43 protein-coding genes, 4 tRNA genes and 1 other RNA gene (1 of these 48 running past the window's edge) are annotated in these 57,671 nt (G+C 37.7%); 40 read left to right on the top strand and 8 right to left on the bottom strand.

Going from position 1 to position 57,671, the window contains the following annotated elements:
* Window positions 1–938, bottom strand: partial view of an ABC transporter substrate-binding protein gene (locus AC3M61_RS08775; RefSeq protein ID WP_500780492.1) — the 5' portion only. The gene continues 322 nt to the left of window position 1, outside the view; only the first 938 of its 1,260 coding nucleotides appear in the window; the start codon lies at window positions 936–938; its stop codon lies beyond the left edge, outside the window.
* Between the two features lie 307 nt (window positions 939–1,245).
* Between AC3M61_RS08775 and AC3M61_RS08770 the strand changes: the two genes are divergently transcribed.
* From AC3M61_RS08770 to AC3M61_RS08695, 16 genes are all read left to right on the top strand, one after another.
* Complete coding sequence (locus tag AC3M61_RS08770; RefSeq protein ID WP_500780491.1) at window positions 1,246–2,049, top strand: C40 family peptidase; 804 nt, start codon at window positions 1,246–1,248, stop codon at window positions 2,047–2,049.
* Window positions 2,050–2,086: 37 nt separating this feature from the next.
* Window positions 2,087–2,323, top strand: a complete 237-nt coding sequence (locus AC3M61_RS08765) for a hypothetical protein (protein ID WP_500780490.1) — start codon at window positions 2,087–2,089, stop codon at window positions 2,321–2,323.
* A complete protein-coding gene (locus AC3M61_RS08760; RefSeq protein ID WP_500780489.1) occupies window positions 2,296–3,729 on the top strand; it encodes a hypothetical protein in 1,434 nt (477 codons plus the stop codon). The genes AC3M61_RS08765 and AC3M61_RS08760 overlap by 28 nt, the downstream gene beginning before the upstream one ends.
* A gap of 28 nt (window positions 3,730–3,757) precedes the next feature.
* Window positions 3,758–4,642, top strand: coding sequence for an AEC family transporter (locus AC3M61_RS08755; protein ID WP_500780488.1), 885 nt, complete (start codon window positions 3,758–3,760; stop codon window positions 4,640–4,642).
* A 44-nt stretch (window positions 4,643–4,686) separates the two neighbouring features.
* Window positions 4,687–5,541, top strand: a complete 855-nt coding sequence (locus tag AC3M61_RS08750) for a glycine--tRNA ligase subunit alpha (RefSeq protein ID WP_448379152.1) — start codon at window positions 4,687–4,689, stop codon at window positions 5,539–5,541.
* Entirely contained in the window at window positions 5,534–7,546 is a 2,013-nt protein-coding gene (gene glyS, locus AC3M61_RS08745) for a glycine--tRNA ligase subunit beta (RefSeq protein ID WP_500780487.1), read from the top strand. Before AC3M61_RS08750 ends, glyS begins: the two co-directional genes overlap by 8 nt.
* A gap of 31 nt (window positions 7,547–7,577) precedes the next feature.
* Window positions 7,578–8,357 carry a hypothetical protein gene (locus AC3M61_RS08740; RefSeq protein WP_500780486.1) on the top strand — a complete coding sequence of 260 codons (780 nt, stop codon included), beginning with the start codon at window positions 7,578–7,580 and terminating at the stop codon, window positions 8,355–8,357.
* 62 nt (window positions 8,358–8,419) lie between these two features.
* The gene (locus AC3M61_RS08735) at window positions 8,420–9,172 is read left to right on the top strand and encodes a basic amino acid ABC transporter substrate-binding protein (RefSeq protein ID WP_500780485.1); all 753 of its coding nucleotides are present in this window, start codon (window positions 8,420–8,422) and stop codon (window positions 9,170–9,172) included.
* A gap of 91 nt (window positions 9,173–9,263) precedes the next feature.
* Window positions 9,264–9,929, top strand: a complete 666-nt coding sequence (locus AC3M61_RS08730) for an amino acid ABC transporter permease (RefSeq protein ID WP_500780484.1) — start codon at window positions 9,264–9,266, stop codon at window positions 9,927–9,929.
* Window positions 9,926–10,708: an amino acid ABC transporter ATP-binding protein gene (locus tag AC3M61_RS08725; RefSeq protein WP_500780483.1), complete on the top strand. Its 783-nt coding sequence runs from the start codon at window positions 9,926–9,928 to the stop codon at window positions 10,706–10,708. The genes AC3M61_RS08730 and AC3M61_RS08725 overlap by 4 nt, the downstream gene beginning before the upstream one ends.
* A gap of 288 nt (window positions 10,709–10,996) precedes the next feature.
* Complete coding sequence (locus AC3M61_RS08720) at window positions 10,997–11,785, top strand: DUF4912 domain-containing protein (RefSeq protein WP_500780482.1); 789 nt, start codon at window positions 10,997–10,999, stop codon at window positions 11,783–11,785.
* A 2-nt stretch (window positions 11,786–11,787) separates the two neighbouring features.
* Window positions 11,788–13,389: a glycoside hydrolase family 57 protein gene (locus AC3M61_RS08715; protein ID WP_500780481.1), complete on the top strand. Its 1,602-nt coding sequence runs from the start codon at window positions 11,788–11,790 to the stop codon at window positions 13,387–13,389.
* A gap of 185 nt (window positions 13,390–13,574) precedes the next feature.
* Window positions 13,575–14,150 (top strand): 2-oxoacid:acceptor oxidoreductase subunit gamma family protein, encoded by a 576-nt coding sequence (locus AC3M61_RS08710; RefSeq protein ID WP_500780480.1) that lies wholly within the window; start codon window positions 13,575–13,577, stop codon window positions 14,148–14,150.
* Window positions 14,143–14,493 carry a 4Fe-4S binding protein gene (locus AC3M61_RS08705; RefSeq protein WP_064012302.1) on the top strand — a complete coding sequence of 117 codons (351 nt, stop codon included), beginning with the start codon at window positions 14,143–14,145 and terminating at the stop codon, window positions 14,491–14,493. Before AC3M61_RS08710 ends, AC3M61_RS08705 begins: the two co-directional genes overlap by 8 nt.
* Before the next feature lie 12 nt (window positions 14,494–14,505).
* Window positions 14,506–15,675, top strand: coding sequence for a pyruvate synthase subunit PorA (porA, locus tag AC3M61_RS08700; protein ID WP_500780479.1), 1,170 nt, complete (start codon window positions 14,506–14,508; stop codon window positions 15,673–15,675).
* Between the two features lie 13 nt (window positions 15,676–15,688).
* Window positions 15,689–16,663: a thiamine pyrophosphate-dependent enzyme gene (locus tag AC3M61_RS08695; RefSeq protein ID WP_500780478.1), complete on the top strand. Its 975-nt coding sequence runs from the start codon at window positions 15,689–15,691 to the stop codon at window positions 16,661–16,663.
* A 62-nt stretch (window positions 16,664–16,725) separates the two neighbouring features.
* Here the strand turns inward: AC3M61_RS08695 and AC3M61_RS08690 are convergent, their stop codons facing one another.
* Together AC3M61_RS08690 and AC3M61_RS08685 are read right to left on the bottom strand one after the other, a co-directional pair.
* Complete coding sequence (locus tag AC3M61_RS08690; RefSeq protein WP_500780477.1) at window positions 16,726–18,345, bottom strand: ClC family H(+)/Cl(-) exchange transporter; 1,620 nt, start codon at window positions 18,343–18,345, stop codon at window positions 16,726–16,728.
* Between the two features lie 38 nt (window positions 18,346–18,383).
* Window positions 18,384–19,328 carry a radical SAM/SPASM domain-containing protein gene (locus AC3M61_RS08685; RefSeq protein ID WP_500780476.1) on the bottom strand — a complete coding sequence of 315 codons (945 nt, stop codon included), beginning with the start codon at window positions 19,326–19,328 and terminating at the stop codon, window positions 18,384–18,386.
* Between the two features lie 173 nt (window positions 19,329–19,501).
* On the opposite strand from AC3M61_RS08685, the gene AC3M61_RS08680 reads away from it, so the two are divergent.
* The gene (locus AC3M61_RS08680; RefSeq protein ID WP_500780687.1) at window positions 19,502–20,431 is read left to right on the top strand and encodes an aldo/keto reductase; all 930 of its coding nucleotides are present in this window, start codon (window positions 19,502–19,504) and stop codon (window positions 20,429–20,431) included.
* Window positions 20,432–20,513: 82 nt separating this feature from the next.
* Here AC3M61_RS08680 and ssrA read toward each other — a convergent pair.
* The 5 genes from ssrA to AC3M61_RS08655 all read right to left on the bottom strand — a co-directional run bounded on the left by ssrA (window position 20,514) and on the right by AC3M61_RS08655 (window position 21,508).
* Window positions 20,514–20,873: a transfer-messenger RNA gene (gene ssrA, locus AC3M61_RS08675) on the bottom strand.
* Between the two features lie 126 nt (window positions 20,874–20,999).
* Window positions 21,000–21,087 (bottom strand) — tRNA-Leu (locus AC3M61_RS08670).
* Window positions 21,088–21,243: 156 nt separating this feature from the next.
* A tRNA-Gly gene (locus tag AC3M61_RS08665) sits at window positions 21,244–21,318 on the bottom strand.
* A 15-nt stretch (window positions 21,319–21,333) separates the two neighbouring features.
* Window positions 21,334–21,423 (bottom strand) — tRNA-Leu (locus AC3M61_RS08660).
* Window positions 21,424–21,432: 9 nt separating this feature from the next.
* A tRNA-Lys gene (locus AC3M61_RS08655) sits at window positions 21,433–21,508 on the bottom strand.
* Between the two features lie 263 nt (window positions 21,509–21,771).
* On the opposite strand from AC3M61_RS08655, the gene AC3M61_RS08650 reads away from it, so the two are divergent.
* The 23 genes from AC3M61_RS08650 to AC3M61_RS08540 all read left to right on the top strand — a co-directional run.
* Complete coding sequence (locus tag AC3M61_RS08650; protein WP_500780475.1) at window positions 21,772–22,140, top strand: Fur family transcriptional regulator; 369 nt, start codon at window positions 21,772–21,774, stop codon at window positions 22,138–22,140.
* Between the two features lie 43 nt (window positions 22,141–22,183).
* Window positions 22,184–23,032, top strand: coding sequence for a metal ABC transporter substrate-binding protein (locus AC3M61_RS08645; protein WP_500780474.1), 849 nt, complete (start codon window positions 22,184–22,186; stop codon window positions 23,030–23,032).
* Window positions 23,022–23,783: a metal ABC transporter ATP-binding protein gene (locus AC3M61_RS08640; RefSeq protein WP_500780473.1), complete on the top strand. Its 762-nt coding sequence runs from the start codon at window positions 23,022–23,024 to the stop codon at window positions 23,781–23,783. The genes AC3M61_RS08645 and AC3M61_RS08640 overlap by 11 nt, the downstream gene beginning before the upstream one ends.
* Before the next feature lie 11 nt (window positions 23,784–23,794).
* Window positions 23,795–24,604 (top strand): metal ABC transporter permease, encoded by an 810-nt coding sequence (locus AC3M61_RS08635; protein ID WP_500780472.1) that lies wholly within the window; start codon window positions 23,795–23,797, stop codon window positions 24,602–24,604.
* A 67-nt stretch (window positions 24,605–24,671) separates the two neighbouring features.
* On the top strand, window positions 24,672–25,433 hold the full coding sequence (locus AC3M61_RS08630; RefSeq protein WP_500780471.1) for an alpha/beta hydrolase: 762 nt from the start codon (window positions 24,672–24,674) through the stop codon (window positions 25,431–25,433).
* Between the two features lie 134 nt (window positions 25,434–25,567).
* Window positions 25,568–26,218, top strand: coding sequence for a protein disulfide oxidoreductase (gene pdo, locus AC3M61_RS08625; RefSeq protein WP_500780470.1), 651 nt, complete (start codon window positions 25,568–25,570; stop codon window positions 26,216–26,218).
* Between the two features lie 120 nt (window positions 26,219–26,338).
* Complete coding sequence (gene trxB / locus AC3M61_RS08620) at window positions 26,339–27,295, top strand: thioredoxin-disulfide reductase (protein ID WP_500780469.1); 957 nt, start codon at window positions 26,339–26,341, stop codon at window positions 27,293–27,295.
* Window positions 27,296–27,325: 30 nt separating this feature from the next.
* Window positions 27,326–27,568 (top strand): glutaredoxin family protein, encoded by a 243-nt coding sequence (locus AC3M61_RS08615; protein ID WP_500780468.1) that lies wholly within the window; start codon window positions 27,326–27,328, stop codon window positions 27,566–27,568.
* 184 nt (window positions 27,569–27,752) lie between these two features.
* A complete protein-coding gene (locus AC3M61_RS08610) occupies window positions 27,753–28,451 on the top strand; it encodes a thioredoxin family protein (protein WP_500780467.1) in 699 nt (232 codons plus the stop codon).
* A 31-nt stretch (window positions 28,452–28,482) separates the two neighbouring features.
* The gene (locus tag AC3M61_RS08605; RefSeq protein ID WP_500780466.1) at window positions 28,483–29,130 is read left to right on the top strand and encodes a cytochrome c biogenesis CcdA family protein; all 648 of its coding nucleotides are present in this window, start codon (window positions 28,483–28,485) and stop codon (window positions 29,128–29,130) included.
* A 25-nt stretch (window positions 29,131–29,155) separates the two neighbouring features.
* Window positions 29,156–29,581: an OsmC family protein gene (locus AC3M61_RS08600; RefSeq protein WP_500780465.1), complete on the top strand. Its 426-nt coding sequence runs from the start codon at window positions 29,156–29,158 to the stop codon at window positions 29,579–29,581.
* Between the two features lie 239 nt (window positions 29,582–29,820).
* A complete protein-coding gene (locus AC3M61_RS08595; RefSeq protein ID WP_500780464.1) occupies window positions 29,821–31,965 on the top strand; it encodes a hypothetical protein in 2,145 nt (714 codons plus the stop codon).
* 34 nt (window positions 31,966–31,999) lie between these two features.
* Window positions 32,000–35,095, top strand: coding sequence for a TolB family protein (locus AC3M61_RS08590; protein ID WP_500780463.1), 3,096 nt, complete (start codon window positions 32,000–32,002; stop codon window positions 35,093–35,095).
* A gap of 38 nt (window positions 35,096–35,133) precedes the next feature.
* Window positions 35,134–36,150: a hypothetical protein gene (locus tag AC3M61_RS08585; RefSeq protein WP_500780462.1), complete on the top strand. Its 1,017-nt coding sequence runs from the start codon at window positions 35,134–35,136 to the stop codon at window positions 36,148–36,150.
* A 16-nt stretch (window positions 36,151–36,166) separates the two neighbouring features.
* Window positions 36,167–37,780 carry an ABC transporter substrate-binding protein gene (locus AC3M61_RS08580; RefSeq protein ID WP_500780461.1) on the top strand — a complete coding sequence of 538 codons (1,614 nt, stop codon included), beginning with the start codon at window positions 36,167–36,169 and terminating at the stop codon, window positions 37,778–37,780.
* Between the two features lie 28 nt (window positions 37,781–37,808).
* A complete protein-coding gene (locus AC3M61_RS08575) occupies window positions 37,809–38,582 on the top strand; it encodes a hypothetical protein (protein ID WP_500780460.1) in 774 nt (257 codons plus the stop codon).
* Between the two features lie 20 nt (window positions 38,583–38,602).
* Window positions 38,603–41,239 carry an ATP-binding cassette domain-containing protein gene (locus AC3M61_RS08570; protein ID WP_500780459.1) on the top strand — a complete coding sequence of 879 codons (2,637 nt, stop codon included), beginning with the start codon at window positions 38,603–38,605 and terminating at the stop codon, window positions 41,237–41,239.
* Between the two features lie 19 nt (window positions 41,240–41,258).
* A complete protein-coding gene (locus AC3M61_RS08565) occupies window positions 41,259–45,797 on the top strand; it encodes a hypothetical protein (RefSeq protein ID WP_500780458.1) in 4,539 nt (1,512 codons plus the stop codon).
* Window positions 45,798–45,882: 85 nt separating this feature from the next.
* Window positions 45,883–49,488 (top strand): hypothetical protein, encoded by a 3,606-nt coding sequence (locus tag AC3M61_RS08560; RefSeq protein ID WP_500780457.1) that lies wholly within the window; start codon window positions 45,883–45,885, stop codon window positions 49,486–49,488.
* 30 nt (window positions 49,489–49,518) lie between these two features.
* The gene (locus AC3M61_RS08555) at window positions 49,519–52,113 is read left to right on the top strand and encodes a TolB family protein (RefSeq protein WP_500780456.1); all 2,595 of its coding nucleotides are present in this window, start codon (window positions 49,519–49,521) and stop codon (window positions 52,111–52,113) included.
* Window positions 52,114–52,301: 188 nt separating this feature from the next.
* Entirely contained in the window at window positions 52,302–54,293 is a 1,992-nt protein-coding gene (locus tag AC3M61_RS08550; RefSeq protein ID WP_500780455.1) for an Ig-like domain-containing protein, read from the top strand.
* Between the two features lie 49 nt (window positions 54,294–54,342).
* The gene (locus AC3M61_RS08545) at window positions 54,343–56,607 is read left to right on the top strand and encodes an Ig-like domain-containing protein (RefSeq protein ID WP_500780454.1); all 2,265 of its coding nucleotides are present in this window, start codon (window positions 54,343–54,345) and stop codon (window positions 56,605–56,607) included.
* Window positions 56,608–56,643: 36 nt separating this feature from the next.
* Window positions 56,644–57,671 (top strand): hypothetical protein (locus tag AC3M61_RS08540; protein ID WP_500780453.1); only part of this gene is annotated, 1,028 nt, incomplete at its 3' end.

Genomic DNA, 57,671 nt, shown 5'->3' with positions numbered 1-57,671 from the left:
GCAACATCTCTATATTTGCTGTTTTGCAATACATACCAGCTTGAACCACCGAGGTTTGATGCGTTAACGGATTCCTTAAGGTTCATTCTTGGCACAGGTGCAACTCTCCATTTACCTGCCTGACTCTTTTCAGCTTTAATGGAACCAATAATCCATACACCGGTTACAACAGCCGCGACTTCGCCTCTGTTAAATGCACCTACCCATTCGTTCCAACCTGAAACTTCCTTTGCAATGCCGGAATCTTTAATTTCCTTATAAAGCCTAACTGCTTCCTTTAAAACGGGATTATTTGCAATATATGGCTTTCCGGATTTGTCAAAGTACCAGCTCCCAGCCGATTGCAAGAGTATTCTCATCAAACCTCCATCGTATGGGTCTGCTGCGATCATATATTTTCCTGTCTTTTCTTTAACAACTTTTCCAATTTCAATGAACCTATCCCATGTGATGTTTTCGAGGTCAGATGGTTTGAACCCAGCTTGCTCGATGTAGTCTACTCTGTAGAAAAATCCTGCAACACCTGAGTCAAATGGAACACCGTAAACTTTGTTGTTTAGAGTCATGAGTTTTACTTTGTATGGAGCGAATTCTGACCATGTGAAGTGTTTTGTTAAATCAGCAAATGCCCCAGGGTATGATTGTAGGTATTTTTGCGCGTTGTAATCTTCGATAAGTACTATTTCAGGGAGTCCCGTTTTCACACCAGATGCGAGTATCGTATTCAGTTTTTGTTCTACATCTGCTTTTGCCATGTTTACAATCTCAAACTCGACATTTGGGTTGATTTTCTTGTACCTCGCTGCAGCTTCTTGCATAATTGGAATGTTGAAGTTTGGATCCCAAGCCCAGATGGTTATCTTTGCCTTCTCAGCATATAACAGAGCCGCCACACCAATCAAAAGAACAACTAAAATCCTAACGAACATCCTCTTCATACTTTCACCTCCTCAAAGGTTTGGAAATACTTGTGAATACGCTGACACACCTTTTGTGAAATGTGATGAACTTTTTCAAGCATGCTTGTTCTCTACTGAACTGTAAGTCTGGTAACGTTACCGAAATTTCCTACCAAAATTTTACCAAAACAGCCCATGAAAATCGCAATGCGAATAACAGCTGAAAAGTATCACTTTTACCAGAAATACCTTAGTATTATTAGTCATACTTTTTCATTGTTAGATTTTCTCGCTTAATCTCTTTGAAAAAGATTAAACCCGATAAGGAACCGGGATGTGATATAATATGCTTGAAAAACATTTTATAAAAGGACGTGCGATAATGAATGCTATGGTTGTGACACCTGTTACAGATGTTCGTGCGGAACGAAGATTCAAAAGTGAAAGGATTCATCAGCTTGTTTTTGGAGAGATTGTAGAAGTTGTGGAAGATGTCCGAAGCTTGGAAAAATTTGACTACATCTTGGTACGAGATGTAAGACTTGACTATAAAGGTTACGTGAATAAAAATACCCTGCATTTTATGAGTGAAGAGGAATATGAGCAAATTAAAAACTCCAAAATTATAAAAGTTTCCGTACCGTTTTGTAGGGTAAGCGGTACTGTGAGTTTTTTACTTCCATTTGGGAGCAGACTATACACTAAAAACGGAAAAGATTTTTTCCTGCCGAATGGATTCATTTATAACGTAGTTGATGAACCAAATGAGAGTTTCAACTCCGTCGTTGAACTGGCACTCCAGATGATTGGAGTTCCGTATCTTTGGGGTGGAACATCTTCTTATGGTTTTGACTGCTCCGGTTTTGTCAATAGGCTTTATGATGTTGCATTGAATATCGACATACCAAGGGATGCAGGGGACCAGGAAAATAGATACCCACAGATTGCAACAATCGATGAATATGAAAAACTAATGCCTGGTGATTTGCTTTACATGCAAGGACATGTAATGATGTACATCGGGGACGGGAAAATTGTGCATGCAAATGGTCATAACATGTGTGTGTCTATAACTGATTTGAATGATGATGAGTATGGGAAGTATTTAAAATCACAGATTAGGAAGGTTTGCAGAGTTAGCTCAACATGATAAAATTAACATCAAGAAATAAACTGGAGGTGGCGTTATGGGAAAATACGAAATGGATTTTGAAAAATATAGAAAAGCTGTCGAAAAGGTCATCCAAAGGTTTGCAGACAGAGGATGGGAAGAAATCAGGGTTGAAGAGATTTGGTTTGAAACCTCACTTCCTATTGATTTGATACTTGAAGTTATTAATCAAGGTGTTTTAATACCGCCCGAAGTTAACTCTATTACATACGGAGGGAAGGTCATATGGAAAAAGGGGGAACAGGAAATCTAAAGTTTTTCTTTCTATTGCCCTTGTTTTTATTTTGTTTATCATATACTACTTCGGCTTTTGCTTTAGAATTTTCTTTGGCAAGTAGCTATAGCTTTGGTAGCAACCTTTTTTTGTTGTACAACGAAAGGGAAATTATCAACAAGTCCTCCTTCTGGACTTTTGATGTTGGTATCTTTCATCTGTCTGATGTTTTTGAATTCAAAGCTTCGATGCTTGCAAAAAATGATAGTGTCTTTAACGATCCATTTTCTGAGTCATACTATGCAGGGTTTTATTTCGATTTCAAAGAAGGTTCGATATCTTTTAGAAATAATGTTTTTTCAGTTACGTTAGGTAGAACACACTTGGGAGATGTTGTTCTTAGTCCATATTCGCTTTTTATTTCATCTGTCAATATGCCGAGGAATACAATAGAAATCTCGTACGATGATGGGAAGTTCATCTACATAACAAGGTGGACACAGCTGTGTGAACTAAAATTTGGAGCAGATGAACGCGAAAGATTAAAAAGCTCGAACTACAAAGTCTACGCTTTGAAGGTTGGGAAGCTCAGATTCGGATACGAAGATGTAGCTGTGTACGTTGGACAAAACTTTAACTTTGAGTATTTCGCGAATCCAGTTCCTTCATTTTTCATACAATATGTAAACGATGCTGGGAGACCTTATCCAGAAGGCGTTGGGGAAACGAATTATATTAGTGGATTCTTCTTAGATTACACAGATATTGACAGGTATTACTATATTCAAGTTCTCGTCGATGATATAAACATGAATAGATTCATCCATCCGGAAAGTTACCAGAATCCGGACAAGATTGCTTGGTCACTGGGGTTGGTTCAAAAAACAAATATAGGAACATTTAGCTTTTATCATGCTGGAGCAACGAAGTATACATTCCAACCATCAGCAGAATCTGGAAACCAAATGTTCTATGGATATACGTATTATCCTTATTTTGTTTACACTAGGGATGGAAAGAACGTAGTATTACCGTTTGAACTGTTATACGCAGGGTACAAATATGGGGAAAACAACCTGGCGTTTATGGTGAATTACATACCAAGTTTTATCCCTGGCTTCAACGCAAATTTTGAATTCGTTATTCTTGGTGAAAGGTCGCCTGTTAACGCATGGAACGATAGAACAACATATTTACCAGGAACGCATCTGCTCGATGATCCGGTAAAAGAATATAGGGCAATTGGGACGATTTCCTATTCCGGAGGCATTTCAAGAAATCTTAAATTCTGGGCTTCTGTCAGCGCAGGTTTTATTTGGAATGCATCAACACTTGTTGAAGTTAGTAGTGATAATGTAAGAAAGCCACTTTTAAGACCGCAAGAAGGAAACAACCTGCCGTTCTTCTCAGGTAACTTTGGGGTTTCTTTCAGGAAATCTTTCTAAGATTAGAATTAAAAGTGAGGGAAAAGTTTTGATAAAGCAAGCATTTAATGCGGTGGTTCCTTCGTTTATAATGATGTTTGTTGGTTACATCTACGGTAAGTTGTTTAAAGATGATATATCGCTGTTCAATAAAATTGCTACTTGGTTGATGGCACCTATTGTAACTTTTGCTTTCATGAATGACTACATTCCTACTGCTGGTGTGCTCTTGCGTTATGGAATTGGCTTTTCCGTGATGTTTGCTATATCGTTCTTGATTTCGAGGTTGCATAAAGAAGACAGGGAGATATTCTTCACGGGAAATGTGTATGTGAACTCTGGCTACCTTGGTTATCCGGTACTAATGGCACTTTGGGGAGAAAAAGCACTTGCGCTTGGTGTGGTTTACTCATTTGTAAATGTACTTGTAGGTAGCACCTTACTTCCAGCGCTTATCAGGGGCAAGCTTGAGTTAAGAAACATTTTGAAGCTTCCTTTCCTCTATGCTATCATCTTGGGTTGGGGATTTGGAATAGCGGGAATTTCGTATAAACAACTTCCTGGAGGAGTTCTTACGGCTTTTAACTGGCTCAAAGAAATGGCGATACCATTTTTACTATTACAAGTTGGACTTGGTATCTCGAGAATCAAATTTGAGACTTCGGAAATAAAGGGTTACAGCCTGGTAATTGTTGAACGACTTTTGTTAATTCCTCTGATGTTGCTACCAATAACGTTCTTTTTTGAACCACTTGAAGCAAAAGTATTCCTTCTTGAATGTGCTATGCCTATAGGTGTCAACAGTGTTGTGGTTATAGGTGCTTTTAAAAAGGAACTTGTTCCGAAAGCAGGAATGAGTGTTGCACTTACAACTCTCTTTTCTTTAGTGACTCTTCCACTTTGGGCGTATGTGATTGAGAGAATCTTTGGTTGAGTTTAAATTGTAGAGTATTATAAATTCGAAGGGAGGAACCTGATGTGTACTTGCAGGACGTGATAAAGACCCTTGATGAATTTTGGGCAAGCCAAGGTTGTTTTATTGAACAACCCTACGACATGGAAATGGGAGCTGGAACATTCCATACGTCAACCTTCTTTGGCGTATTGAGGAAAAGACCTTGGAATGTTGCTTTTGTGCAACCGAGCCGAAGACCCACTGATGGTAGATACGGGGAAAATCCAAATAGAATGCAAAGATTTTATCAGTATCAAGTAATACTTAAACCACATCCGGAAAGGTCTCAAGAGCTTTATTTGGAATCGTTAAAAGCACTCGGAATAGACCCAAAAGAGCACGATATACGCTTTGTTGAAGATAACTGGGAATCGCCAACGCTGGGTGCATGGGGAATTGGATGGGAAGTTTGGCTTGATGGTATGGAGATTACTCAATTTACGTACTTCCAACAAGTCGGAGGAATTTCCTTAACGGAAATCCCTTTGGAAATCACATATGGTGTAGAAAGAATAGCAATGTATCTGCAGGGTGTCGATAACGTTTATGATGTAATGTGGAACAAAGATGTTAGATACGGAGAACTTTTCAAAGAAAACGAAAGGCAATTTTCTATCTACAACTTTGAAGAAGCCAACACAGATGCGCTCTTTACGCTTTACGATATATACAGAAAAGAGTTTGAGAGATTAATAGAAAAAGGTTTGCTCTTCCCTGCGTATGAACAGTTGCTTAAGTGTTCGCATACATTCAACTTGCTTGATGCACGAAATGCGATAAGTGTTGCACAAAGGCAGACATTTATAAGAGACATAAGAGCTATGGCAAGTAAATGTGCAAAGGCATTTGTTGAAGCGGAGGGTGGTAAAAATGAGTGAATTCCTTTTTGAAATAGGAGTTGAAGAGCTCCCCACAACGGAAGTGCCCGTGATAATTCAACAACTTTCTGAGAAGGTGCCAGATACATTAAAGAATGAAGGAGTTCAATTCGAAAAGTTCGAAGTCTTTGTGGCTCCAAGAAGATTCGGATTTGTCTTGGATGGTCTTTCTGACACCACTCCGGACAAAGTTGTTGAAAAGAAAGGTCCAGCGGTGAATGTGGCATATGATAAAGACGGACAACCTACAAAGGCGTTGCTTGGCTTTTTGAAATCGAACGAATCAACGCTTGAAGATGTCAAAATAGTAGAGAACTATGTCTACATAACGAAAATACAAAAAGGTATAAAGACAGAGGACGTCTTGAAGAAGGTTGTACCTCAGATAATTTATGGTTTGAAATTCAGAAAACCTATGAAATGGGGAGACGGAAAGTACGAATTTGTAAGAATACCTCACCATGTTTTGGCTGTTTACAATGGACGAATTCTTGATATTGAAATTTTCGGGTTGAAATCATCGAACAAAACCGTTGGACATCGTTTCGTTAAAGACGACTACTTTGAAGTAAATTCCTACAAGGATTACTTGGAGAAGATGAACAGTTATTATGTCATTCCACAAATTGAAAAGCGAAGAGAATTCATCGTAAAACAACTCGAAGAGTTTGAAAAACAGGGGTTCGAAGTTGACAAAGATGTGTCTTTAATAGAGGAAGTTGCAATACTAACAGAATACCCAAAGATGATACAGGGTGAGTTTACAGAAAAATATCTAGAGCTTCCAGAAGAATTGATTAGAACAACGATTAAACACCATCAAAGGTCTTTCACAGTAAAGAGAAATGGAAAGATAACCAATTTATTCTTGGCATTCATCGACATGCCGGAAGATGTAAAAGGTAACGCAAGGAAAGGTTACGAAAGGGTTATCAATGCTCGATTAGAAGATGCCAGATACTACTACGACAAAGACATAAGAGTTCCGCTTGAAAAATTCAACGAGAAACTCAAAGAAATGGTGTTTCAAAAGGAGCTTGGAACGTTGTACGATAAGGTAAAAAGGATAGAAAAACTCTCACAACATATAATTGAGATTTTGGGATTGGAAAAGAAAAGTGGTACAATACTAAGGACAGCAGGGCTATGTAAGGCAGACATCGGTTCACACGTTGTGTACGAATTTCCGGAACTGCAAGGTATAATGGGTAGAATCTATGCTCTTAAAGATGGCGAACCAAAAGATGTCGCATGGGGGATTGAAGAACATTATTCTAACAATCCAACAACCATCGAAGGTGCAGTTGTGGGTATTGCGGATAGGATAGACACTGTTGTTGGGAATTTTGTGATTGGAAATTTACCAAGCGGCTCAAAAGACCCATACGGACTAAGAAGTAAGGTCGATGATATTTACTCAATCGTGGAAAAGTTCTCTTGGGATTTGGATCTGAAACCAATCATATTTGCAGCATGCGAAGAGCTAAATAAAGAATTGCCAACTGGACTTTTTGAATTTTTTGAAAACAGATTCGAACTTTATAACACTCGTTTGAGATACGATATCGCGCGTGCAGTTAGAGAACTTTGGAACAGACCCTTGAGAGGCATTCTTTCAGCACAGGCGATTATGGAATTAGTCGGGACCGATGAGTTTGAACATCTTTTGGTTGGGTTCGAGAGGGTCCATAATATAAGCAAAAAGCATGACTCTAATTATTTTGATTCCGCAAAATTCATTCAGGATGAAGAAAAAGAATTGTTCGAAAAATATCTTGAAGTAAAACCAGTGGTTATCGATTACATCAAACATCTCAACTACAAAGATGCTTTGAGAAAGATAACAGAACTCAGACCATTTATAGACAAGTACTTTGATAAAGTATTTGTAATGGTTGAAGAAGAAGATATAAGGCTTAACAGACTTGGATTTCTAAAAACAATCGATGAACTGTTCTCAGAGTTTGGGGACCTCACTTTGATTGAAAAAAAGCTCCAAGCTTGATACAAAATTTTGAGGAAAAGGGGTGAAAACGATGAAGAAACTTATATTTATCTTCTTGGTCACTGCTACTGTCTTTGCCTATGCTCATGGGGGCTATGCGGCTCAGTTATTGAATGTTTCAAAACCTTCGAGTGTAGTTGCTCAGCCTTATATGTTCAGGGCTACGCTTGTTCCTGGGAGCTCGGAAGGAGTTTATACTTTAGGGGTTGAGGGATACTTGAACATTTTTGGACTCAACTTCTCAGTTGGCACAACCTTTGAGTATCCAAACTTTGAACTAAATCAACCAGTATACGTGGGTTTGGGGATTTCTACGGGCGGATTATTCGTTGCACTCAGTTCAAATGTTCCCAGTTTTGAGCAGATTTCAGATTTGAGTGCATACGAAACACCAACTGTTGCATTTGGAGTTGCGAGCTACAAAAAGACGTCTTTCTTGTTCGCTTCGTGGTCACGGTTTGAACTTTCGTATGAAAACAGGGGAGTTTTCAAAAAACAAGACGGCCAGTTTGTTTTGAATGATTCTTTGGATTGGTTAAATGCCACTGTTAATTTTAAAGTTGAATCTTGCGATGTCGGTTACTTCCTATTTAGATTCACAGTTCCAAGCTTAAAGGATGTTGTGGAAGGTTCGTTTACCTACACCTGGGAACTTGCATTGCCAGTGAGTATGATTTACGTATATGTTGGACAACCGGATAACAATAACTGGGTGCTTGGATTAGGCATTGCAAATTCTTTCTTTAATGCCATCGGAAAATATGATATACAAACCGGACAAGTTGCTTGGATGGTTTCTGCGCAGATGTAATACTAAATAAGACATTTTAAATTCTTGTTTTTCTGATTTTATAACATGGGGAGGGATGTGGTATGAAAAGGGTTGCTGTGCTAGTTTTACTTATTGCTATGGTGATGGTTGTAACACTGAGTTTTGCACAAAGCTTAACGCAGATTAAGAAGAGAGGAAAACTAATTGTAGGCACTGAACCAACGTTTCCACCATTTGAGTTCGTTGATGAGAAAAACCAAGTTGTCGGTTTTGATATAGACATCGCTAACGAACTGGCAAAAAGGCTCGGCGTCAAGCTTGAAGTTGTGAACCTACCATTTGATAGTTTAATTCCAGCTCTATTGCAAGGGAAGATTGACTTAATCATCGCAGGTATGACCATCACTGAAGAGAGGGCAAAAGTTGTTGATTTTTCAAAACCTTATTTCGAGGCAAACCAAGCGATAGTTGTAAGAAAGGACGGAAAATTCGAACCAAAGAAGTTAGAGGAACTTGTTGGTAAAAAGGTGGCAGTCCAGCTTGGAACTACAGGTGATTTGGTTGTTAGCGAAATTGACGGAATTCAAGTTGTTAGGTTCCAAAAATTCACTGATGCGTTTTTGGAATTGCAAAACGGCCGTGTTGATGCAGTAGTACTTGACGAAGCACCTGCAAAAGCTTACGTAAAGAAATTCCCAAAGTTCTTGATTAGTGCTGTTATAGATACTGGTGAGACCTACGGAATTGCAGTCAAAAAAGGGAACAAGGAATTGTTGAACTTTGTTAATCAAACACTTGATATTTTAAAAGGTTCAGGAACGTATAACAAGTTGATTCAGAAGTGGTTTGAGTAATTCGCATAAAACCCCCTTTATGTATTCACATAAAGGGGGTTCTTTATTTTTTTAATTTTTTCGATACCTAAGATACTGTTAGAGTCTTTATATGGGAGGGAAAGTTGTGGAAGCGTTGACGGAGTTATTGAAAAGTTTTCCGTTTCTTTTCGTTGGTGCATGGGAAACACTTAAACTTACCGCTTTTTCCGTTGGTATAGGATTAATCCTGGGAACTTTCATTGGTATGGGAAGGTTATCTAAGATAAAACTAATAAATTATCCTTGTACTGCATATGTAGAGTTTTTGCGTGGAACCCCATTGCTCGTTCAGATATCAATTATCTATTTTGGTTTACCACAACTGGGAATACAACTAGCACCATATCCAGCAGCAATAACAGCACTCGGATTAAACAGCGGCGCATATATTGCTGAAATCGTTCGTGCAGGTATTCAGTCAATTCCAAGGGGTCAGTACGAAGCTGCGCGTTCATTGGGATTAACTCACTGGCAAACGATGAGGTACATAATCCTTCCACAGGCTTTTAGGAACATTTTACCAGCACTTGGTAACGAATTCATAACCCTAACAAAGGATAGTTCCCTTGCATCTGTTATAGGTGTTTCTGAATTGATGAGAAGTGGCCAATTTATAATATCTCGAACATTTCAAACATTTTCTATCTACTTTGGGATAGCGTTCATATACTTTGTCATGACATTCGTCATCTCCCGCATAGTTAGATATATTGAAAGGAGGATGGCTACAGCATGAGTAATAACAATGAAGTAATTAATGAAGTGAGCAAGTTAAATAATAGCTCGGAAAAAATTATCATTAAGATAGAGAACTTGGTGAAACGTTTTGGAAAACTTGAGGTTTTGAAAGGAATAAACCTACGAGTAAAAAAAGGAGAAACAATTGTTATCATCGGTCCCAGTGGCGGAGGAAAAAGCACACTTTTGAGATGTATAAACAAACTCGAAGAATATCAAGGTGGTAAGATATACTTAGATGGTGTGGATGTTAATGAATACGATGTAAATCAGCTCAGAACAAGAATAGGTATGGTTTTCCAGCAGTTCAACCTCTTTCCTCATATGAACGTATTAGACAATCTAATCCTTGCTCCAACTAAGGTGAAAAAAATGCCAAGAGAACAAGCAATTGAGAAGGCAAAAGTATTACTCAGTAGGGTGGGCCTACTTGACAAAATAGATGCCTACCCGGAGCAACTTTCCGGTGGTCAAAAACAAAGGGTGGCAATTGCAAGAGCATTGATGATGGACCCTGAAATTATGCTTTTTGATGAGCCTACATCTGCACTTGACCCTGAACTCGTTGGCGAGGTTCTTGATGTTATGAAAGACCTCGCACGGAGTGGTATGACCATGCTTGTTGTTACCCATGAAATGGGTTTTGCCCGTGATGTGGCTGACCGTATAGTGTTTATTTCTCAAGGTGTCGTTGAGGAGGAAGGAACACCAGAAGAGATTTTGAGAAATCCTAAGAAACCAAGAACACGCGAATTTCTAAGAAGAATACTAGAGTAGCTTCATGCATCTTTTTTAAATATTCTTAAAGTTTGCTATCAAAGGAGCCCATTGTTTGGGCTCCTTTTTTCATGATGAATCCTTAATTTTACGAGAGGAAATACATTTTTAAATTAAAGTAAGTATGTTGTAATCATATACTTGGTGATAAATAATGGATAGTATTGAGCTTTAAACACCAATATATGTATAATTCTTGTTCTTACAACAGTTTACAACTATGAGGACTTGTAGTAACATTTTACGTGAAAGTCAAACTACAACAAAAGCCTGGGGGGTGAACTTGGTATGAGTATTGTAAAGCAGTTGGAAGAATGGTTAAGTCAGGAACGGACGATTCAGGAATTGAAAGCAAAAGCAAAAGAACTCGGTTTAGCGGTTAAAAAGCAGATGACAAAAAGCGATGTAAGGAAGCTTATCGAAAGGTATATTGAAAGAATGAAAGCTGTCCAACCTGAAGAAGCTGAGCAATCAAGACCGTCCTCGTCTACTTCCTCTGCAGGTCAAGTCCAGACAACATCGCAGCCGATTAAGGAAGATGTATCAATCCCTGATACCTACAACAAAGATAAACTTGTTGCGATGCCTGTCAATCCTTTCTGGATTCACATTTACTGGGACCTAAGTCATGCAAACAGAGAATTTTTGAAATCTCATGAAGTGAAAAAGGTTGTTTTGAGGGTTTACGATGTAACCTTCATAGAGTTTGACGGGACAAACGCACACAGAACATTTGAAGTCGCTATAGATGTGCTTTCTTTAAAGAATTACTATATGAACATCCCAATGCCAGGTGCACATTATCTGGCTGAACTTGGATACTACGATTCAAATGGCAATTACAAATATCTGCTGAGATCTAACCTCTGCCGTGTTCCAGTGAACTCTCCAAGTCAGTCTACAAGGGAAAGATGGTTGGACCTTAGGAAGAGGCGAAGAATTGTTATGCCATCAGAAGGTATGCTAACACCTATCGTAGAAAGAATTAGTGGTTCAGTCCAAGGTTTGGAGCACCTTTTTCGGATTTCGAGTGCTGGAAGCATTAGTGTTATTCGACTTAGTGGGAAGGGGATGTAAGTATGCCTCGAGGACAGATGATGTTTGTTCTTCACGCTCACTTGCCTTACGTTCATCACCCAGAGTATCCGTTTTTCTTGGAAGAGCACTGGTTGTTTGAAGCTATCACGGAGACATACATCCCGTTATTGAGAATGTTCAGAAATTTGGAGCAGGATAAAGTTCCTGTGAAACTCACAATGTCGATAACTCCTCCTTTAATGGAGATGCTTGCTAATTCGAACCTTCAAAATAAATACGAAAAACATTTAGAAAAACTTGTAGAATTGGCTCGCAAGGAAGTTGCTAGAACTGCAAACGAGCATCCACGAAAACACAAAATGGCTCAGTATTACTTGCAACATCTTGAAGATACACTTTACATATTCCGTGAACAATACAAGAAGAATATCCTTAACGGTTTCAAAGAATACATGGCAAGAGGATACTTGGACATTATTACATGCAACGCAACACATGGATATTTACCATTTATGGAACAATATCCACAGGCAATTCGTGCACAATTAGAACAAGCTGTCAAAACATACGAAAGGCACATAGGAGTTAAACCACGCGGTATATGGTTGGCTGAATGTGCCTACTTCCCAGGACTCGATAAATACTTGGCAGAATATGGGCTTGAGTATTTCTTTGTTGATTCACACGCATTCTGGTATGCTGATGAAAGACCAAGGTACGGAGTCTATAGACCCATTGTTACTCCAAATAACGTTTTTGCATTTGCAAGAGACCCGGAAAGCTCTGAACAGGTGTGGAGCGCACAAATTGGGTATCCGGGAGACTCAAGGTACAGGGAATTCTACAGAGATATTGGATTCGATAGAGAATACGAATATATAAGACCTTATATAGACCCAAGTGGGGTTAGGATGAATACAGGTATAAAATACCACAAAATCACTTCGAAAGATACACCTCTTGATAAAAAAGATTATTACGATATCGACGAAGCAAAGGCAACTGCTTACGAACACGCTAAAGACTTCCTAAGAAAGAAAGAAGCCCAGATAGACTACTTATTAAACCTCTTTGAAGGTCTTGAACCAATAATCGTTGCACCATTTGATGCTGAATTATTTGGTCATTGGTGGTACGAAGGACCGTTCTTCTTGGAATACTTTATGAGGGAGGCAGCTAAGAGTCAAAAGCTCAGAGTTGTTAGAGCATGTGATGTTGTTGATTGGATAGAGAAAGTTCAGATACTTACCCCTGCCGCTTCAAGTTGGGGTGCGAACGGTTACAACGAAGTGTGGTTGAATGGAACGAATGATTGGATTTACCCACACCTACATGAAATGGTTGAAAGAATGACAGAAGTTGCAAAAGAGCATGCGGATGAAAGTGACCCATTAAAGATTCGCGTGTTGAATCAGATGGTTAGGGAATTATTGCTCGCACAATCGAGTGACTGGGCGTTTATAATGACCACAAAAACAAGTGTGGAATACGCAGTTAACAGAACCAAAACGCATATTAAACGATTCTTAAACTTGTATGATATGCTAAAGAGTGGTAATATAGATATTGGGGAGTTACAGAGGCTCGAGTACGTGGATGATATATTTCCAGATGCTGATTACAAAATGTACTTAAAAATATAACCTAGTGCAAATTTAACCATTCGGGTCTCTGAAAAAATAATCTCCCCCCGAGATGGTAACAACATCTCGGGGGTTGTGTGTTGAGATAGTGTTTTGGTAATAATAGTGAAAGTTTTATCAATCAAAATCACAGCACACTTCACAAAAGTTCCAAAATCCCGCAAATTCGAAAGGAGGTAAAGAACGTGCCGGAGAAGATATTCGAAATCAGGTGGCATGGAAGAGCTGGTCAGGGTGCAAAAAGTGCATCCCAAATGCTTGCAGAAGCCGCACTTGACATGGGTAAATACGTTCAAGCATTCCCAGAATACGGTGCGGAAAGAACAGGAGCTCCGATGAAAGCCTTCAACAGAATTTCCGACGAACCTATCCTACTACACTGTTCCGTTGAAAAGCCCAACCTTGTTGTTGTTATTGATGACACACTTTTAGGAAACCCAGATATATTAGCAGGAACAACCCCCGAAACGATACTTATAGTGAACACGGTTAAGCCTATCGAATGGATAAGGCAAAAGACAGGATTCCAAGGAAAGATTTGTGTTGTAAAAGCAACGGATATCGCGCTTGAAGAGCTTGGAAGAGGTACACCAAACACGGTTGTTCTTGGTGCAATTGCGAAGGTAACAGGTATTATTGAGCTAAAGTATGTAGAAGATAAGATTAGAGACATGTTCCTTAAAAAATTCGGTGAGGAAGTTGTTCAAAAGAACATTAGGGCACTTCACAGAGGATATGAGGAGGTGACCTGCAGTGCCTGAACTCAAGGGATGGAAGGAAATACCAATTGGTGGTTTAATCGTTGAACCAGGAAATTCAAAACAATACAAAACTGGAACTTGGAGAGTAATGAGACCCGTTTACCAACCAGAAAATTGTATCCACTGCATGCAATGCTGGTTGTATTGTCCGGATCAGGCAATAGTAGTTGAAATTGTTGATGGAAAACCAAAGATGAGAGGTTACAACTACTACTATTGTAAAGGTTGCGGCCTGTGTGCAAATGTTTGTCCAAAAAGTACAGATCCAAAGACAAAACAACCTGCTCCAGAAGACAAGAGAGCTATAGTCATGAAACCAGAAACAGAATTTGCTGAAGAGTAAGGAGGTGCGAAAATGCCTTTAAAACAAGCAATTACAGGTGCGGAAGCGATAGCTTACGCAATGAAACAAATAAATCCAGATGTTGTTGCTGCATATCCAATTACGCCACAGACACCCGTTGTCGAGTATTTTGCCAAATACGTGGCTGATGGTGTTGTTGATACCGAAATGATTCCTGTTGAAAGTGAACACTCAGCGATGAGTGCTGTTGTTGGTGCAGCAGCTGCAGGTGCAAGGGCATTCACGGCAACCGCTGCTGTTGGTCTAGCACTTATGCACGAAGTCGTATTTATTGCCGCCTCTTTGAGACTTCCAATAGTTATGGCAGTTGCCAACAGAGCACTTTCTGGTCCAATCAACATCCACTGTGATCACAGTGATGCAATGGCAGAAAGAGACAGTGGCTGGATTCAACTTTGGGCAGAAAATGCTCAGGAGGCATACGACTTTACAATAATGGCTTACAGAATAGCAGAACATCCAGATGTTAGACTTCCTGTTATGGTCAATTTCGATGGATTCATAATCTCCCACGGTGTTGAAGTAGTTGAAACACTTGATGATGACGTAGTCAAAAACTTCGTTGGAAAACCCATCAAAATGTATCCATTACTTGATACATCCAAACCAGTAACATACGGTCCACTTGACCTTTATGACTATTACTTTGAACACAAGAGACAACAGATAGAAGCAATGAAACACGTTCCGAGAGTATTCAAAGAAGTTGCGGAAGAATTTGCAAAGATTTCTGGAAGAAAATACGACCTTCTTGACGAATTCATGGTAGACGACGCTGAATATATAATGGTTGCCCTTGGCTCAACAGCCGGAACAATTAAACACACAATAAAGGAACTTAGGGCAGAAGGTAAGAAAGTAGGTCTTGTAAAGCCATGGGTCTTCAGACCTTTTGTAAAATCCGAATTCCAGAGAGTGCTTAATGCAAGAAAAGGTGTTGTTGTTCTTGACAGGTCTGCATCCTTCGGTGCAGAGGCTCCACTTTACGAGGCAGTAAAATCAGCGCTCTATGAAGTTGCAGTAAGACCACAGATTGGTAGCTATGTTTACGGTCTTGGTGGAAGAGACATAACACCAGAACACATCAGACAGGCATTTGAAGATGCCTTCAAAGGCAACTTAATAGCTGATGAAGAAAGATACCTTGGATTAAGAGAATAAGGAGGTGTAATAGATGCCACTAAATGCTATAGAACTTGCTAAGATGTTTCATGATAAAAATCCTGGAATAACACAAGGTCACAGAATGTGTCCAGGATGTGCAGCCCCAAATGTTGTAAGATTTGCCCTTATGACAGCTATCGCAAAAGGATACGAACCTATTGTTGGTCTTGCAACTGGTTGTTTGGAAGTTTCTACAACCATTTATCCTTACACATCTTGGAATGTTCCATACATTCACAACGCGTTTGAAAACGTTGCTGCAACAATTAGTGGTGTAGAAACAGCTTACAGAGCTCTTGTTAAAAAGGGTGAAATTGATAAAGATAAGAAATATGCATTCTTTGCATTCGGTGGAGACGGTGGAACTTACGATATAGGATTGCAATCACTCTCCGGAGCAGTTGAAAGAGGCCACAAATTTATTTACATCGTCTATGACAACGAAGGATACATGAATACTGGTAACCAAAGGTCAGGTGCAACACCTCCAGGTTCAGACACAACAACAGCTCCTGTTGGAAAGAAACTTCCTGGAAAACTACAGCTTAAAAAGAACCTTGTCGAGATAATGGCAGCACACGAGAATGTATACGTTGCGACAGTTTCCATTGCTGAACCTATAGATTTTATGAAGAAAATAGAAAAAGCACTTGAATTCGATGGACCATCGTTCATAGCAGCTTACTCACCTTGTGTAAGATTTTGGCGAGTTGCAGATGACAAATCTGTCGAGGTTAGTAAACTCGCAATAGAAACACTCTACTGGCCACTTTACGAAGTTGAAAGAGGAGTGTATCGTGTAACAAAGAAAATCACAAATCCAAAACCAGTGGCGGAATATATTAAATCTCAAGGAAGGTTCAAACCACTTCTTTCAAGACCAGACGCGCAAGAGATAATAGATGAGCTCCAAGAATACGTAAATAGAAGGTATGAAAGACTCCTGGCATTAGAAGAAGCAACTAAAGACAAACCAATTAGATAACGATTATCAAAAAGGCTCCGGTTTTTCCGGAGCCTTTTTATCAGGTTACTTTGATTAATCTTCTATTCACTTGCTTTATCGAGAGGCTTTTGACTTGTCGCCTTTGAAATAAGATACATTTTGCATTCTCCACTCTGTTTTTTAGAGGTTAAAACCGTTAATATATCTCCACCTTGCAGTATTAGTTTGCCGTTAGGAATGATTTCTGCACTCCCTCTCTTTACTAACACTACTAAACAACCTTTAGGCCATTGGAAATCTTTAATCATAACACCATCCAATTCAGAACCTGTGTTTACGGGGATTTCTATCAAAGTTTTCTCGTCGTAATGGTAATCTTGTTCTGGTGATTCTTCATGTTTTTCTGGCCTTGCATTTTTCACCAACATTCTTTTTAAAAGCGATTCGTATATTGGTTCCTCACGCATTAATTCAGCAGTGAAGTACGAGCTAAATGCCACAACAGACAGCTCCAAAATGTGGTTAAAAGAGCCAACCATCTCCGTTATTAACACTATACCCGTAATAGGTGCTCTTACAACTGAAGTAAAATATCCAACCATACCAAGGACTATAAAATTCGCTTTATACCCCGGTAGCGGTGAAATAGCAGTTAACGTGTTATAAACCACATCTCCAAGAAGTGCCCCAATTGCCAACATTGGAAGAAAAATACCACCTGGTGCAGATGTAGCATAACTTAGTACTGTAAGTAGGAATTTAAAAATCAATAGAACTAATAACATTCCTATTGTTTTTCTTTCATAATATATTTCTAAAATGAGTTCATGCCCACCACCTAATACTTCCGGAAACCAAAAAAGCAGGAAAATACATAACAGTGAAACAAGGAACACTTTCAATTTAATATTATCAAGCAAGCTGGAAATTTTAAGAAGTGCTCGACTGAAAATCACTCCGAATATCCCTGCCAACACGCCGAGTAACAGTAATAACAAGTAGTGTCTAAGCTCAATTGGTTGGATCAACGTAAATGAAAGAGCGGGATTTAATCCAAATACAGTTTTTGAAACAAAATCGGCAATAATTGCAGCAACCATAGAAACTATTAAAACAGATGAAGAAAAGCTCTTATGTAATTCTTCTAGTGCAAACACCACACCTGCTAACGGTGCGTTGAAAGCGGCAGCCAATCCTGCACTTGCACCTGCAGTGATTAAATACTTTTCTTCTATTTTGTTTGCTTTCCATAGTTTGCTAACCGCCATTCCAATAGTTCCACCTAATTGTATAGAGGGACCCTCTCTACCTAATGAAAAACCATTCACTATAGCTAAGATTCCACCTACAAACTTTTTGAAAAGAACGCTAAATGGATTGTAATCAAACTGTCTTAGTATTTTTCCCCTTATCTGTGGGATACCACTACCGCTACTCATTGGTTCTGATTTTACAAGCTTAGTGATGACTAAGGAGTTAATAAAAACCATTCCAAAGAGTAAAATCAAAAACTTTGGTTCATTTAACACCAGTTTGCGGATATTTTCTCGCAAAATATCTGCATTATGTATTCCTATTCTGTAAGATATTACAACCAGCCCGCTAAGAAATCCAACAAACGCTCCTTTAAGAACAAGCTTGTTTTTCATGGAGCTAATTCCAAGAAACATTTCTGTTATGGATTCTCTGTGAGATTTTGGTTCTTTAGTTTGGTTATCCATAGGTTCTAACCACCCGTTGAATTTGGGATAATGTATGTTCACAATACTTTGCAGACAAGCAAGTCACTGCTTTGATATATTAAGTGCGAATATGCAAAACAACCCGCCTCACAACTTGTCTTGTAAAATGAACAGGATGAGCACTGTTTTGGGACTATGTATTGAGGATCATAGTTGTACCAAATTTCCTTAAATGGTTTTTCATTTATGTTCCCCATATAGAATTCTGGGCTGTATCTGAAATGGCCGCACGGAACAACGGTTCCGTCAACTAAGATAGATGCATGTGTTTTTCCTGCAGTACACTCTCCACCGAAGATATTCTCTTCGATAAATAACTGTACACCTCCATTGTATTCTTCCAGCTTTTTGGCAACATATTGAATTTGTTCCTTTGTTGGCATCAATAAGTCTTTGTGCAAAAGTCCTCTTCCTACAGGAACGAAACGGTCGACGTATAAGTGTGTTCCCAATCTTTCAGCAAGTCTAAGCATATCATCTATGTATTTATAGTTCAAGGCATTCACAACGAAGAGAATAGTAACATCAAAACCTTCGTTGAGCAAATTTAGCATCCCATTCATCGTTTTATCAAAAGTTCCCTTTCCGCGAATCTTTTCATGGATTTCCGGGATTGGACCATCGAGTGAGACGCCAATTAGCAAGTTTGGGCAAGCCTGCTTAAGCTTTCTTGCTACTTCTTTTGTTACAAGCGAGGCGTTGGTGTTCATCATCATTTGCAACCCTTTTTTATAACCATACGAAAGTATTTCGTAGATATCCGAACGAACAAGTGGTTCCCCACCAACAATGTCAAGTAACTCTGCGTTGGTTTCAACAAGCTGGTCTATAGCGCTCTTCACTTGCTCAGTTGAAAGTTCATTCTTTGACTTTGGACCAGCGTTACAATAGCAGTGGATACATTGATAATTACAAGCTGTTGTAATCTCGAACTCAATATTATGTGGTCTTTCTCGAGTCATATAGAGCCCCCTTTCGGAAAGATTTTATTGACTTTCTAAATCACATTTTAGCAAATCAGACAATTTTCAACAAGCTAATTACGATTACAATTCATTGACAGGGAGTTGATATAGCGATACTATAATATAGTTTAAAGTAGTAGCAAGTTCAACATTGCAGGAGGCGTTAGGTTATAAACAAAAGATACGTAAGAAGTTTTGATGTTTATATAAGCGAAATAGGATTTGGTGGCTGGCAGTTAGCTAATCCCCTTTGGGGGTTTATGACCTACGAAGAAGGCGTAGAACTTGTAAGGACAGCACATGAAAGAGGTATCAACTTCTTTGACACAGCTCCAGGTTATTCCAATGGTTTAAGCGAAAGAATCATCGGTGAAGCTTTAAAGGATGTTCGGGAAAATGTTTTTATCAACACAAAATTCGGTCACAACCACTTGGGTGAAACAGATTTTAGTGAAGAGGCGATAGAAAGGTCGATAAACGAGAGTTTGGAAAGGCTCCAAACAACGTACATCGATAGTGTGATTCTTCACAATCCACCTCGAGAAATTCTGGAAGGCAAAACAAAGCATGAAGAAGAATTTCAAAGGATTAAACGCATGGGAAAAATACGCGGCTACGGAGTAAGCATAGACACTCTTGAAGAACTTGAATTAGTTCTGAACAACTGGGATGTTGATGTTATTGAAATTCTTTTCAATATAATTCACCAATCACCGAAATATCTCTTTGACAAAGTGAAGGAAAGAGGAATTCTCTTAGCAGTCAAAGTGCCTTTGGATTCAGGTTGGTTGACAGGTAAATACAATTCAAATAGTAAATTCGAAGTTATACGTGCACGTTGGAGTCAAGATGTCATTTTAAAAAAGGCAATGATAGTTGAAAAAATCAAAGCTATTGTCAAAGATGAGGATTTAGTTAAATACGCTATTGGGTTTATCCTAAGTTTCGATGCAGTGACAACGGTTATAACCGGTGTTAAAAATATTCAACAGCTTGATACAAATATCAAAGCTTCTGAATTTAAGCTAAGCAATGAATTGAAACGGGAACTAGAAATATTATACGAAGAGGAAATCAAACCACTTAACTTACCGTGGTAAAGAAATTTCTAAATTTATTTAAAAAAGCCCTGATTTTTCTCAGGGCTTTTTTTGTATTTTGTATATTAAATATATTCACATCTGGTGGAGGCGGCGGGAATCGAACCCGCGTCCGAAAGTAAACCCTCTTTGGCATCTCCGAGCGCAGTCTGTGTTTTGATTCTCGTCAGTCAGTCGCCCACAGACAGGCTACTGACTGACCAGCCTCACTGGGTAAGGTAGCATCAGACGTGAGGCGCATCTGAGCTACCTGGCCAGCTGGGTCACGCCCAACTACGAGGCGCTGGCCAGACCTCGTAGCGGACGGCTACCTGTTAATTAGGCAGCGAGAGGAACGTATTCGTTGGCACTTATCTTTTCCCTGCCGTTTTTTTACGAGGACGGCAGGCAACCTCGGCTCGCTTCCAAAGAGGGCTTACCCCCGTCGAGACCGTTCGCCCCCTTTGTTTTTAAAACAATCCTTTATTTTCCATATATTTAGACTTACCTTGTTTCAATTTCGTTCAAAGGTATTTGATTTGCACTATCGAAAAAACAACGCCCTTTAAAGGGCGCTTTCATCATCTTTTGGTGCCGAGGGCGGGATTTGAACCCGCACGGTCCCAATGACCGCATGGCCCTCAACCATGTGCGTCTGCCAATTCCGCCACCTCGGCATAAACTTTTCTTTGTTATTTTCGCTATATATTATACCACACAAGCCAACTTTCGTCAAGAACTCTTCTTGTTTTTTTTACTTACAAGTCGAACCATCAGACATCAACTTTCTTCGATAAAAAACGAGCGCGTGTGCGCTCGCACCTATCGCTTTCTGGAGCGGGTGACGGGTTTCGAACCCGCGACCCCTTGCTTGGCAAGCAAGTGCTCTACCGCTGAGCTACACCCGCTCGATAACCTTTCCCTGGTGCGAGAGGAGGGATTTGAACCCTCACGGGATTATCAGTCCCACTGGATTCTAAGTCCAGCGCGTCTGCCAATTCCGCCACTCTCGCACCTCTCTCTGGTGACCCGGGCGGGATTCGAACCCGCGACCCCCTGATTAAAAGTCAGGTGCTCTACCTGCTGAGCTACCAGGTCACCTCTTCGGCAGCGTTGGCTTGACGTGCCGATAAACATAATACCACAAGGGTTTTTAAGTGTCAAGTAGTCTAAGAGAATTTTTTTGAAAATGTTCAGCAGGAGGTTTTGTTTTATGTGTCGTAAAGCATTAATTGTGTTGAGTCGTGTGTGACTTGGAAAAATAGAGTTGACATATCTAAGGTCTGTGATATATTTGAAGTGAAAATGAAAATCATTTGCAAAAGTTTAAATGTCTTCAGTATTGACAGGGGGTATTAAAGATGCGAATGACCAAGAACCGAGAGCAGGTGTACAAAGAAATAATAAATTCTTCCGTTCCTTTGACAGCCTACGAGGTTGGTGAGCGTCTGAAGAACATGAGCTTGACAACAGTGTATCGAGCGCTCGAGTATTTATACCAGAATGGCTATCTTAAACGTTTTTCGCTTGATGATTACACATACTATTACTCATCCTCTGTTCATAGACACTTTTTCAGATGTGTAGAATGTGGAAGGCTGTTTCCGATTGACGAATGCCACATGCATGAGTATGAAAATTATCTCTCGGAGCATTTCAAATTCAAAATCCAGGAACATTTCGTTTTGTTTAGTGGATTGTGCGAGGAATGCTATAAGAAAGAAGCATAACTCATAATCATGGAAAAAGAAAATATGAAGTGGAGGTGTTAGTATGAAGAAAGTGTTAGCTGTAAGTTTTGTTTCCTTATTCATCACATGGGTGTTTGCACTGAATATTGTTACTACTATCAATCCGTATTATCTTATAGTTAAACAGATTGTAGGTGAGAAAGCAACCGTAAGTGTGCTTATAAAACCGGGGAGTGATCCACATACTTTTAATCCGACTATTAGTGATGTCAAAGCACTCTCGAATGCTGACTTAATTGTTGCAAATGGGCTGGGGCTTGATAATGCGTATTTAAAGAATTATAAAAAAGTGCTTTTTGTTGGTGAAAAGATACCATCAAAGTATTTGGTCGAGTTGGAAGAAGAACATGAGCATGAAGAAGGTACTTACAATCCACATGTATGGCTCTCTATTGATTTTTTGACCAATTATATCATTCCTGCGATAAGGGATGATTTAGTGAGAATGGATAAACAAAACGCAAAGGTTTACGATAAAAATGCAAGCGTGATTATAGACTCACTAAAAGAAGTATCAAAAAAATTCGATCAGCTTCTCAAGGACAAGAAAGGTTCAATTGTTATCTTAGAGCACCCATCTTACGTATACTTGTTTAAAAAATATGGTATACAAGTTCTCGCTTTGCAAGAAGGACATGGGAAAGAACCTTCAGCACGACATTTAAAGAATATAATTGAGCAGGCGAAGAGGAGTAATTTGATAGGAGTATTCGTAGGTCCTCAGTTCAAAACTGAGTCAATAAAAGTTGTTTCAAATGAATTGAAAAGGCAATACAAGATTCTTGACCCACTTGGAAGCAAAGCAAAAACGATAACTGAGCTGTTTGAGAATGCCTATAACTCAATCAAGGAGGCAGTTTATGGCAAGTAGTTTAAATGACGAACCTGTGGTAATTGTAAAGAATCTTTCTGTTAAGTTTGGTGAGATAGAGGTTTTAAAGGATATAAACTTCAAAGTCTACAAAAAAGATTTTGTGGGAATAATTGGACCCAATGGCGCCGGAAAGTCTACGCTTATTAGGTCTATTCTTGGGATGATACCCTACGAAGGAGAAGTTGTATTGAGGGGAAAAGTAGGGTATGTCCCTCAGCTTTCTTCTTTTAACCGAGAGTTTCCAATCAGTGTCTATGATTTTGTAAGGTTACCTGTTAGGAAAGAGAAAAATTGGAAAGCGATTGTTGATAAAGTGTTGACCAAGGTGGGGCTCGAAGGGTTTGGAAAAAGGCTTGTTGGAACGCTCTCCGGTGGTCAGTATCAAAGGGCGTCCTTAGCAAGAGCAATTGTGGGCAAACCTGATATTGTGATACTTGACGAGCCAGAATCTGGTGTGGACGAAATGGGAAAGGCACGTTTTTATGAGCTTCTCTATGAGTTAAATGAGGACCTGGGTATTACGATATTAATGGTGAGTCACGATATTGGAATGGTTTTCGAAAAATGCAAAACGGTGATGTGCCTCAATAAAACATTGCACTGTCACGGGCCAACAAGAGAGATTAAACCAGAGGATGTTAAGAAGCTCTTCGGTGAGTTTGACATCTGGATTAGAGCTCATTCGCACTATGAAGTAGAACACGTGCAAGAGAATTCTGATTTGTCAAATCTGAAAGAAGAGAAATAGGGTGTGATACGATGACTTTCATTACTGACTTGATGAACTACGAATTCTTGAGAAATGCGTTGATTGCAAATGTGTTAATCTCGTTTGTGACAGGTATGGTTTCTCCCGTTATTGTCTACAAAAGGTTGGAGTTTATAGGCGATGGGCTGGCGCATGCAATATTTGCCGGTGTGGCGTTTGCTGTTATATTTAATTTTAACGTTTTGCTTGGTTCAGTCCTGGCAACATTGTTTTTCGCATACCTTGTATATGTTTTAAGTAAAGACTCAAAGATTGCAGAAAGCACAGCCATAGGGATGCTATTACCTGTATTCATGTCCATTGGTGTTATACTCTTTTCTAAATCCCCTCGTTACACAGTGGATGTAACGTCTTATCTATTTGGAAATATCTTACTTATTTCTAAGTATGATATATATTTTGTGGTTTTTGTTCTTGCGCTTACTATAGCTGTGCTAAGCTTGAAACATTACGAAATTTCTTACTGGCTTGCCGACGAAACAATGGCAAAATTTTATGGTGTAAAAACGCACATAATTAGACTCTTAGTGCTCGTGCTTGTTTCAACGGTTGTGGTATCCGCTTTAAAACTTGCAGGCGTAATTGTTATGGGTGCTTTTTTGGTCCTTCCTGGAGCTTTTTCTAAGGGACGTGCAAAATCGCTTCTTTCGGCAATAGTTCAGTCTCTAGTATTCAACTTCGTGTTTTCTTTCTTTGGTTTTTTAACTGCCTATTATTTTGATTTACCCCCAGGTCCAACGATTGTGCTTTTCTTATTCACTGGGTTCATTGGTTCTACGCTGTTTACAAGGAAAAAGTAAAGGACATACTAGTGTATGGTATAATTAGTAAAGTTAGCAGCGAATTTTAAAGAACAGGGGGATAGCTATGCAGTTTGTGAATTGTCGGACAGTGAAGAGGTCTTTACCAATATTCTTGCGTGGAGGAGACATGGGAGTTCTCTTGGTTCATGGTTTTACTGGTTCACCACATGATTTTGAATACATGGCAAACGAATTAAGCAAAGCAGGTTTCACGGTTTCGGTCCCACGACTACCGGGGCATGGAACATGTGGAGAGGACTTTTTAACTACAACGCGTCACGACTGGCTGAGAAGAGCATATGATGCCTACTATGACCTCCAAGGCATCTGTAAAGAAGTTTATATATTGGGCCTTTCAATGGGTGGTGTTATAGCACTTATCATGGCAGCTGATTTGAAACCGAAAAAGTTGGTAACACTCGCGGCAGCGACGCACGTGTTTGACAAACGAATAGCTTTGACCCCGTTGCTGGCACTTTTCAAAAAGAAGATGGTCAGACAAAATGATGAGCAGTACGATGACCCAGATTTGCAGTATCTCAAGAGTGAATACTGGTCATACAACTGGCCTAAACAAGCGGCAGAATTGTACAAACTTATGAAGGAAGCAAGAAAGAAGGTTCCTACGATAACAAGTGATACTCTTGTCGTTGCAGCAAGAAACGATAACACAGTCCCTCTTTCAGCAGCTGAGTTCATATATAAAAACATTAGTTCTGAGAAGCGAAAAATGTTGGTTTTTGAGAAATCCGGGCACGTGCTTAGTAACGATGTGGAAAAAGAAGATGTTACTAAAGCAGTAATTGAATGGTTTTTAGACAAATGATTGGTGGGAATCGTTGGTTTGTTGTGATAAGAGAAAAATAGACAAATTTAGTCTATTTTTTACAATTAGTTAACCCTAATTGAGAGACTATGGGGTATAATAATGGTGTAAAAACGAAACTGGAGGTGTGTTATATGGGATTATTACAAGAAAAGGATAGGAAGTACTTACAGGATTTGTTTGCAAAAGAACTTAAAAACAACGTGAAGCTGATTTTCTTTCATGGAGAAGACTGTGAATACTGTGATTTAGAGAGTCAGTTGCTTGACGAGGTGCAGGAACTTTCCGATAAAATCATTGTTGAAAAGTATCACAAGGACAGTGAAAAGGGTAAGGAATATAACGTAGAGTTCGCACCTGCGTTGATTCTCACGCTCGAGGATGGAAAAGATAGAGGAGTCAGATTCTACGGGATTCCATCTGGGCACGAGTTTGGAACACTTATTCAAGACATAATCACTTTTGGAAATGGCGCAAAACCGCAGCTTTCACCGGAAACGGTTGCGAAGCTTCAATCACTCGACAAACCCGTGAAAATAAGTGTATTTGTTACACCAACATGTCCATACTGTCCAAGAGCAGCACTCACAGCGCACAACATGGCTCTTGCAAGCGACATGGTAACAGCCGAGGTTATTGAAGCAAATGAATTCTTTGATTTAAGCGAACAGTTTGGTGTTTCTTCGGTTCCTCACATAGCAATCAACAGAAATCCGGACAAGTTCTTTATAGGTGCTTATCCAGAACCACAATTCTTGCAGCAAGTTCTCGATTTGGCAGATTAATTAAGATTAGGAAAAAGAGACGCTTTAAAGTAGTTAAACCGTTCAGGGCACAAGCACTTGTGCCCTGAATTTTTAGAAAGCAATGCTACAGCAAAAGAGTATTCAAGAGGAGGGATTAGGATGAGTGGATTTGAGTTCGAAGTTGGTAGTTTTGGCTCGAATTTAAAAGATTACTATGATGTTGTCATAATAGGTGGAGGTCCTGCAGGTCTCACAGCTGCTATATACGCAAGGAGAGCAGGTTTAACTGCGCTTGTCATAGAAAAAGCTGTTGAAGGCGGAGCTGTTACTCAAACTCATATTGTGGAAAACTGGCCCGGTGAGATAAGTATCGAAGGTCAAGCGTTAGGTCAAAAATTCGCAGAACATGCAAAGCATTTTGGAGCGGAATTCCATTACGCATTCGCACAGAAAATTTACGTGGATGGAGATTACAAAATTGTAGAACTCGACGATGGTAACAAAGTAAAAGGGCGAGTCGTTATTTTGGCAACAGGTACTGAACCAAGGAAACTCGGAGTTCCTGGTGAAGCGGAATTCAGAGGTAGAGGAGTTACTTACTGTGCCGCTTGTGACGGTTACTTGTTCAAAGATAAAGATGTTGTTGTAGTCGGCGGTGGAGACAGTGCATGTGATGAATCGCATTTTCTATCAAAGATTGTAAAGAGCATTACAATGGTACAGAACTTGCCATACCTGACAGCGGCAAAGGTATTGCAGGATAGAGTTTTGAACAATCCAAAGATTAAGGTAATAACAAACCATATTGTGAAGGAAATCAGAGGTACAAACAAAGTTGAAGAAGTCGTTATTGTAAATAATGACACAAAAGAGGAACAGGTTATAAAAGCTGACGGAGTTTTTATCTACGTCGGACTTGTCCCACAAACCCAAATATTCAAAGGTCTTGTTAATATGAATGATTACGGTTACATAATTACAGATGAGAACATGGAAACAAACGTTCCAGGTATCTACGCAGTTGGCGATATCAGGGTCAAAAACCTAAGACAGATAGTTACTGCAGCAGCAGACGGTGCAATAGCTGTCGAACATGCTGCGAAGAAATACTTCTAATTTAAAAAATAAATCTTGGGAGGTGAAATTATGGCACATGTCAAGGTAAAGATTTATACAACACCAACTTGTCCATGGTGCAGAAGAGCAAAAGAATACTTTAAGCAACTTGGTATTCCATTCACCGAAGTGGATGTTTCCAAAGATAGAAAAGGTGCAGAAGAAATGATAAGAAAATCTGGACAGATGGGTGTTCCAGTTATAGAAATAGGCAACCAGATAATCGTTGGTTTTGATAAAGCAAGAATTGATAGAATACTTGGAATAAGCTAAGAGTTAAAAATGTAGGGAAGGCTACTAATAGCCTTCCCTATACTCTTTTTCTTCAAGTAGTTTTTCTTTATAAAGGGGAGGTTGATTGAATGAAATTCAGCTGTCCGTTACTGCGTTTTTTGTCAAAATTTTTCATGAAGAAATTCAAACTTAAAACCACAGTAGTTAAAGGGAAGTGATATATATGCTTAACCGTTTTGGAAGGTTTCTAGTATTGGTTGCACTTTTTACTCTTTCAGTTTTTGCCACTACGGTGCAAGCTTACGAGTTCGAATTTAAAGACCTTGGGATTGCACACAAAGTAGCAAACATTGAAGGAAAAATGGTTTTGATAGCCTTTACATCTGAATCTTGTTATTATTGTAAGCTTTTTGATAAAGAGGTACTTACAAACAAACAAGTCCAAGATTTTCTGAGAGGTAACTATATCTTTGTTAGAATAGAACCCGGAAACAATAAAACCACGTTCCTGGGAAAAACCTACACCAACAACGAACTCTTCGGAGCCTTTGGTGTTCGAGGTACACCAACTTTTGTCTTTTTGAAAGATAAAACCCAAATAACACAGGTGCCTGGTTATATGCCTGCAGAAAATTTTATCAAGGCATTGAGGTTTATAGTAAAAGTTGTTGAAGAAAACTACAAAGAAAGTTTCGAAGCGTATTCTAAAAAGAAAGACGACTACAAAGGAAAACCAACGATTGTAAAAGTTAAACAAAACGATGCACAGTATGTTCTAAAATACGATAAAAACACCAAGCAAGTTGACAGTGTTCCAACTAGATTGGACATAAATACGGTTTACGTGACAACAAACGTCGAAATTGCCAACAAGCTTAAGGAAATGGGCGTATTAAGGGTTTTGCTTGTTGAAAACAAGTGAACAAGTGATTTCTTGAAAGTTGGTGAGAAAGATGGTCTCACTTGTTCAAACTGATGTTAGTATTTGGGTTGCGCTTATCCATGGGTTACTTTCATTCTTTAGTCCTTGTGTCTTGCCCCTAATTCCGGGATTCATAGGGATAGTCCTTGGCGGACAAAAAAGGTTTCAAAGACTTGCTGGATTTTTCATAGGCTTCTCCGTTATATTCAGTCTCCTCGGAGGTTTTTCCTCGCTTCTTGGCACATTTTTGGCCAAATACGGTGACATTTTGGAAAAGGTTATTGGAATTGGTATAATAATTCTAGGAATATTATACATGTTGGAAGTCCAAATATTTAAAGGTAAGAATACAAATGTTTGGAAATTCAAGAATGTTGGTTTTGTTGGTGGACTTATCCTTGGTGGTGCAATTGGGTTTGTTTGGATTCCTTGCAGCAGTCCAGTTCTCGCTTCTATATTGCTCATTGCAGCACAAAAGAGTGTATTAAAAGGTATCTTGTTGCTGTTCATATATTCTCTTGGTATCTCAATCCCATTTTTGACAATAGGAGCAGCACTCTCAAAGGCTCTTACTGTCGGCTTTGGAAAACCAAAATGGGAAATGTGGGTCAAATATATCGGTGGAGCGTTTATGATAATCCTCGGAGTTCTCATATTGCTTGGGAAAATGAAGGTTTAAAAAGTTTATGTTAGGAGGTTAGACCATGGCAACAGCACGTATGGATTTTTATTCAGGAATGCTTTTTTATTCGAAAACATTATCTGGTCATGATTTAGTTATCGATGCAGACCCTTCGGTTGGTGGTCGGGATGCAGGACCAAGACCTAAAGAATTAATGCTTTATTCACTCATGGGTTGTACGGGCATGGATGTTGTTTCCTTGCTCAGGAAAATGAAAGTGATTGACAAAATGGAAAGCTTTTGGATGGAGGTAGAGTACGAACAGTCACAAGACCATCCAAAAGTTTACACAAAGATTCATCTGAAATACCATTTCAAATTCAACGGTGAACCACCGAGAGAACAAGTGGGAAAAGCAGTCACTCTTTCACAAGACAAATACTGTGCTGTTTCAGCAATGCTTAAAAAGGCTGTGCCGGAATTTACCTGGGAGATTATATACGAGTAAGAAAGACGTACAATTTCAAAAGCCATCCTGAAAAGGATGGCTTTTTATTTTTTACAAAAAATGTGTGTTCGCTTTGGTATAAAAAGGACCAATTTGTTAATTAAAAATGAACAGAATATTATTTGGTTTGTCTGTGATATAATTATAAGATGAAAAGTTCGTTATCATACCGTTTATAAAGATGTTAAATACTTAATTTAATTTCAAGAAAATTAGTTTTTAATAAGGGGGATACGATTATGGAATATGAACGAATCCTAGTTCTTTTCGTTGCTTTTTTGTTTATTGGATTGCTCACAGTCCCAATAATGAAAAATTCAGAAAAATGGATAGAGTTTAAAGGAGAGAAATTGTGGAAGATTCCTCACAGCGCATTTGAAGTCGAAGTGGATGAGTCAAAACTAGAAAAAGCGGTTCGACTTAAGAAGGAAGGCAAATTACTACTTTTTTCTGGTGAAGCGCTTGGAAGCGGCAATGTACACGAGAAAGAGAGAGCAAAAATATCAGCCTATGCACGGTTTTCAGAGTTTCTTAATACTAGGGTAAGTTCATTTGCTCAGTTGGTTGAAGGTAATCTAACAAGTGTTGAAATATCTTCAGAGAACAATTTTACTGATAGTGCCGTCTCTATATATAAGCGGGTAACGGAAATTATTTCAAGTTCGAGTTTCTCAGGGCTCTATCCAATTGCTTCTTGGAAAGTAAAGGAAGGAAATGTTATAAAAACAAATGTTTTAGTCATGTACGACCATGAGGAAGTGATTAGACTTCTTGAACTTGATAATGAGCTGAAAACAAAGCTTTCTGAAATGCGCGATTTGGGATTGGATTTCTTCAATTTATTTAACCAAAGTTTATTTGGTGATTATTCGAATCATGATTCTTTGTCATATGGTGGAGATTCATCTTTGTTTACTACATCACATAGTCAGAACATGGTTTTTGGTATAGGAGAAGGCGCAAGTGAGACCAAACAGGAGGCGTATGATATAGCAAAGGGTAGTGCTCTTAAGAATCTCGTTGAACAACTTAGTGTGAGAGTGGAAAGTCAATCTATTCTGCAAGAAATATATTCATCGGTAATCTCAGAAAACAATTTCTCAGAGTTATCGAAAATCAAATACGAGAAGTTAGTAAAGTTATCGAGTGACATAGAGCTTCGCGATGTTAAGTACGAGGTCCTCGATGAAAAGAAAATTGGAAATATCTACTATTTTAAAATTAGGGCAACAACCGATATTGACAAATATTATAGGCATTTGAGGAACAAATTGACTTTGAGCATGGTAAAAGAACTGATAAATGATAAACTGTTTTACACAGCAAAAAAGGCACTGGCAAGTTGCGATTTTTCGAACCCTGTTTCGGAAATCGATATTGAACTTGCAAAGCTTTCAAATAAAGTAGAGAATGTGGTTAGAGAAGTTGAGTCTATTGCAAAAGAAATCAAAACAAAGAGAGTGTCCAATATGGGTGATGCTATATGGGTTTCTAACAAACTTTCTGAGATGTACTTCCTGGCTAACGATGTCCCATATCAGGTGCTTGATTTGACTGAGGTATCAAAAAGAATTTTACCATTCCTTAGTAATCTAAAAGTCCAACTATTGTCACCAAGAAATGTATGGATGGGAGAAACTTTGGATTTAGAGTTTGCAGTAGTTTTACCTCCAAATTCTCCAACTCATATTAAATTCTTGATTTTTCAGAACAATGAAAAGGGCAAATCCGATTTGCTGACTTTCGAAAATGGACGTGCTACATTGAGAATGAAAATTAACTTGTTTAAAACCTCTGTGTTAGTGACAATCCCTGGAGTTTATTCTAATGAATTTACTCTTACAGCATATGATGTCTCGGATTCTCAACTCTACAACTCTGAAAAGATATCTTCGAGAACTATTTTTGTGCTTTCTAAAATGAAGAAAGCTTCGAGTAAGTTGACAGATTTAGAGCACCATACTACAGAAACATTACTCACGTGGCTTGAAGAGAGATTTGTAAGTGTTTTACAATCGGAAGTTGTCAAGGCTTTAAAATACGACATCTTCACTGCAACTTCTCAAGAACTTAGGAAGATTCTCGGCAATGACACTATCTATGATGATATTGATTTAGACATCAGGAAAAACAAACTTGCGAGATACGTACTATGGCTTAACGTTCTTGATTATTCTATTGATACACAAATAAAAGGAATATATAACGTCAAAATTCTTATTAAACCTGAGATATGGGATGCTATGAAGCAATCTAAAAAAGTGTACGATGAAATTCGTATAGAGGGTTCAACAACCGACCTTGCTAAAATGTTAAGTGACAAAGTTTTGTACGATCAGATAAACAAGTTCTTGATAACTCTCTCTCGTGAATTAGAATTTTGAAGTTCAAATAAACTAGCGGTTTGGAGGGATATTTGTGAAAAGTGTTATTAGAAGCGTGTTGAAGATGATACCTATCTTGGCACTGTTTTTTGTTGTTTTAGTTTCTTCAAGCTGTTCCAACGGGACTTCTCAGCAAAAAGAAGATTTTTACGAAACATTATCCAGAATATTAGATAGCAAAACAGTAGGAATTAAATCGGGAGCATATATAAGAGTTTCCGATAATACGCAAGTTACATTGGAAGTAGCAACGGAAGAGAAATCCACATTTCAAAATCTTCTAAGTCAGATTGAAGAAGTTTATGTAGGTTTTTCTTCAAGTTGGAGTTTCAAAACAAATGGTTATGTGCGGCTAATTTTTGATAAAAATTTTTCAAATGGAAGCATCACAGCAAAAATTGATGGCGGAAATTTAAAGAAAATACCAGATGAAGTTCTAAATTTCGGAGCTAAAGATGTCTACTTGATAGGATACAAATTATCGGGAAAACAATCAGAATTCATTATTAAAGCGTATAAGTTATTCACGTTTCAAGATGCTCTTAAGGTAGTTCCTGGTGCCCGTGTTAAAGTATTGAATCCAGACTTCCCGGAAACACTTTTTGCTGGAAGCACATTGAGTATTTCCTCACTTAACCTTGAAGATGAACAAGGGAACAGGTTCAGTGTCGTAGTCCCGGCGGGAGAAATCAGAATACCAGAGAAAATTCAGCCACTGGAGATAAATGCAGAATATCAGAGGGTAAATGTTAACTTTACAATACTGAATGCGACTACTATACCAGACTTACCTTCAGCGACTGTTAAGGCAAAATTCGATAAGAAAGAGTACACAGTAGATGAAACAGCAAAGCTGAGGATAACAGAGATTGTAGATAAGTATGGTAACGAAATACCTATCGACCAAGTCTCACTTGTTTCATTTGAAGGTAGTACTACTGGTAAAATGGATGCAAATCTCCAAGCTTCGGTTATATCGATAGACGTAAAAAGAGTCACTAAAGAGAACTTATGGAATATATCGTTGAAGTATAAGGACCATCTTTTTAAGGTAAACCACGTTGAAGATATCATTTTCAGACCAAATTTTAAGAATTTTAACATATCAATTCCTAAGTTGGAGTTGCGTGCAGAAAGTAATGTGACACGGGATTCTAAATCAGTCTTCAAAAACATGGATGTAATAAGTAAGATTACTGACAAATATGGAAATACGATTAAGATAACGAATATAGAGTTGTCAGATGAAAAAGGAACATTGGAACTTGACTTTGAAAAGGAAAAAATCACTTACAGTCTTACAAAAGCAGGGGACTATTCTATGCAAGACTTTAGAAACGTCAGGATAAGTTGCTACGTACCTGGTACAGGTGAGACTTTGAAAAATCACTGGAACGATTTTGGAACGTTTTCACTCACAATCTCAGTCTTACCCAACGAACCAAAGTTTGTTGTTTTGAAAGAGGATTACTCAGAAAAAGTTTTTCTTCCAACGTACTATGAAAAGCCTTTCGTGGTTGAATATCATTATAATGTCTATGACAAATACAAAAACGAAATAAAGCATGGGGCTCAGGAACTTACGTACGCCGTTTCAAAAAATGTGGAAACACCAGGCATTACTATTCAAAACGAAAAAATCATTTTCAGCAACACGAACTTTAGAAGGCCAGACAATTTCAGCATTTCACTCCTAAACATTAACGGGAACGAAGTTTCAATTCGTACACCGTCTGGCAGAGAATTTAACAAGATTCAGCTTAGTGTCTTACCAATTCCAAGAGAAGTTAAAGCTACAAGCGGAGTTCGAAGTTTAGGTTCCAGTCTTTATGAAATTGGCTATGATGTACACGACGGAAATGGGAATTTGGTGGAGAATGGTATTCTGTTAGAAGTAAATGGGAACTTTCACCTGACACCTATTCGCGACAAAAACTCCCAGAAATATATCATCAATTCTTACTCGCCTGTTTTGGAGTCACTTGTATTTGTTTTGGACGGTTCTTTAAAGGAAATGAATTATGTTGAAGGGAGAAAGAAGATAGAAGTAGTCAAGTCACCGGTATTTGCAAAGAGTATTGAACTGACTTCTGTGACACCTGAGAAAAACTTGAGTAACAATAAACCAAGCGAAAACGCATATGAACCTAAGGTGTCTTACTCTGGAAATTACGTCGTCTATTTTAAAATAAATGCTGATAGAACCCCCGCTTTAATTGTGAAGGGTGTTGACGGGAATTTTGAACAAAATTTGTTGTCGCAACCTTCTTCCGGAAGACGTTCAAAAGATACCTCTGTTTCTGAGTTAAAGCAAGAAAGTGTTTATTCCTACAGTTGGATACCAGGACAAGGAAAAGACATTCTTTTATATACCCCTCTTGTGAATGGTGTGTTTGCTATTTATGCTTACATTCCTTCTAGTAATTCGAAGATAAACTTATACAGCTCTGACAAAAACAATTTTGGAGTATCGGTTGACATGTTAGGAAGAAAGGCTGTTTGGATTTCCGGTGGTAATTTGATGATGGCTGATATTCAGTATAATACCGACAAAGATATCCAATTTGTCAACCCTCGAACAGTGATACAAGCTAACGATTCTGTGATAATATCTCCAGCGATTTCCCCAAATGGAAGATACGTTGCTTACATATCGGGTACGGACATATATCTCTATGACCTTGTTAATCACGTTAACTTCAGATTGACGAACGATTTTGAACCAGAATTTGAATTATCTTGGTCACCTGACTCGCAATTTTTGAGCTATTATAAAAAGGTTGAAAACTCATATTCGCTTAGATTAATCCGAATCCCAGATAGAACATCGGAAAATAAAGGATTTTCAGAACTAACCGTTGACAACTCGATAACTTTTGATTTTGGACCACCAGTTTGGATTTCTGCTAACCAAATCGCATACGCTTCAAATAACACCTCCGACCCAACAGTTGCTATACATATTTATGATGTTGCTTCCAACACAAAAAGAGCTGTAAAATTTAACCAAAACTGCGTTGCAATAAGTTATGTGAACGTATTCCCATACAAGGAACCCTCGGGTTGGAAATTGAAAGTAGTTTACAGTGCTTACCACATTAGACAGGATGTTTTTATAGGAATTTTTTAAACAAGATGCTCAAGATTTGAACAACTGGGGGGTTAAGGATGAGAACTGTGAAGGTTTTGCTGCTCATAGTTTTGTTATTCTTATCAATTTTTGCACCTTCAATCAGCTTTTCTCAGCAAGAAAACCAAATAGCAAAGAAGGTTCTGGGACTGATATATTTAGAAAACACAATTAGCATTAAAGATAAAAAGCTTGAAAAATATTGGAAAGAACTTGACTTTGCAAGTATCGTAAAAGAGTATGGAAACAAGACTGATGATGAAAGTATTCTCTTTTCTGGCTTGGCTTGGATGCATTTGTTAAACTACGGGAAGGCGAATGAATATTTTTCAAAAATCAACACAGGGGAATATTTACCTATTGCGAAATTGTTGAAAATCAGAACTGAAGCATTTTTGAAGAACGATAGAAAGCTTGCTCAAGGATGGTTAAGCGAAATTTCCCATTTAAGGAACAGCATGGCACTCTCTGAAAAGGCTTTTGTGCTTAGCTATTTTGAAAACAAACCACTTTTAAACGACTTACGAGAGGCCTACAAGATAGCGATTGATGAATATAAGAAAAAAGAAGTTGATTTGATTGATATTCAAGGATTTAACTACTTGGTTTATTTATCTAGGTCTAATATAGACGAGGCTTTAAGAGAAATAAACAGATTGGTTACTTATGATTTTTCAAAAAACACAACAGTGCTGTATTACAGTGCTGAGGATTTGCAACTTGCTTCGTTCAGCGTTATTCGACTGCTGGCTGAAATTCTGAAGACTCAAGGCGTGCGGGTTCTTGAGATTACTTTTCGCATGAGTGTTGATGATTTCATCCAACTTGATGATACAAAGAGAAAAGAACTTGTTTTAACAACTTACGTAAATGATAAAGGAAACTATAACACTATGCTTTATTACCTTAAGTCTTCGCTTGATGTTCTTATACTCGGAAAGAACGACTTCTATTTTGTTCAGACTTTTAAAGAGCCGTCGATGTTTTTTAAGACTTCTGTCTACGACCTGACGGAGATGGTGAGAAGACTTCTGATGTATACGAAAGTGAACTAAACGAGGAGGCAAGTCTATGAATAGTTTACGAATAAACATAAAGCCTATAGCTTTTACATTATTGTTCCTGACATTTACTGTAGGGATGTTTGCAGAAAAAGTGTTAATCTACGCCGAGCAGGAGAAACCTTTATCGTACTTTCCGTATATTAGTGATGACCCGATAACTATTAGAGTTTTAGATTTGCTCTATGAAACTGTTGTAAAAGACTTTTCTGATGCAGTTAAAACAAAAGAAAACGTCACTGTTTTACCTTTGAAAAGCAATCTTGTAAACCTTTCAACTTTGAGGATTGATTTTAGTTCGAGTCCCCACATGAGCATGTCTCTGAAGAATAATATATACTGGGGAAACGGTAGCAAAATGACCCCTGATGACGTAATATTTACGATAGAGAACATTATTAAGGATAAATCATTTACAACAACGTATAGTTACCTAGCACAAACTATAAGAGAAGTGCGTAGAAAAGAAAATAGTTTAGAATTCACTTTTTACTTTCCATCTCAGTATATGGTTAGCGCTTTAGAATTTTTCGTCCTTCCATCGAGAATTCGAAGTGCTTCTCAGCTCAAAGAGCTTGCTACAAAAATAAAGCTGAGTGATTTGAAAGGATACCTAAGTGGACCTTATTTTGTTGAAAAAGAAGAACCTTCGAGAATTATCTTTGTCAAAAATCCGAAATCCAATGTTCCAACAAAGATTGATAAGGTTGTTCTCGTTAAAGAAGAGGTTAGCAAGAATATGGTTGATAAGTTTTTGGCTGGCGAGATACATTTAATAGCACCTGTGACTGTGGATTCGGAATTCAAGAAAATAAGTCATTTAGAATATTCGACTATTAAATCTTTTCCATCTTTTGACAGAAGATTCTACTACGTTGCCTTCAATTATGATAATGAGATATTTCTTGACAAAAAACTCCGAATTCTTATGTCAAAGGCTATAGACAGGAACGAGATACTTAACAACATACTAATGGGTTTTGGGCAAATTCTCTCTGGTCCTCTTCATCCTTCATTCCCGGGTTCAGACCCTAATGTGAAACCATACGAATATGACCCAGAAGCGGTTGAGGAACTAAAGAACAAATATGCCGGCAAACTGGGAAAGCTTACCTTGCTTTATGCTAGGGACCCTGCAAGAAGAAATGAACGTTTAGCAAGTGCGATATCTGAGTATCTCGGAGCTGCTGGTATCCGGGTTGAACTATTGGGACTTAGCTACGATGCATACTATCAACGTCTAAGGTCAAAGGACAAGAAGAGATTTGACTTAGCCATAGTGGAATATTATTCAAATGCAACTTTTACATCTCTTAGACCTCTTCTTGAAGGCGGTGGTACTCTCAACTTTGGTAATTTCAACTCAAAATCGAATGGCAGTTATGACAGAGATTTAACAAGGCTGCTTCTGGATGTGGAAGGTGACAATGCTTTCAGAATGAGGCAAGACGTAAGAATTGAAAAATATCGAGCAATTCATAAAATGTGTCATGAAAACGCTTATCATATTTGGCTGGTTGCACCACAAACGGTTACCTATCTCAATCCGGAAGTTGTAAGTGTCGATTATTTTGTCCCTGACAGACCGTTCAAAAATATTTCAGAGTGGAACATTAACAAGTAGTTACACTAATAGTTCTGGAGGTATAAGTGTGAAACAGAATTTTCTCAGAAGACCTTTTAGCTCGTTTTTAGTTATCATGCTTCTTGTTTCAAACTTTTTTGTACTGTATCTTAGTTACGTGATTAACTTTGCTTACACATCGAGCAGCTTTATCGAGGTTTTAAAGACATCACTTAATTTTAATTTCGCAAAACTTACTTTAAGCGACTACTTAATGCTACTGCTTAACTCTACACTGCTTGTACTATTCTGCACTGTTGCGAGTTTTGTTATTGGATTCATTCTCTCAGGTAATGAGAAAATAGCCAAATTGCTTGCATTTTTGGCAGTTATTCCGGAATTGTTTCTGGCTGTTGTTTTACGAATTATCTTCAAAGAGGCAATCATATACAACAGAGGAAATGTTATAAAGGGACTTATAATATCTCTTCCGATAATTATTAGAACATCTTCGGTTATGTATCGCTACTTCAGGATAGCAAGAGAACGTTACTATTCAACTTATTTTCCATACATTCTTCAAACAAGGCGAGTAGGATTTATCAAAAGAGTTTTATATCTATTTCGTTCCACATTTCTCGACTCGGCAAGCAATTTGTCCTTTGAGTTTGCATTCTTAGTATCGTATGTGGCGATAATGGAAAGACTCTTTGACTTTGAGGGGTTGTCAAGACACTTTTTCAACAACATGATTTATGGAGACTCTTATGAACTTATTCGCTTGACGTTCTTTATACTTCTGATGCTTTTGCTATTCCAGTCCCATATAATAATTGCCATTCGTTTGAGTGATAAGAGATAAGATGCTTGGAGATGGTGAGAATGTCTATGAAAAGAGTAAAGAACAAAATCGTTGTTTGGATTAGCGCTTTGGTTCTATTTATTTTTACCTTGTTCTTGTTTCAAACGCGTCTTGTGAGTAGTATTGATAAGTTTTATGCCAGCGTCGATACAGAAAAAATTATTTCGCAAAGATATCTGCTTAAACTATCGGTTGAAAATCTCATCAACAATTGGAGTATTCAAAAAAGGATGCCGAAGATTTCTGGATTGCGAATAACTGATATAATCAAACAAACTTTATCTGCTTTCGAAGATAACGAATATAGGTCGAGACGTTCGACTACAACAAAATCTGCTGGAGAAAAACAATACTTAGACAGCTCTATTAACCTTGCAGATTTACTCGGCGTAATCTCATGGTCTCTGATAAATGATTTAAAAATCATTTCCCTTACTTTAGTAATATCGTTAATATTAGGTTTGTCGTTACCGGTCTTGTTTTCGTCTTTTTCAGGTTTGGCGGTAGATATATTCTACTCCATAACATTCATCCCACCATTTCTTATCTTAACGTTAGTGTATTATTTAAAAAGTGGTAGTTTGCTCCTTTATATAGTTACGCTAGGTATTTTAACAAGTACGAGGTTAGGAATAACAATTTCCAATGCTGTAAAGTCCTTAGAAAAAGACGAGTATGTGATATATCTTCTTATTGGTGGACACAGGCGCATGAAGATAACTAGCAAATTCACATACAGAGAGATATTTGACACCATCGTATGGACCACGCTTTGGACCTTTTATACAACTCTTTCCTTGAACTTAGCTGTCAGTATGGGTGGTGTGTCACTTATACGTTCATCCAAAATGAGTCTTGGGATATTTTTGACAGCGCTTTTCAGCGAATTGCCATCACGCAGTGCCTTATCGCAATTGCTTATTCTTTCAATATTGGTAGGTTTGATTTTATTCATACCTTATCAAATTGCTAATTCAATCTGTGAGTTTTATTATCTGAAAACTGGTCTTTCAAAAGAGAAGAAAAAGAGACGTTTTGCGATAAAACTATGGACAAAAGTTGGCAAAGCTGTTGGAGAAAAAATTATACCAGGGTTTGATTTGGATAGGTTCGAAAGCATTTTTATTAAAGGAGTTACAATTGGTCCTAAGGATGGTGAAAGTAACAGAACAATTATAATAGCGGATGATATAACAATTAAGAAAGGTGATAAAATATTTGTAACAGGTCCGTCTGGTTCTGGTAAAACCATACTTACCAATGCTATAGTTGGTATTCTATGGGACAAAAAGCTGAGATACAGTGGATATATCAACTACAAATTTAGCGATAAAATATTCAATGTTATTGACCATCGAAACAGCGAATCCTTGCTAAAGAGCGGGATTGTTGAAATAATTCCTCAGAATCCTAAACATGCGTTCAATCCTTACGTACCTGTTAGAACGCAAATAGAAGACTTTAAGTTGACGGAGGAATTCTTAGAGCTATTATCAAAGTATTTCCGTAACGATGAGGACCAGTTAACTTTCAATAAGATTTTGGAAAGTATAAAATTAACACCAAACCGAATAAACGATGGAACTCTTCAGGTTGTTAATTTCCTGCTTTCTGTAGCAAGGATAAAGAAGAACAACGGAGGCATACTATTGCTTGATGAATCTGTAGCGTCTGTATCAAGTAGCAACTTGCAAAAAATATACCAAATTTTAAAGCACGAAATATGGGATAATGAAAACCTGTCTGTTTTTTGGATCGGACACGAGACAGACACTCTGGAATTTTTACACTTTGATAAGGTATTAGAAATATCCAAAGATGATGATGAAAATGCTTCATTAGCAAGACTCATTCCTTATGATGCCAAAGAAGACTTGCTCACAAAATACAAGCTTCAGTATCAACAAATATCGGAAAAGTTCCGAAATCTTATTGAGCTTAATACAAATCATGAGAATACCAAAAACAAGTTAAAGAAAGTCTATGACATAATGATCGACAAAATAGAGTTCCCTCTCGTTGAAGTAAGACCTTCAGAACATATACAGGTAACTGAAGGGGAAGTGGTTTTTATCACAGGTGATAATGGCTCTGGTAAAAGCACCTTGATAAAGGCTCTGATAGGATATTTTAGAAATGAGGTGATTGGCGAAGTCGTATGGTATAAAAATGGAGACAAGCTTGTAATTAATAAATCAAAGTTAAAAACTCTGTTTGACAATTATTGGCATGAAGTTGACGTTGTTTTTCAAAACCCGGACATAAGTGTACCTAAGAACCTTATAATTTGTGCCAAGGAGATTTTAAACATTGATTCTGAGGAAAAAGAAGAAGAATTTAAAGAATGCCTCTCTTCAGTTGGACTTGAGAATGTTTACGGAAAGCGGTTCTTTCAGTTAAGTTACGGACAGAAAAAAAGACTTCAACTTGCGCGAGTGTTATTGAAAAAGCCTAAAGTTACCTTTTTGGACGAGCCTACAGCTTCCCTTGACATATGGAATATTGAAAAGATGGTTGATGAAATCAGGCAAGTAAAGGAATTAAGAGCGGATTTTGTACTCTTTTTGGTAACGCATAACGAACTGTTTAAGGTGAGAAACACAGAGAGCTCTAACGGGATAAAGTGGGTTGAAATGCAGTCATTCAATAAGACGTAAGGTATGGGAGGGGAAGGTTATGAAGTTCAAGATTTCCTATCTGGTATTGGTGCTGTTGGTCTTGACAAGTATATATTCTTTTGGAATTAGTATAGGCACTCCTGAGAATTCTCAGTTGTTCTTGTCGACGAACTATGGACAGAGGGACGGTGCATTTCAGTTTCTATCATATACATTAGGAGGTAGCTTCAGTGTGGGAGGATTCTCGCTTGGAGGTGATATCCACTTTGCTCAAACGTTTTCTTTAGATAGATTCAGTGCTTGGGTGTTTGGAGCTTTTCCTTTTCCAGATAACCGCTTTTCTTTGTTTGTTTATGCAAAATACTTTTCAAACTCAAAAACAGAACTTTCTGCCGGCTTAAAAACAGCACTGGGTGATTTTTCCATCGGCTATTCCTTCGGTGATGAGTTCTTCTTTGTAGATAGTGCTGTTACCTTACTAGAAAATTTGAAGCTCTTTTCACGCCTTAAGTCTGACAGTGAAGTTATTTCCGCTGATTTTGGAGGCCTGTACACTTTCAAAACTAATGGTATTTCATTCACACTTGGGCTGTCTTATCAAAGTTACCCAGAGAGTCTACTAAAAGCATTTTTAACCATGAGCTATGATATTGGGTACGTGCGGTACTCCATTTCTCCGAGTTCTACGGAATTTTGGGAAGACGATACACCAAAAATCATCGTCGAAAGAAAGGGAGTTTTTGGAGTTAACGGGAACTCAATTGTAATGCTCATATTGGAGGATTCTAATGGGAAAGAAATTGAAAAAAGAGAAGTAAGGGTTTTTGAAAATCTTGTTGAATTCAAACCAAAACGACTTGCGCCGGGAACGTATAGAATTAAGATAAAGGGAAATAGGGATTTCTCGGTTTCGTATAATCCAGTAACAATCGAGGTTAAAGACAATTTGAAAAGTAAGATGAAACTCGACCTACCAAACGAACTGGCTTATGGTTCCAGCTATAATATGAAAATTGACTTTTCAATTGGAGCAACTTCAAGATATGACATATCAGTTAGTTTGGATGGAAAGCTACTCTATAGTAATCCTAATTACAAACCTGGAACCCCTATAGTTTTACCACTGACAATTAACGAATACGAAACACCTGGAATTAAAAAACTAAAGATTATAGCTGACGGGCGAATTGTTGAGGAAAGAGATGTCTCTGTTGTGAATCTTGTTTCGGCAAAATGGCTGAACACAGTTACTGGAACTATTCAGCATGCTATTGTAGCTAATAAAAAGTTAGGAGTCAAACTTTTACAAGTCGTTGGTGAAAGTTTAGTACCTTATGCAAATAAGAACATATTTTTTGTTGTTAATGGACAGGAGATAATGTCAAAAACAGATTCTGAGGGAGTAGCACATTTGCCACCCTGCGATTGGATACCAAAAAAATACAATATAACTGTCAAACCAGCAGAAGCAAATACAAAAATTTCTTTCACGGATATGAGTGAGATTACATTTGTTGTTGAAAAGAACAAAGTCTATGTTAACTGGATAAATCAACCACTGAGTGTTGTGACCACAAGAGATCTAATTAAGAAACCATTGGGGTTAAAAATGAGTATCAAGGACGGGGACGTGGAACTACCGTACGCAGGAGCGAGTGTGAAGTTTGTTGTCAAAACTTCGGATGAAGAAGAAGAGTTAGAAGTTTTTACCGACAATAACGGTATTGCGTATGTTCCAATTGACTGGAAACCAAAGATATACCTGATAACCACAGTAGTTGAGAATGACACGTTCAACGAATTCATATTCAATGAAAGGAAGCCAAACTACTTTGCTGTTGTAAACATACCGCGTGAAGTTATTCTTGAGCTCGATTTTGATGATTCTTCGCTTGGTTTTCTCCAAAGTGATCAGCGAACCATTTACTTGTCAAAAGAAGGAAAGGATTACACATTTAGTATGTCCGTTATAGACGATGAAGGGAAATTTGTTTCTAATCTTTTCGCGTTTATGCGTGTAGAAAAAATAAAGGATGACGACGGAGTAGTAAAATTCGTTGATGTTAGTCGTAACTTTGGATTGGAGGATTATATACAACTTGATGGCAATCAAAAAAACTTAAATATTCGAATCAACCCAAGAACAGACACAGGTGAGTATTATTTATTTTTCGATGTCTACAAAGACCCGCAAAAGAAAGAGCTTTTGTGGACAGATATGTACAGAATAATTGTCTTTGGTGATACTTATAGTGAGATGAAGAACCTTACTGTACCAGGGGAAAAACTGGCAAATGTGTTCTACACAAACGTTCCTAACGTCCTCGAAGTTCAATTCATGTGGAGTGATGGCGAACCTGTGAGGAATTGCTATGTGCTTCTCGAGATTAATGATGTAACGCTTGAAAGTTTCACGGATGAATATGGCATCATCAAGGTAATTACTCCTTCTCTCAGTGTAAAAAATTTTGTGGAGATATCTTATAAAATATTCGATGCCGATGTTCAGTTGGCTCAAGATAAAATTGTGGCGACTGTCAAAAATTTGACACGAGCAATAGATATTCCAGATGATGCTATTGTCTATATGAATTCATCTTTATTAAAGAAAGGGCTAAAAACTGACCTTTCTTCACCCAAGATTTTTGACATTGAATATGGAGGATACAAGAGAAAATATAACATAAATGGCTACCAACTTGAACGGATATTTAAAGAGTTCTACATCCCTGAGAAAACAGCGCAAAAGAGAGAACTAACAATAAATCTATGGGATGAAAACAAAACAATGTTGCAGCAGAAATACGAGGTTTATGGTGTACTTAAGGGAGAGAAAGGAAAAGAATATTTCTTGGGCTCTTTTGACAACGGAAAAGAAATACTCTTACCAATAGGAGTCAATAAAGACGGTAAGATATTGTACTTCAACGAATTTTATATTCTAACATCGAACTACATGCCGGCTAAGCTTACCTCGGTCTCTGCTGACGTGATAAACCTAGAGCTGAAACCAGCAAATGAATACACTTACTCTATTCTGTTAAGAGACGAAGATGGGAGAATATACGAGAATCCAGCAAGATATTCACTATATGTAAAACAAGCTGGTCAGGACTATTACGTTGGGAGTATCTACTCTGGAGTAGAAGCGAGAGTCAATCTGCCAAAAAACATTGAACCTGAAAAAATAACGAATTTCTTGAAAATTTACAGAAATGGTAAAGAAATCCAGCCAGAAATTGAGGTTCAGAAACTAGATGTTTACAAGTATGGAATAATTGTTGATGTTGTAAACCAAGAAGATTTAAATTCTGACTTCAACTTACTTTTAACAATCCAGGGTAAGGCTACAAAGATTGATTACTCAATAAGCGTTAGTGCAATTGAAAATTTCTATGGATACCCGGCGAAAAGTAGAGTTATATACTCAAAAGGAAGAGGTAAAAACTACAATGGACCAGGCTACTATGATTTGACAGTCTACTTGCCAAGCTTAAAGGTGGTTTTTAACAAATCGAGTATAAACATCTCAGAGTACAATCAAAATGTTGTGCACGAACTGACTGAGCAAGAAGCAATTACAGTTGTTAGAGTAAACACCGAAAATATTGATTATAAGCAAGCTCGATTGTTTGTTAAAGTCAACGGACAAGAGGTTTGGAAGAACTTTGCAAACTTCGAACCCATTTTCGTAACTAGGTGTGGAATAAACACGTTCGAATTCTCCGTCGAAAAAATAACAGATACGGTTAAAATCATTAAATACATTGATCCTTTAGAAAGGGTTCTTGAGATTAAATATTTACCAGAAGATTATCAAGGAGAAGGATACTTTAGCAGTGATATAAGATATCCTTTGGAGGTTTCTGTTGAAAAATTTTACAAGCTTTCAGATAATTCATATGGTATTAAGTACGAACCAAGGCATAAGTATAAATATATGAAGGTATTAGCCCCAGGACATCTGTTTGTTTTGGATAAAAGATATGGTTTTGAATTAGCCAACCCAACTACGAACGAGTACACCCTGGCTTATGGTGGTAGTATCAAGTCAATAAAGTTCGATAATGGTATATTTAGCTTAAGATTCTACGGAACAGACGAAGATAAGGTTGTTGTTGGATATAAACCGGTTGATTCCGTTGTTGCCGAGAAAATTGATATTCTCTCATCGTCAATGTACGATTACTCGATACTGCTTAACGGGAATTTCGATTGGAACATTACTGGCACGTACGTTATAAGAATTGAAGTGCCGAAAGAAAAAGTCATGTCAGGGGATTCTCAAATGAAGATTTTCGGATATGATGTAACTCAACAATACATCGTCCCTATAAACATAAGCAATGTTGAACAAAGGTTCATAGAAGCTACCGATGTAGTAAAGGTGGATGAAAATGTTTACTCTGTTACTGTTACAGCAGACCCAAAACTTCCTGAATACTCTGTGCCAATCATTGTCGATGGTCCTGCTATCTATTACATCGAATACAAAGATTTGCCTTACCCAGTTAAGATGGTAAGTGTACCTGACGATTTGGAGAATTTCGAAATCGCAATAGACGGAAGCTATATAATTCCACTTCAAGGATATTAGGAAAGGTTTGTCAATAAAGGTGCACAGTGTTGTGAAATTAGGACTTCAATAATTAAAGCGCGAAAACGGGGTGAAAATTAGTGAAATGAAAAGTCGCACACTGTCGCTGGTACTTACCTTTGTAATTGCGCAGTTACTTCTCTCGCAGGTGTTAATATACATTCCACCACCTTCGGATATAGGTGACCCTAACATTAGTTCTAAGTTTGAAGATATTGCAAGGCTCTCAAAAATGAAGCCTTATTCTGATTTTATCAAAATAACTAATGATAAGCATGAATATGAAAAAGCAGATTACTTTTTATCAGTGTCTGTTAAAGGAGAAATTGTGCTTGACAAAAAGCCAATCTTTAGTTTGGAGGCTTTTCTCTCATCAGACCCAAGAATCTTACTTGACGAGTTGCTTTTAAACATGGTCAGGCAACCGATAGTAATTCAGCAATCTTACTTATCGTTTAAATCGTTTTTTCCTTATTCTGACTACTATATTTTGGTAGATAGAAAAACCGACCAGGTCTTGGGCTTTATAACTGAGTTTTCTGTTGATAACGATGGACAAACAATCTATGCTCAATTGAACAAATTGTCTTTGACCACGAGTAATTATAATAACCTTGGCATAGCGTATTCAAATGCTATTTATCACGAGAAGTACTTTTCAAATACAGAAACCGTACCTTTTCCTGTTGAATTAGTCTCCTCTGTTAAAACTCAGTACCGAAGTGACAAAGGCATTTTAAAGTTAAAAAACAACTATCACGAGAAGCTATATTTTTATGTGTTCTCAAAAGGAAGTCTAATCAATCCGGGCGAATCTATAAGCCCGCTTGATGAAAAGGATATCCAACTAACATGGAGGTCCAACAAAACATATGTGTTAATAGCAAAAAAAGAATTAGTTTTCGATGATTTTGATGACTTTATTTACAATTTAAAGGGGGTAATAAAGGACAAAGAAGGATTTCTCATGTCCTTTCAGTGTCCTGAAAAATGGACGGAAAGCACTGAAACACCAATTGTGGAGCTTCTAAAATTTGACTACCAATCACGTGTTGTATTGCTAAGAATTAGCAACTATTCACCAGAGTTTGAATATTTTCTAATATCCGATAAGAACAAGGTTCAAAAGCTTCAAATATCGAATAATGGCACTTTTAAAGTTGATTACGACAAAAATCTCAAACATTTCAACATTATTTCAAGAAAATACTCTGGGCAGATAATACTCGAAAGCGAACCTTATGTTGTGTCTTTAATCAACCTTCCACCTGATTTGATTCTTTCGGCTTACACTGTAAAAAATGGAAATACACTAAGCGTAAAGTTACTTGACGTGGAAGGGATGAATGTTGTTGTAAAAAGCTTCAAAAGTGATGATTCTGGAATAACTTACGAGGATGGTATTCTTAGGATTCGGAATGCTAAAGTTGGCATTCACCTACTAGAGTTTGAAATAACGGATGGTGTTAACACGGTCAAAAAGGAGGTAGTCGTGAATGTTGTTAACACTCCGCCAAGTATTAAAGGAGTAAAACACAAATATATCAACGATAGGCTTAACGTTGAGTTTTTTGTTGATGACCCTGATCCACAAGAAGTACAAATAACATCAGTATTAAAGTCAATAGACAGTTTATATAACGTAAAAAAAACAACCGTAGAACCAGGTATGACATTCATTATCCCACCTGATAAGAATTTGTTCTTACTTAAATATATCGTTTCAGACGGTGCAGAAAGCATCGAAGGGGTCAAAGAAATTGAAATAACCAGGGAAATGAAAAACATAAAATATGAAAGTGTCGAAATAGACGTTACAGTAAATTATGAAAGCAAGCTTTTAAACGTAAGCATTAAGATTCCAACCACAGAAAAGTTCGAAGGGGAGATAACAGGAAAACTTTACGTTTCTAAGCGTATTGAAGATACGAATACCAATGATATTTGGGACATTATAAATTCAGATGATGCTCGAATTATTCCGGTTATAGGGATGACTCAGGAGGCGCAATATTCTATAAACCTTTTTGGTTCAGGCCACTACTCTATCTGTTTTCTTGGAAAAGATAGCAAAGGAAACTATATGACATCGAAAAAAGTTGGTTTGTTCCTTAACCAGCCACCTACTTTCAGAATTTCTTCAGTGAAAACTTCTGGCTTAAGCACAATTATAAACTTTGAAGCAGACGATAACGACGGAGATGATTTAAAAATCAAAATGATTGTGAGAAAAGAAGATGGTGAAATTATAAGTGACAAAACTTACGGTAATGTCTATGCAATTTACTATAACTTTGGATTAGCTGGTGAATATGATGTGACTCTTTTTGCTGTAGACCGCTTTGGTTTTAAAAGCAATGAGGAAAAAATAAAAATTTCGGTTCCGGAAATGCTTCCCAAAGTGAGGAGTGTTGCCCCAAAAAGCGAAATAATTAAGCCTTCAACTTTTGTTGAACTTAGATGGGAACTTGATGAAAACACATATCGCATACCGGTGACATATGAAATTTACTTTGGCACCGATAGTCAAAATTTAAAACTTGTTGCACAAACGAAGGATAAATCAATAGTTTTACCGGTTGAACCAGGCAACACTTACTTTTGGAAAGTAGTTGCAAAATTTAGCAAAAAATTGTACACGGAAACAGATATCGAGCAATTTTATATCGAAAAAGACATAATTAGAAAAATGTTCACGATAGAACTAAACAGAGTAATTCAAAAGCTCATATCTGATCCGCTTAATCCGGAAAGGATTTATGTATTGTTATCAGATGGAAGTGTACTTAGGATTACATTAGATAACCAAGGTTTCGAAAGGTTGGGCAGTTTATATTCTATAAATGGAGACTTCTATATATCTGAAGGATATTTGCTAAGGGTTTATAAAAGAGATATAAGAGTTTTCGATATTGATAATATGAACCTTATCCACTCAGAAACTGCGCGAAGCGAAGTTTTGTCTGTTTTAATCCGTGGTAAATCCATGGTCTATCTGACTTCCGCAGACATTGTATTTACTGACCTTGTTAGCAAGACATCCAAAACGTACAACCTATCTTATAGAATGACCGTACCTTCTAAAATCTACTTCGAACCAGAGGGTGCTACATATATAGTTCCTGTAAACAATTCTCTAATTTTCGTAAATAACGGAACTTTTGCCAAGGTTGACTTACAACTTTACAATCAACTGTTTAATATTCTTGATTTTAAAGAGTCCCACAATAAATTAGTCTTTGATAAAGATGGGAACGTTGTACTATTTGATTTCTCTTCAGCTACTCCAACAAGGATTTCTAAGATAGTAGATACTGGAATTTCATTGCCATCTTTCAGTTTCTTTGTCGGTGAAAATACCCTCCTGGTTGGTAACAAAACTGGTAATATTTCAATTCTGAGAACATCCTCAAATGATATAGCTCTAAGGTATACTACGCCTCTTGGGAGCGAAGTGCTTGCCTTAGCACCTTTGGATGAGGAAAGATTCATAGCAGTTCTTAGCGACGCTGTAGTTGTTTATTCATTATATGACGATGATTCATTATATGACGTATATGTTTATAAAGCACAAGAATACAAATTAGGTTCTAAAATACAAGAGGTCTTGTATTCTAAAAACTATGTGCTTGTTGTTTGTGAAAATAGCAATATTATAGACGTTTTTAGAATAGAAGTTGATTTAAAATGAATTTAGTCGAGTTTGGAAGGCGGGGATAGTATGAAAAGGTTATTTTGTATCACGGTTTTTATTCTGTTAACGGCCGGGTTAACGACTACCTTTGCACAGAGCTCCTTGCAGTTTCTTTCCGAACTCGATGGTCAAGAATTTAGGTTACCCAAAGAAGTACTGTATTTGGGAATCGTGGCTGGGAGTGACAAAGCACTCGTTAAGAGAGACGATAGAGCCTTTTTGGCGACCGAACTACGCGAAAGTCCTATAGAACTAGATTCCAGTTTTTCCAAAGATTTTGGCACTTTAAGCCTAAAAATAGGTTTTTCAGATAGGTGGGATTTAAATATAAATGGTTACGTAACTATAGACATTGTCAAAAGTGCTTTCGGTACGAAGTCCCTTCTTAGATTCTCCAGTGTAGAAAACATCAAGAAGATTCCTGATGAGCTTATTGGTAAGCAATTAACCCAAGCATTTGTCTTTGTCATCACTGTTGAAGGAAAAGATTACGTTTTGGACAAGCCAATAAAGCTTAAAATACAGCGTGGCATTTATTTAATTCCAAACTTCGAGTTAGAAGGCAAAAATACAAAAACGACTATGGAGTGTTTTGTAAGTGACCCGAAAGTAATTGAGCCATTAAGATATATGGACAAATTTGGTAACAAAATTGAGGGGATAATTCTCGATTCCAGAGAATCCATATCGCCAACTTCATCTGTTGGGAAAAAGGAAATACGAAATGCCAAAGTAAAAATTGCAGCTTTTGAAACAGTCTTCAATTTACTTGAACTGGAAGTGAAAGAAAGGTCAAAAATTCGAGAAACAACGATTGCTCAAAAAAATGAAGAGGAACCAATAAGCAAAACAGGAACATTTACAAGCGAGTTGAATTCTTCTGAACAATCAGTAGAGTCAACAAACCAAGCGACAATGATTTCTGTTATTGAAGGAAAAGAAAAAGCGAACATTGCAAGGAAAATTGAATTTATTGACGAGCGAATTCCAGAGAAGGTAATAATGCCTATTAAGTACAAGGAAAAACCTTTTGTAAGAAACTACGTATTTAGACTGTACGACGATCAAGATTTTATAATTAATCAAGCAACTGCTGTTACGATTGCTCCAAAAAATGAGATGAGTCACTTGAACTGTGCTCGCATAAAGTATGATGAAGAAGAGAAAGTTTTTATTTTAACCATTAACAACGAAGAAATAACTGGAAAATCAGAGGCTGAATATGAGTTAAGGAATCTAACTGGTGAAACGTTACTAAATTTTAAAGTTCAGTTCGTCCAGATACCGGCTAGAATTGATGTTACTCAAGTAGAAAGAATAGGACTATTTTACTCGTTAATATATCGAATAGTAGATTCAATGAGTACCGAAGTAGTGGATGAACATGCTGTTTATCTTAATGATGTTCCAGTAACAAGTTTAGCAAACCAAAAGGATAAGTTTGTCGTGACCTTCAAAGCAACAGGTAGCATAGATAATTTGAAACTAACATTTGCATTTCATTATCCAGAAGAAATTGTCAAGTATGCTGATGGTGCAAGCAGATTCGAATTATCACTTAACACGCAAGATGTGGTTAGTAGAAAAGTCGAAATGATAGAACCTGTAGAAGAACTTTTTAGCCCACAGACTGGTCAAATTGTGAATACTCCAATTGTTTCATCGTGTAACAAATACATAGCTTATTACCTCATTGATAGTTCAGGCAATGGTACTCTTAATATCATATCTCTGGATGGAGAAAGTTTACAGGTTGAAGGGGAATTAAAATCTCGAAGGTTGTTCCAAAATGGAGAACAATCAGCCGAATTTGTCTACGCATATTTCTGGCATCCGAGGTTACCAATCCTTATTTATACAGCGTACATTGGTAACAAGCTAAGAGTTTACGGCTTTAACGCAGAAAAGAGTTCAAAATTTAAGCTCATTGAGGAAGAAAACAACATAACAGGTTTGTCTTTTGACGAAAAAGGTCGCACTTTAGTCTGGTCCACAAACAACATACTACACATTGGAGAGATTTCAGAAGACGAAGGTACGATAAGGGTTGAGAAGAAAAAATTCTTTGAATTTGGTACAAATGAAAAGGCTGTATTGGAAGTCAACATATCACCTAGCGGTAGATACATTGCATTCTTATATGACAAAGATATTTACCTTATCAAATTAGATGAAGAAAACGATGTGGAAGAAATCGTTAAAATTACAAACGACGAATATTCTGAATACAATCTTTGTTGGTCTCCAAATGGAAGATATCTTGCATTCTACAAGGCTGTCGAGAACGGCAAACGTCACGAACTTTATGTCTATGACTTGCTCGGTAGTGAAGATAAAAAATTGACACTTGCTTACAGAGATTTAGCATACAGCTTTGGAAAACCCGTTTGGTTTGATAACGACAGTTTAATAATAGCGGCCAACGATGTACTCGAACCCCAGAAAGCTCTGAAAATAATAACATTGCCAAGTTTAACCTTAGAAACAATCGAGGTAAACCAAAATGCTGTAGCATTTGCTAATTTAGGTTTCTTCTTTGATAAAGCTCGCGAATTGGGAACTATATATACCGCTTTTACTAGAAATGAGAATATTTATATTGGCAGATTGATAACAAAGTAGATTAAAGCAGGACTTCAAAATCAGCTATAAGAACCAATCTGTTCAAAAAACTTTTGTAAGAGTGTAAAACAATGTGTGATAAGGTTTTATATTTCCAAGACTGAGGAGTTACGACTGTTGCTTTTCAAGCTATACAATTCAGCAAGTACAAAAGCATTGTAATGAGTGACATTCGGAGGGGATAAGCTATGAACAGAAAGTATCAACTAAGTTTTATAGTATTCTTGGGATGTGTTCTGATTTTCTTACTCAACTCGTGCACGATTAAAATCAACGAAAAAGCACCTGTAGTGAGCTTGGTTATTGATAATTACACAGTTGAAGCGACACAAGTGAAAGTGACGACAACAGTCACATACTCAGATAATGGGACAATGGATAGGATAGAACTGTACGATGCTACAAACTTAATTCAAACCAAACCTGTTACAAGCAAACAAGGAAGTGAGAGATTTGTATTTCCAGTTCCGATAGAAGAAGGAAAGATAAGGGAGTTAAGACTAAAAGCAAAGGCATATGACAAGGCGGGGAATGTAGGTGAAACACAGGAAGCAAGTCTGATATTGTATTTCACTCCACCCGAGATAAGCATTGAGAATGAGTATGTAGGGAGTTTTGTTGATGTAAAAATCGGAAAGGGAGCGAAGTTGAAAAAGATAGAAGTGTATGAGGGAGAAAGGAAGATAGGAGAGAAAGAGACCACAAAAAGCGAAGGCATTGAGCGAGTTGAGGTAGAGATATCCGAAGATGCAACGGAGATAAAGGTGAAAGCGGTAAATGAATTTAACCTGGCTACAGAAATAAAAAAAGGAGTGTTAGTTGATAAAACTGCTCCGCAGGTTGTAATAAAGTCTCCTAAGAGTGGCTTACTTGTCGGCGGAGTAGTAGATATCGAAGTGGAAGCGACAGATACAAAAGGTATAGGAAAGATTGAGCTCTTTGTGGATGACAAGAAGGCTGAGCAAATCGATGAAGAACCTTTTATCTTCAACCTTGACACTACTAAGCATTCTGATGGGGAACACACTATAAAGGTTGTAGCGTATGATAAGGCATTGAACAAGAGTGAGACAAGCATTATTTTAAAATTTGACAATACTCCTCCAGCGGTGAGCATAACCTCGCCAACAGGTGGTTACTTAACAGGCAGAGTAGATGTGAATTCAACTGTGAGCGATGTCAACGGTATTTCGAAAGTCGAGCTTTATCTGAACCAAGAAAAAGTTGACGAAAAAACGCAACCACCATACTCATTTAGCATAGATGGGACTAAATATCCTGATGGAGAGTATAAAATAAAGGTAGTTGCATATGATACTGTTGGTAACAAAGGAGAAGCAATAGTAACTGCAAGATTTGAAAACAATGTACCGGAAGTAGACATCGTCAAGCCTGTAGATGGTGCGTATGTTTTTGGGATAACAGAAGTTGAAGCGAGTGCAACAGATGGAAATGGAATAAGTAAAGTCGAACTATACCTTATGGAGAATAAACTGTATGAGAAAACGTCTCTACCTTACACGTTCGTACTTGATACTAAAAAATACAGTGACGGTAGTTACATTCTTAAAGTTGTTGCGTACGATGCAGTTGGAAAGTCGAAAGCTAAGAGTATAACGGTAAAGATAGACAATAACCCTCCAAATCTAAATATAGTTTCGCCAACGAACGGAGCGTATGTTGGCGGTACGATAAATGTTTCTGTTAACGCAAATGATGTTAGTGGTATAAGCAAAGTCCAGTTATGTGTCGATGATGCAACAAATGTTGTTAGTGAGAAAACGAGTGAACCATACACGTTCACGCTAAACACAAAAGACTATGCTGATGGTCAGCACCTCATCATCGCAAAAGCATATGACAATGCAGGAAAGGAAAGTGTGCACAGTATTACTGTGAGGATAGATAACACTGCTCCAGAAGTTGCTATAACCAAGCCCGAAAACAACGCAACCGTGCGTGGAAATGTTACTGTCGAAGTTGTAGCGACGGATACAAGCTGGATAAGAAAAGTAGAGCTATACCTTGATACAGAAAAGTTGGGCGAAGTTACAGCTTCACCATACATATTTAATTTCAACACTTCAGGCTTTACTCCGGGGCAGCACACACTGAAGGCGAAAGCATATGATATCGTTGGTAACGTTGGTGAGACATCGATTATAATAAACATTCAGTAATTTTCGTTAGATGAAGAATATAGACAGTATTTTTGAAGGGGGTATTAGTGTGCGAAAGTTGTCTATAGTGTTGTTAGCAAGTATCATTATTGTTTTCTTTCTTGCAGGATGTATCCTTCAGGAAAAGAGCGATGTGACCGTAAGTATATCTGTCACCTTACCAGAATCGGATACGTTCACCGTGAAGACCGGTAGCACAGGGGTTTTGCCAAACGCTGCATTCGACGTAAACATAACAAAAGTTACTGTTGTTGTAAAGACAGGAACTACACAGGTTTTTCAACAAGATTTTAGTTCAGTTAGCGGAATCAGTTTTAAGCTCGAAAAAGCCGGGACATATACTGTGGAACTGTATGCGTATGGAAACATCAACGGTCAACTTGTTGGTATCTTTTATGCTACTAAGGATGTAACACTCAACTATGGCACAAATTACATAGAACTGGAAGGAATCTTCTTTAAGGCGTTTTTAGAGTACTCCATAAAAATGGACGATGTTATAGCACGAAATTGGGATATAACTGAAGCGAAGCTGAGTCTTGTTAAAAATACAACGAACGCTCAGCTCGACTATGATTTCACATCCGAAGCTCAAGCCTCCCCGACAAACTTTACTAAAACAATAGAAATTGATCCAGGGATTTGGAAGATTACAGTTTCGGTAAAACTTAAGAATAAGAACGATGATACTGAATTCACTTATCATAACGGTAATAATGCCTACAGAATATTCTATCCTTCAATTACAGAAAAATATGAAATAACTGCAACCGATATAGAAGGAAGCTTGAAAGTGTTTCTAAACGGCATTTTGATTGATAAACCTTACATTCCACCAGTTCAAAGTTTGAGGGCATGGTACGATTATAAAAGCAATAAGATGACCATTTCCTGGCTCTATCCTTGGCTTGATAGCAAGACAAAGTTTCAAATATTCCAAAAACTAAAAACCAAGAAAGGAATTGAACTCATTGGAGAAACAACATCTACTACATTTGAAACAATAATTGGAGAGAACTACGATTTGATAGAAAATCTGGAGTACTATGCTGTTAATGCTATCAAAGAAGGAAAAGAAAGTGGACCAGTGGAAGTCTACCCATTAGCAGTAAAGGTCGCTTATCCTGAAGATAATCAGGTGGTAAGCAGAGGGATAACAATCCGTGTTGTAGCTACGCAACATCCGAGCATCTCTAACGTCGAACTCAAGATTAACGGAAACTACTTTGGAAATGATTCGTGGCGCCCATACGAATTTTGGTTTGATAGCACAAATTATTACGATGGAACATATAGCCTTTCGGCAACATTGAAATCATCATCGGGTATCCTTACAGAGGATATCAATCCTAAAAGACTTATCATTGAAAACTGGCAGAAGACGTATGGAACGAATTCTTTGTATGATGTTATTGAAAGTAACGATGGTAATTTTATCGTAATTGCAAGTACCAGCTCGAATATGGAGATTTTAAAAATTAAGAGAGACGGAAACGTATTTTGGAGAAAGAGTTTTCCTGATATAAATTTTGATGGTAGGTATTTAGTAGCCAAATCGGAAGATGGTTATCTTATATGTGGATGGAAGGATGTAACAGATAGGAGTACTGACGGCGTAGTTTTCAAAATAAACGAAGATGGCGAAAAGGTTTGGGAGAAAACTTATGGTGATACTTCAGAAGACCGGATATACTCAATAATTCAGAAAAAGAATGGAAATTATCTCCTCACTGGCTACAAAGGTTCAAAAGGATGGCTTATTGAAATAAGCAAAGAAGGCGACATCGTTTCCGAACTGACTTTCGATACTGTAGGTCAGTTGAAGATAGTTAAAGAGGCAAGTGATGGTTCCATTATTCTCGGCGGAATATCAGAAGGGGCTGCATGGCTTGGAGTTGTTGATTCTGACAAGAATTTGAAATGGAGTTGGAAGTCTCCAAATTCAACAAATTACTCTGAGATATATGATGTTTTGGACATAGGGGATGGGATTATAGTAAAAACGAGAGGGTTTACTCACAAGGTTATTAAGTTCAATCTTACTGGCAATTACATGTGGGAAAAGAATATGGGGTCGTCAACTTCAACCGTTGCTCGAACAAAAGATGATTGCATCCTTACTTCGAATGGTAAGAAAATTTACAAAATGTACAGACGTCAAAACAATGATAGCAATATCATTTCGCTTTGGGTTGTATCTTTAAATGTTGGTTCAGAAGTTAGGAAGGTTATAGAATGCAGTGATGGTGATTTAGTAGGGATTGGTGATAACTTTGTCTTTAGGCGAAAGGCAAACGGGGATTTGTATTATTGATTTTGAATTAGCCTTGGAAAGAAAGGGGAGGTATGCATGAAAAGATTAATTATTAAGATTAGTATATTAATCATAACAGTTGTTCTTATGTTCAGTTGTATAGCAGACATAGACAAAGAGGTCACGATAAGCCTATCTGTAACCGTTCCTCAGTCGGATACTTTTACAGTGAAGAACAACGTTGATTACAGGAAAGATATAGCTGGAGCATACGATGTGAATATAACCAAGGTCACGGTTGTTGTTAAATCTGGAACTACTCAAATTTTCAAGCAGGACTTCTCATCCCTTTATAATATAAATTTCAAACTTGAAAAAGCAGGAACGTACAGGTTTGAACTGTATGCGTATTCAAACATAAATAATCAAACACTTGGGATATTCTATGCAACGAAAGATGTGAAGGTAGAGTATGGTCCAAACTATATTCAAATGGATGGTGTTTTCTTTAAAAGCTCACTTGAAGTCTCAATTGCTATGGACCAGATAATATCTCAAAATTGGGATGTAACGTCAGCGAGCTTGATACTTACAAAAAACACCGACAAAACAGAGATAGCCTACGATTTGACTTCAGAAGTCCAGTCGTCGATGACGAATTTCAAAAAGACGATAGATATTGACCCAGGCGTATGGAAATTCTCGTTCAGCATGAAATTCAAAAACAAAAGCGATGGAACAGAGTATCTCTTTAAAGACGATGAAGACCGGTATATAGTCTTCTATCCGTCGATAACAGAAAAGTACGAGGTATCGGTAACAGATGTCGATGGTCAATTAAAAGTAAACGTGCGAGGAATAACAGTTTCTAAGCCTTACATTCCTCCTGTCAGTAATTTCACAGCTACCTACCTTAGGCTTGATGGAAAGATGCTACTCAAGTGGGATTATCCAATCGCAGATTCCAAAACAAAGTTCCAGGTTTTTCAAAAGCTTGCCAACAAGAAAGACATGGAGCTGATTGCTGAGACAACATCCACGACTTTTGAAATACCGTTTGGAGAGGATACTGAACTCATTAATAACTTAGAGTATTATGCGGTGAATGTCGTTAGAGAATACAA

The organism is Fervidobacterium sp. (assembly GCF_059913585.1).
The sequence above is the reverse complement of the archived record's forward strand: the minus strand, read 5'-3'. Positions and strand labels throughout refer to the sequence as shown.

Excerpts from the sequence above, each read along its gene's own strand:
- AC3M61_RS08725 (WP_500780483.1), top strand. The coding sequence starts at position 9,926 with ATGAGTAATAACAATGAAGTAATTAATGAAGTGAGCAAGTTAAATAAT.
- glyS (WP_500780487.1), top strand. The coding sequence starts at position 5,534 with ATGAGTGAATTCCTTTTTGAAATAGGAGTTGAAGAGCTCCCCACAACG.
- AC3M61_RS08645 (WP_500780474.1), top strand. The coding sequence starts at position 22,184 with ATGAAGAAAGTGTTAGCTGTAAGTTTTGTTTCCTTATTCATCACATGG.
- AC3M61_RS08640 (WP_500780473.1), top strand. The coding sequence starts at position 23,022 with ATGGCAAGTAGTTTAAATGACGAACCTGTGGTAATTGTAAAGAATCTT.
- AC3M61_RS08720 (WP_500780482.1), top strand. The coding sequence starts at position 10,997 with ATGAGTATTGTAAAGCAGTTGGAAGAATGGTTAAGTCAGGAACGGACG.
- AC3M61_RS08570 (WP_500780459.1), top strand. The coding sequence starts at position 38,603 with ATGTCTATGAAAAGAGTAAAGAACAAAATCGTTGTTTGGATTAGCGCT.
- AC3M61_RS08730 (WP_500780484.1), top strand. The coding sequence starts at position 9,264 with ATGGGAGGGAAAGTTGTGGAAGCGTTGACGGAGTTATTGAAAAGTTTT.
- AC3M61_RS08760 (WP_500780489.1), top strand. The coding sequence starts at position 2,296 with ATGGAAAAAGGGGGAACAGGAAATCTAAAGTTTTTCTTTCTATTGCCC.
- AC3M61_RS08765 (WP_500780490.1), top strand. The coding sequence starts at position 2,087 with ATGGGAAAATACGAAATGGATTTTGAAAAATATAGAAAAGCTGTCGAA.
- AC3M61_RS08770 (WP_500780491.1), top strand. The coding sequence starts at position 1,246 with ATGCTTGAAAAACATTTTATAAAAGGACGTGCGATAATGAATGCTATG.
- AC3M61_RS08600 (WP_500780465.1), top strand. The coding sequence starts at position 29,156 with ATGGCAACAGCACGTATGGATTTTTATTCAGGAATGCTTTTTTATTCG.
- AC3M61_RS08715 (WP_500780481.1), top strand. The coding sequence starts at position 11,788 with ATGCCTCGAGGACAGATGATGTTTGTTCTTCACGCTCACTTGCCTTAC.
- AC3M61_RS08735 (WP_500780485.1), top strand. The coding sequence starts at position 8,420 with ATGAAAAGGGTTGCTGTGCTAGTTTTACTTATTGCTATGGTGATGGTT.
- AC3M61_RS08615 (WP_500780468.1), top strand. The coding sequence starts at position 27,326 with ATGGCACATGTCAAGGTAAAGATTTATACAACACCAACTTGTCCATGG.
- AC3M61_RS08585 (WP_500780462.1), top strand. The coding sequence starts at position 35,134 with ATGAGAACTGTGAAGGTTTTGCTGCTCATAGTTTTGTTATTCTTATCA.
- AC3M61_RS08565 (WP_500780458.1), top strand. The coding sequence starts at position 41,259 with ATGAAGTTCAAGATTTCCTATCTGGTATTGGTGCTGTTGGTCTTGACA.
- AC3M61_RS08685 (WP_500780476.1), bottom strand. The coding sequence starts at position 19,328 with ATGACTCGAGAAAGACCACATAATATTGAGTTCGAGATTACAACAGCT.
- AC3M61_RS08635 (WP_500780472.1), top strand. The coding sequence starts at position 23,795 with ATGACTTTCATTACTGACTTGATGAACTACGAATTCTTGAGAAATGCG.
- AC3M61_RS08690 (WP_500780477.1), bottom strand. The coding sequence starts at position 18,345 with ATGGATAACCAAACTAAAGAACCAAAATCTCACAGAGAATCCATAACA.
- AC3M61_RS08550 (WP_500780455.1), top strand. The coding sequence starts at position 52,302 with ATGAACAGAAAGTATCAACTAAGTTTTATAGTATTCTTGGGATGTGTT.
- AC3M61_RS08695 (WP_500780478.1), top strand. The coding sequence starts at position 15,689 with ATGCCACTAAATGCTATAGAACTTGCTAAGATGTTTCATGATAAAAAT.
- AC3M61_RS08610 (WP_500780467.1), top strand. The coding sequence starts at position 27,753 with ATGCTTAACCGTTTTGGAAGGTTTCTAGTATTGGTTGCACTTTTTACT.
- AC3M61_RS08605 (WP_500780466.1), top strand. The coding sequence starts at position 28,483 with ATGGTCTCACTTGTTCAAACTGATGTTAGTATTTGGGTTGCGCTTATC.
- AC3M61_RS08740 (WP_500780486.1), top strand. The coding sequence starts at position 7,578 with ATGAAGAAACTTATATTTATCTTCTTGGTCACTGCTACTGTCTTTGCC.
- AC3M61_RS08560 (WP_500780457.1), top strand. The coding sequence starts at position 45,883 with ATGAAAAGTCGCACACTGTCGCTGGTACTTACCTTTGTAATTGCGCAG.
- AC3M61_RS08580 (WP_500780461.1), top strand. The coding sequence starts at position 36,167 with ATGAATAGTTTACGAATAAACATAAAGCCTATAGCTTTTACATTATTG.
- AC3M61_RS08595 (WP_500780464.1), top strand. The coding sequence starts at position 29,821 with ATGGAATATGAACGAATCCTAGTTCTTTTCGTTGCTTTTTTGTTTATT.
- trxB (WP_500780469.1), top strand. The coding sequence starts at position 26,339 with ATGAGTGGATTTGAGTTCGAAGTTGGTAGTTTTGGCTCGAATTTAAAA.
- pdo (WP_500780470.1), top strand. The coding sequence starts at position 25,568 with ATGGGATTATTACAAGAAAAGGATAGGAAGTACTTACAGGATTTGTTT.
- AC3M61_RS08650 (WP_500780475.1), top strand. The coding sequence starts at position 21,772 with ATGCGAATGACCAAGAACCGAGAGCAGGTGTACAAAGAAATAATAAAT.
- porA (WP_500780479.1), top strand. The coding sequence starts at position 14,506 with ATGCCTTTAAAACAAGCAATTACAGGTGCGGAAGCGATAGCTTACGCA.
- AC3M61_RS08555 (WP_500780456.1), top strand. The coding sequence starts at position 49,519 with ATGAAAAGGTTATTTTGTATCACGGTTTTTATTCTGTTAACGGCCGGG.
- AC3M61_RS08630 (WP_500780471.1), top strand. The coding sequence starts at position 24,672 with ATGCAGTTTGTGAATTGTCGGACAGTGAAGAGGTCTTTACCAATATTC.